Below are 55,138 nucleotides of genomic sequence, written 5' to 3'. Positions count from 1 at the left end.
CCGCTCGGCTGCGCAGCAGTCGCAAAACCGGACGATGCGGTTTGCCTGAAGAAATGCAGGGCCTGCTGCGCAGGCCAGCGGGAGCAAGCTCCCTCGCCACAGGGGGCGGGTGTCAGGAAATGGAAGCGTGCTCGCGATGAAATCGACGCGGATCCAAAGGAGAACGCCCGCCCGCATCGCCAAAAAACCTCCCTCCTACAGCCCTCACCTACACCGCTCTATCCAGCCACGAATCCTTGCGCCTTTGCCTACAACTACGCCAGAATCCGCCCGCTTGTGCGCCTTGTTCCGGGGTTCTATTGTCTTCCTGCCACTGCCCATCAGTGGTCGGGTTTAGTAGCCCGAGGTAATCGAAGTTGTACAAGCGCGTCTCAAACAGGGCCCGACTCTGTTCTTGATGGTGGCTGTACGCAGGGCGCTCAGGCGCGCCGGCTTCTTCGGTTCCCCGGTCTACTAACCTGCGTACAGCTGCCACCCCATTGTTTAGTAGCTTCGGGGTGTCGGCATCACATCAGGAACCGAAGCTTATGTTCAAAATTACCCCGAATCCGCCGGAAGCAGATTCCACCTCTACATCCGCACAATCCAAAGCCAAGAAGCAAGACGAAACCACCAAACGCGTGCTTGATCACTACTTGTTACCGAAACCGGATAAATCCCAAGACGACCCCAAACCGGGCCAGCTATTCACCGTCGTGAGAGGCCTCGATAACGAATGCCTGCTCGCTAATCTCAGTGAAACCTTAGCTTCAGCCGATGCCATGGCTGCTGATCTGGCGTTCGACCTGAAAGGCTCGCGGCGTCATTTTGCGCTGGGGATTCAGCAGTTGATTGAGCTGAGCTCGTTGTTGGCGAATCAGGTATTGGATAATGTGGAGCCGGGGCGGTAGGTAGGCTGTTCCCAACGGAAAAACCCGGCGTTCTGCGTCGGGTTTTGGTGCGTTCATCCATAGACGTGGACGAGTTCTCTCTAAACAAGAACTCTTCCAACAACAACCGCTCCTCACCTCCCACACAGCGCTTTTAGCGAAAGGCTGAAAACGGCCAGAAGGCATCCTTCGCACGTTTCTATGGAACTTGGGGCAGTTTATTTCTGATTTTGCAGCGGGTATGACAGACACCGATTTTTTTGGACACCTTTCGAGAAACAATGTGGCGATTCGACGGTTCAGAATCGGAGATGAGATTGCGTTGTTCCACGTCTTTTACTCTGCCATTCACGATATTGCGTCAAGAGATTACACCCACGATCAAATCGAAGCCTGGGCTCCTGCTGATCTTGATCCGAAGCTCTGGGCGAATCATCTTCGAGATCTCCGTCCGTTCGTGGCTGAGATCGACGGCGAAATAGTAGGCTACGCCGACATTCAACCGAACGGTTACATCGACCATTTTTTTGTGTCGGGTAATCATCCCCGGCGGGGAATAGGTTCTTTATTAATGAATCGCATTCATGAAAAAGCCAAGTTGCTTGGAATCAGCGAGCTTACTTCTCATGTCAGCAAAACGGCTGAACCATTCTTTGTATTGCATGGTTTTTATGTCGTAGAGCGAGGATTTCCGATCCGTCGGGGTGTAACGCTTCAGAATGCGTTGATGCAGAAAAACCTGAAATGCGGCATATGAATATTCGGTAGAGGGGCAAGTGGCCACTTTATTTCTGATACACGTGGGATGCAATTTCGCAAACAGGACTTTGGGTGAGTCACATTCACTGGAAACTGGATGTCAGCATCACTGGAATACACCCCCGCCGTCAGGCATGGATTAGCGGCTAGCCAGGCAGGACGCACCGACCGCTGTCGCCCGGCGTAACTGCGACATGACGTTCCCCGCAGTAATCACCGCCGTAGGCGATATGGGGCAACTGCTCGCGGCCAGCGCCTCTGCGACCCAGGTATTGCAGGTATAAAACAGCGAATAGCTACCCTCGGCCTGGTAGAACCGGCTCTCTCCATACAGGCCAGGCCCGAGCACCACCAAGGTGCCCGTCGCTGAACGGGTGAAGGTCCCGGCCACGAACGCGAGCAGTCGTTGGTAGCCGTCCTCCGTCACCCGCACTTCGATGACCTCGCTTGCGGCGAAACGCCGCCTGGGGTCCCCGTCAATCTTGACCACATGCAGCACGGTTGCCGTCGACCCGAACAAGGCTCGCAGGGCGAGGCTCAAGGTGGCCTGTGGGGCTCGGTAAAAATCCTCGTCACCCCAACCGAACTCAACAAAGTCGCCGTCGCTAAACGCTTCGGCCAGTGCGGGAAGCACCTGAAGTAGATCGGAGCGCGCAATGACCAACCCGGTATGCAGGCCATGATTCACTATATAGAAGGACCGCCAATCGCCACCCTCGCCCCTCGGCGGGTCCGACGCGGTAGCGCAGCCGAACAGCGTGAGGACCAGGGACAGCACTACAATGCGCATACACAAGGGCTGGAGGCTCGCTAACGAAACGTGGGAAAACCCCAGCGGGGTTGGCGCTGGATCTCGGCCAGAAGCAACCATGGCGCTTAGATGCTCAAAGCAGCGATACACCACAAGGTATCTCAGAGACCAAGCCTAGCATTCAACGCTTGGGGCACTCGCCAACGTTCTCCCTGTAGAGCTGAACGATGGCCTTCTAAATGTCACCAGCGCAGGGACTGTGTATTTCCAGCACATCAATCATCTCTGTCCTAGTTGCGCTAAATAGGCCTAGACAGGGGCTTGGTAATTTTTTGTGAGCGCTTCGCACTCAAGCGGGAGCAAGCTCCCTCGCCACGGGGTTTGAGTTGTTAGGTGTGAAAGGGGACCTTTTCTGTAAACCCACCTCGGATTCATCTGCCCAGGGCAATACCTGCACATCCGATCAAGAATTAGAAATGAGACCTGTGTCCACAGGTCTCACCGTCGTCACCTCATCGGCCACAGACGTTCTTGGTTAACGTCTACAAGGCCTTTTCGGCGTTGAATCCGTCAGCGTTTTCAAACACGCCCATAAAGCCTGGGACGGTCGATTCACGCGCCCAATCGCGCTGGAGTTCGCAATACATCTGCACGCGACTGATCAGTTTCGCCCCCGCTTGCTCGATTCGCCGTAACGCGGCTTCGTGCGCGGCAACGGATGTACCGCCGACAGCATCAACCGGCACGTAGACTTCATAACCTTCCTGTATGGCATCGAGTACCGGAAAGGTCAGGCACGCTTCAGTCCAGAGCGCGGTCATGATGAGTTTGCGGCGGCCAGTGGCTTTAACCGCCTGTTTGAACTCGACGTCCTCCCAACTGTTGATCGATGTCCGATCGTAAGTAGGCAAATGTCCCAGTACGTTCTGCAACTGCTGAATGGGCGGTTTGTTGCGACCGGTAGCGACATTGACCGTCGAATGGATAATCGGAAGGTTGTAGTTGATGGCCGCCTTGGCCACGCTCGTGATGTTGAACACCAATTCGTCACGCGGCATCGAACGGATCGAGGACACTTGGATGGGCTGGTAGTCGATGATGATCAGCGCCGAGTTTTCAGGCGACAAGAGGTGGTCGGTCAGAGGGTTGCGGATTGCCTCGCTTGTCATTTGCTGCTCCTGCTTCTAGTTGTCATTTGCGTGTGGACGGTTCAAGCGCTCGCTTTTGGATGGGCGAGCGGTTGAGGTCTGCACTGCGTTGAAGGTGATTCATTTTCCGGACGACCTGTCATAGAGAGACAGCGTCACCAGGAAGCAGGATTGTGCTGTTGCGTCACTTGACCCAGTAGTAGCATCTCGAGGCTTTCTGTGTTGCAGAATGAGGAACGCTGATTTTGGATATCGAAGCGCTGCAAACCTTTGTAGAAGTCGCTGATGCCGGCGGTATTTCGCCTGCGGCCCTCCGGCTAGGCGTATCCAAATCGATCGTCAGCCGCAGGCTGGTGCGGCTGGAGGCGGAACTGGGTGTCCAGTTGCTGGCGCGGACCACTCGCGGGGCCGCCCTCACTGAGGCTGGAACCACTTTTCGCGAGCATGCGGCCAGGGTCTGCGCCGAGATCGACATAGCAAAGGAAACGATGCTGCCCTCCGGTCCCCTTCGCGGTCGGTTGCGCATTGCCGCCCCGCTTTCTTTTGGGCCGACTCACTTTGCGCCGATGCTGGCGCAAATGGCCCGCCGTCATCCCTTGCTTCATATTCAGACCAGCTACAGCGATCGCTTCGTCGATCTGATCGCCGAAGGTTTTGACTGTGCGATACGCGTTGGCTACCTGCCGGACTCAAACCTGATTGCAAGGGGTATCGGCCCGATTTATACGAAGCTCGTCGCCAGCCCCGGTTATATCAGCGCCCATGGCGCACCTGAATCGCCCGAGGAGCTGTCCGCACACGAGGCGCTCATGCAGGGCACCGAATCCTGGCAGTTCATGGATGGCGACAAGGTGGTTACGGTTCGTCCGCAGGGGCGCTTCAAGGCTGATAACGGCATCGCTCTGGTCGCCGCCGCCGTCGCAGGGTTGGGGGTTGCCTATCTGCCGGATTGCCTGACCTATGAAAGCGTGAGGTCGCAGGCGCTGGTGCCCATCATGACCCGGTACCCACCGCCTCCGGCAGGTGCCTATGTTGTCCGCCCACCGGGGCTCCATCCGGCTCGCAAGATCCACGTACTCACAGAACTGTTGATCGAGTCGTTCGGGCAGTCTCCGCACTTTGCAAAGCCGGCAAGCGGTGCCTGAGGACTTCCCACTGTGGGATGGCGGCGGTGTCCCGGAGAACCTTGAGCAGGCAATCCTAGGAATAGGGGGACAGAATTACTTCCAGAAAATAAGTCCCCTTTTTTACTCAACGATACTTCGCTCACCCACAACCCAGATGCCTCTCAATCAACCTCGCCACCTCATCTGCGTGAGTAAAACCCAGGTCATGATCGGCCCCAGAGAAAACGTGTAGATCCGCATGGGGTAACAACTCAGCAAGGCGCTGGCCGACGCGAACGGGGCTGATAGGATCAGCGTCTCCCCAGAGGAGGAGCACCGGCATGCGCAACTCGGCCAACCGGAGCGTGAGGTCGGTGCGGTCGTCGAGAAACCACCTCGGCAGCGTCGGGTTGGCGGCAGCAAAATCCGCGCGCCAGTCCTGCGCGTCCAGATCAGACATATCCACTCCGCCAGAGGTGACGGTCAGTATCAGGTGCGTGATCAGTTCGGGGCGCTCAAGCGCCGCAAGCACGGCGACGATACCGCCCATGGACTGCGCCACCAGCGCTGTGGGCCGGTCGATCTCGGCCAGCACGCGAGTCGCCAGGTCTTCCATGCCGGCTATGCCAGGCACGGGCGGAGTGTCTCCAAAGCCGGGCCAGCCGATATGGACCTGCCGCGCTGGAAGGGTCAGGCGTTCGGCAACCGGATGCCAGAACCGGGTGTTACCCGAGGCGCCAGGTAGGAAGAGCAGTTTGGTGGGGGATGCAATCACGGGTTCGGTCCTTGAAGGTGGGATTGAAAGAGTTGGGAATATGGGGATTTATTTTTTGATATTCAGCCCTCTTCTCATCTTCAGCCAACCGACTCAAACCGCCGCCGCTTCATGAACAATCCCATCCCTATCGCCACGGCAAAAACCGACAGCAACCCCAGATCAAACCCCAACAAACGGCTCTGACCTGCCACAACGCAGCCAACCTCGCCCGCCGCCACCAACATTACTCCCAGCCACGTGCGCAGCAGATACGGCTTGAGAAACCGATCGAGCAGAAAGGACAACACCGAGGCCATGACCAGAGGGTAATTTCGGACATGTGCGTAAGCGTCTGGCGATGTCACCTGCCTAACTGAATATCACCCATGTCACAACTCCGTTCGTCCTGGTGCTCCGATCTCCTCCATAAAATCATCTAGAAAACTATTGAGACGCGCATGCCTAACCGCTGCCACCCGAGCACCTTCGGCTGTCTGGAATCCCGAAGCAAGTTTGAGTAATTTTGTGTGGAAATGCTCAATGGCGAAACGTTTGTCTTGATACTCCCTGCCTACGGCTTCGGGATTTGTAAAATCGTACAGCGCAGAGCCCATTCGCCCAGAAATGTAGAAACAGCGTGCGACTCCCACCATGCCGATGGCGTCTAATCGGTCACTGTCCTGAAGAATTTTGGCCTCTAGCGTGCGGGGCTCGAAGCCTGCTGAGAAGCTGTGGGTCTTTACCGCGTGAGCAACTAGCTCAATTCGCGATGTAGACCAACTCATACGTTCCAAAATAGAGGCGGCTTTCTTGGCCGAAAGCGTTGATGCTTGCGCTCGTAATGGAGAGTTTTTCTCGACTGCCACACAATCATGCAAAATGGTTGCTGCGAGCAATGCTTCTAAGTCCCCACCTTCTTTTTCCTGTAGCCGCCGAACATTTATCCATACTCGGTGAATATGAGAAAGATCGTGAGATCCGTCCGTGCTGTCCTCGGGTAGAAATGCGAGTAAGTCGGACGCTAGGCTCTGGTAAGGAAAGAATGGCTCATCAATCATTTCAAAACTCCGGCAAGGTATAAGAATGAGGGGACAGATTATTTTCTGATATTCCGTCTGGCCCCTTCTTCTCAGTCAACCTACTCAAACCGCCGCCGCTTCATGAACAATCCCATCCCTATCGCCACGGCAAAAACCGACAGCAACCCCAGATCAAACCCCAACAAACGGCTCTGACCTGCCACCACGCAACCAACCGCACCCGCCGCCACCAACGCCACGCCGAGCCACTTGCGTAGCAGATAGGGCTTGAGGAACCGATCAAGCAGAAAGGACAACACCAAGGCAATGACCAACTGAGTAATTTCGGACATGTACGTCTCCGGTCAGGCCTTGATGATCAATGTCGAGAGGGTGCGTTGCGGGCCGATACCGCCGTTGACCTGCGCCTCGATGCTGACCAGTACGTCGCCAGCATGGTAGGTGGGCAGGATTTCATTGGCGTACATGCGCACACCGGCCCCTACAGATGCCGCCACGTAAGAGGGCGCCACGGCCTTGGCGGCGGCAGTGAAGGCCGTGGCTGAAAGGTTGGCAATAGTGGTGCGTTGGGCATTGAGGGCATCGCCCTGTTGCCTGGTCAGCGGTTTGGAGATGCCGATCATCATCACGCACGGCAGACTCTTGGCCAGCATCTTGTCGTACACCTCGACGACCTTGTAGTTGACTTCATAGTGGGCGCTTTTCGCCTCGCCAAAATGCAGCTCACGCAGGCGTCCGCGTTCGCTGTCGGTGAGGGTAATCTGCGAGACGTTGAAGACGATCCCGTGATTGCCCATGTATTGGAAATTCCCTTCGAACTTCATCGCCCGCATCCTTTTGGGGTAAAGGTGGCGATTCTCTCCAAGGGGCGGATTGGATTCAAATCATTTCAGCTTGGTGGATCGGGAAGCGGGGAATGCCGGTCAGTTTAGCCACAAACCTGTGGGAGCAAAGCTTGCTCGCGTTTGGGGCAGGTCAGTCGACAACGGGTCTGGCTGATCTACCGCTATCGCGAGCAAGCTTTGCTCCCACAGGTTTTGCGCCGTCTGAGCTTTTAGCGGATCGACAGTGGATTGGGGGGTGGACTTTTTTATGAGTGCTTCGCAATGAAAACCCGGCCTCCTGCGCCGGGTTTTTCGGCTCTTCTCGAAGCAACTAACGGGTGAACGAACCAGGCTTTTTGGGTCAGTCGACCCGCTTTACGCGATCACCCTTTGGAACTGGCCTGCGCCGCTTCAATGATCAGCTCCGCCACTTTCCCCGGGTTGGACGTCATCACCACATGGGAGGCGCCTTGGACGGTGACGGTCTTTTTCGAGCCAGCGCGTTCGGCCATGAACTTCAGGGCGGCCTCGGGAATGTTTTTGTCCGCCGAACCGTAGATGAACCAGGACGGCAGTTTTTTCCAGGCCGGGTCGCCCGACGCTTCCTTCAAGGCAGCCTCGCTGATGGGACGTTGGGTGGCAGCCATCAGCGCGGAGTCGGCTGCCGGAACGTCGGCGGCAAACTGTTGGCCGAATTTGTCCTGCTGGATGTAGAGGTCCTTATTGCCGTCGTCCAACTGCACCGGAGCGGCCAAGGTCGGCCCAAGGGTGCCGCCAGGGTAACGACCGGACAGTTCGATGGCGGTTTCGCCTTTGTCCGGCGCGAACGCCGCGACGTAGACAAGCGCCTTGACCCGGGGGTTGTCGTGCACTGCGTTAGTGATCACGGCCCCGCCGTAGGAGTGACCCACCAGGATCACCGGGCCAGCGGTCTGCTCGACGATGTCGGTAACATAATCGGCGTCCTGCTTTACCCCGCGCAGCGGGTTAGCCGCTGCAACAACCGGGTAACCCTGGTTCAGCAACTGAGCGGCAACCCCATTCCAACTGGACGATTCGGCGAATGCGCCATGCACCAGCACGACGGTGGGCTTGGCGGCGTCGGGTTGCGCGGCGGCGCTATGGAGTGATGTCAGTGCCAGTCCAGCGGTGAGGGTGACGGCCAAGAGCGATTTGATAGTGCGCATGATCATTCCTTTTCATTTATTGGAGGGTGCGATGGGCTTACTGGCCCAGGAAGTCCAACAGATCCTGGTTGAGGCGGTCCTTGTGGGTGTCGGTCAGACCGTGTGGCGCGCCCGGGTAGACGATCAACTCGGCGTTCTGCACTAGCTTGGCGGCAGCATGGGCGGAGGCTTCAATCGGGACGATCTGGTCGTCGTCGCCGTGCACAATCAGTGTCGGCAAGTCGAATTTGGCCAGGTCGGCGCGGAAATCCGTCGCCGAGAACGCCGCGATGCAGTCATAGGTGTTTTTGTGACCCGCTTGCATGCCCTGCACCCAGAACGAATCGATCAGCCCTTGGGAGACTTTCGCCCCGTCGCGGTTGAAGCCGAAGAACGGGCCAGAGGCGATGTCGCGATACAGCTGCGAGCGGTTGTCCAGTGAGGCCTGGCGCAGGCCGTCGAACACCTCGATCGGCAGGCCGCCTGGGTAGTCTTCAGTCTTGAGCATCATCGGTGGAACGGCGCTGATCAGTGCGGCCTTCTTCACCCGATCGGTACCGTGGCGGCCGATGTAGCGGGTGATTTCTCCACCACCGGTTGAGAAACCCACCAGGGTGACGTCGTTAAGGTCCAGGGTGTTGATCACAGCGGCCAGGTCATCGGCATAGTGATCCATGTCGTTACCCTCCCACGGCTGGCTGGAGCGGCCATGGCCGCGGCGGTCGTGGGCGATCACCCGATAGCCTTTGTCCGCCAGGAACAACATCTGAGATTCCCAGCTATCCGAATTCAGCGGCCAGCCATGGCTGAAGGTGACCACTTGCCCATCTTTCGGGCCCCAGTCTTTGTAGTAGAGCTGTACGCCGTCCTGGGTGGTGATGTAGCTGCCGGCCTGGGCTGGATGGACTGCCTGAGAGGTATGGGTGCTAGGGCTCATTTTCGCTTCCTTGATGTCGGCAATCGGGATGATTGCTTCTGAAAAATCTAATGCAGAGATATGTCGCGCTTGAGAAAGCCGCTTCGCTTGTTCCGGACCGCTATGCTGGGCCGCTCGTCTGGATGATCAGGAGGCGAGCGCTGCCCGGCGCATCGACGCTTGCCTGGCTTGGCTGCGTTTGTTGGCCATAGCCAGCTTGCCGACCAGTCGGATCGCCACGGCGGCGCAGATGAGGCCGAAAGGCAGCACGTACCAGTCGCTCATCGGGATACGTTTGAAGTTGGAGAAGGCAAATACAGCGGCGATGACCCACATGCCGGTGACATGCAATGTCTTCCATGCCTTGGGTCCCAGCAGTCGGGCGGGCGCTTTGAATGAGGTCATGGCCATCAGCAGGATGAAGGCGTAGGCGGTCCCACCCGGGATGTTGTTGGCAACGGTGCGGGCTGGCCAGAACTCGGTATTGAGCTGCCCATACCCGTAGATCAGCACGGCATGTATCAGGTGGGAGAAGGCAAAGGCGAGGCCGATGAAGCGCCTCTCGCGAACCAGTGTCTTGGAGAGCGGTGAAGGCACCAGTACGGCAAACGCCGACGCGGTGAACGCGATCAGAAACAGTGCGAAGGAAGAACGGGCGGTGGCGCGGATGGCGCTGCGCAGGCCCTCGACAAGGTCGGGTTGTGCCGCGACGGCCGCGATGCTCATCGCCACCACCAAGGCTGCAATCAGGCCGAACAGCTGCCAGCCTTGAGGGCGGTAGGATTGGGTATTCATGACAAGGTCTCCTTACGTCAGGGCTCGCCAAACGGGGTCCGATGGCGATTCGATGGGGAGAATTCTTGCAAGGGGATGTATACCGGCTATGTTCGGCAACCGGCGGTTATGCGTTGTTTTGAGTCTGCGAAGGCGCTGGATACAGTGGCTTACAAATGCCCCTGAATCCGAACGGTAGCGGCTGCACTAGACGTGCAGCCAGCGCGGCCTATCGGTCGAGGCCGAAGTTGAGGGTCACGCAAAGACCACCGCCATCGCGGTTGCGCAGGCTCAGTGAGCCACCAACCGCGACGGCCAACTGCTGAGCGATGGCAAGGCCCAGGCCGGTGCCGCCTGTGCTGCGGTTGCGTGAGCTTTCTACCCGATAGAACGGCTTGACCACCTCGGCCAGGACCTCCTCAGGAATGCCCGGGCCACGGTCAAGGACATCGATCGAAACGCCAGCGCTCGTGTCGCGGCGGATTTCCACCTCGGCGGTGCCGGCGTACTTCAGCGCGTTATCCACCAGGTTCACCAGAATACGGCGCAAGGCATGGGGACGTGTCTCGATGATCGCGCCGTTCTTGCCGCGCAGGCTGACCTCACGACCGGTGTCCTGGTAGTCGCACACCAGACTGTCGAGAAAGGAGTCCAGACTGATGCGGCAGCTGGCTTCAGTCGCACCGTGGACACTGCGAGCATAGGCAACACCTTCGCGCACCAAGTGCTCGATTTCGTTCAGGTCGTTGCCCAGTTTGTCCTTCTCCAGCGAGTCGTCCATGAACTCGGCGCGCAGCTTCATGCGCGTGATGGGCGTCTGCAAGTCATGGGAAATGGCCGCCAGTAATTGCATGCGTTCTTTCAGGTAAGCGGCGATGCGCGACTGCATGCTGTTGAAGGCCCGGGCGGCGTAGGCCACTTCACGTGGGCCGGTTTCATCCAACTGAACGGGATGTGCGTTCGGGTCGAGATTTTCGACCGCCTCGGCCAGGCGGCTGAGGGGGCGTATCGCGATGCGCACGGCAAGCCAGGTGCAACCGATCATCAACACCAGCTGACCGAACAGGACAAAGGGCAACCAGGGCGACAACGGCTTGACCGACGGGCGCACATCGATGGTGACCGGGCTGCCGTCAGCCAGTCGCACCTGGGCCTGGAAATGCTGACGTGGACCCGGGATTTCGACAAAGGTCAGGTCATAGTTGCGGCCCAGCGCGACTTGAAGTGACTGCGCCGCCGTCGCCGCGAGATCGTTCGAGGCGAGTGGAATGCCAGGATCATGTTCGCGCAGCAAATAGTCATAGTTGCGCCGCTGCAGACGTTTGGTCCACTCCGGGCGCTCGGCGGCAGGCAGACGGTCGAGGATGGCGATGGAGGTCGCCGTGTCGTGTTCGAAGTTGCCCAACATGGCGATCTTGGTGCTTTGGTAGCGTTCGTAGTACTGGGCTGCGAACGTCAGGGACTGGGCGAGGATCAGACCGACAAGGAACACCAGCCACAGCCGCGAGGCCAGCGTGCGAGGCCATTGCAAGGCGAGTTTCATGCTTGCTCCTCAAGCATTTCGACGGCAAAGGTAAAGACGTAGCCTTCATTGCGCACCGTCTTCAAGTAGACCGGTTCGCGCGCGTCATCCAGCAAGCGCTGACGCACGCGGCTGACCAGCAGGTCAATGGAACGGTCGAAGATGTCCGCGTCACGGCCCTGGGTCAGGTTGAGCAACTGGTCGCGACTCAGTACCCGCTGAGGATGATCGAGAAATACCCGCAGCAGCCGGTACTCGGCGCCGCTCAGGGAAACGAGCGTGTCGTCTTCATCCAGCAGATGGCGGGCGGTGGTGTCGAGGCGCCACCGACCGAACTTGAGCAGGCGGCCGCTTTCGCTGACGACAAAGTTGGGCGGCAGCATGCGGGTACGCCGAAGCACAGCGTTGATGCGCGCGAGCAGCTCCCGGGCCGCGAAGGGCTTGGCCAGATAGTCGTCGGCGCCCATTTCCAGGCCAATGATGCGGTCGGTCTCGTCGGTGCGAGCCGTCAGCATCAGCACGGGTGTCGCCTTGTGCTTTCCGGCGCGCAGTTCGCGGCACAGCAGCAGTCCGTCATCCCCCGGCATCATGATGTCGAGCACAATCAGATCCACCTGGTTGGCTTCGAGAAAGGCCCGCATCTGGCGGCCGTCCGCGACCACGGTGGTGCGCAGACCATTCTTCGTCAGGTAGTTGCCGACCAGCTCCCTGATCTCCCGATCATCATCCACGATCAATACGTGATCGACATGTTCCATGCCCTGCTCTCCGAAATGCGCGCATCTATTGCGCAGTGTGGCGATGCTCTATTGCAGCTTGGCAGCGCACCGCCGTTCAGCTTCTCCAGCCCGGATCAAGCCAGAGCCAGGCAAAAAATAGTGGCGATTGTATCGCTCTGTATCGCAATCCACCTCAGATACGTAACCCATCCAACCGAGGCATTTCTCGACACAGCCGAGATACCTCACGGGCCTTTAATGAGCGCCATCGAGACAACACGAATCGCCTCGATGACACCATCGAACTCATTGAAGGGAAACGACCATGAACTTGAAAAACATCGCTACTGCTTGCCTGATGACGGCCCTGAGCGCCGGCGCATTACCCGCCATGGCCCAGGACAAATCAGCAAGCAAAACCTACGCCTACGGCACCCATCTGGACATTGAAAAAGTGCTCTCGCTGACCGAAGACAGTGGCCAGACCTGCGGGTTGGTGAATGCGCAAATCACCTACCTCGATTCAATGGGTGAACAGCGAGCCCTGACGTACCTCAAGCAGGCAGCCAATTGCAACAATGAAGGGGGCTGAGGGGAGGCTCAGGGATGGCGATCCAGTTTTTTGAGGAACACAGTCATTTCCTTTTCCGCCTGTTTGTCGCCGTGGGCGCGGGCGGCTTCCAGGCCTTGTTCCCAGGCCTGGCGGGCTGCCGGTAGATCGCCTTGGCCTTGGTGGGCTTTGCCCAACAGTTTCCACGCCGCTGAATACTTGGGGTCGAGTTCGACGCAGCGTTGGAAGTGTTCGGCGGCTCGGGCGAATTCGCCGAGGTCCAGATAGCCCTTGCCCAGGCCGAAGCGCAGCAGTGAGTTATCCACACCCTTGGCGAGCATTTTTTCCAGGGAGTCGAGCATGGCGGGCTTCCTCGGTGGTGTCAGTGATTGATCTGTTGGCCGTTGGACCGCCTTCGCGAGCAAGCCCGCTCCCACAGTAGATCTTTGTTGCTCACAATTTTCGTGAACAACACCAGACCCTGTGGGAGCGGGCTTGCCCGCGAAGGCGAACGATCAGGCATCGCAGATTCCGGATCAGAAGAAACTCAACCCCACATGGAACAGCTTCTCGACGTCGCGAATGTGTTTTTTGTCCACCAGGAACAGGATCACATGGTCGCCGGTCTGGATCATGGTGTCGTCGTGGGCGATCAGCACTTCTTCGTCGCGGATGATCGCGCCGATGGTGGTGCCGGGCGGCAGGCCGAGGTCGCGGATGGCCTTGCCGATCACTTTGCTCGACTTGGCATCGCCATGGGCAATCGCCTCGATGGCTTCGGCGGCGCCGCGGCGCAGGGAGTGCACGCTGACGATGTCGCCGCGGCGCACGTGGGCCAGCAAGGTGCCGATGGTTGCCAGTTGCGGGCTGATGGCGATGTCGATCTCGCCGCCCTGGATCAGGTCGACGTAGGCCGGGTTGTTGATGATGGTCATCACCTTCTTCGCCCCCAGGCGCTTGGCCAGCAACGACGACATGATATTGGCTTCGTCGTCGTTGGTCAGGGCCAGGAAGATGTCGGCGTCGGCGATGTTTTCTTCCAGCAGCAGGTCACGGTCCGAAGCGCTGCCCTGCAGTACCACGGTGCTGTTCAGGTTGTCCGAGAGGTAGCGGCAACGCGCCGGGCTCATCTCGATGATCTTGACCTGATAACGGCTTTCGATGGCTTCGGCCAGACGTTCGCCAATCTGCCCGCCACCGGCAATCACGATGCGCTTGTTTCTTTCGTCGAGACGGCGCATTTCGCTCATCACCGCGCGAATGTTGGCCTTGGCGGCGATGAAAAATACCTCGTCGTCCGCTTCGATCACCGTGTCGCCCTGGGGCAGGATCGGCCGGTCACGCCGGAAAATCGCCGCGACCCGCGTTTCCACATTGGGCATGTGTTCGCGTAGCTGGCGCAGTTGCTGACCCACCAGTGGCCCGCCGTAGTAGGCCTTGACCGCCACCAGTTGCGCCTTGCCTTCGGCAAAGTCGATCACTTGCAAGGCGCCGGGGTGTTCGATCAGGCGCTTAATGTAGTTGGTCACCACTTGCTCGGGGCTGATCAGCACATCCACCGGAATCGCTTCGTTGTCGAACAACTCGGCGCGGGTCAGGTAGGCCCCCTCGCGCACCCGGGCGATCTTGGTCGGGGTGTGGAACAGCGTGTGAGCGACCTGACAGGCCACCATGTTGGTTTCATCGCTGTTGGTCACGGCCACCAGCATGTCGGCATCGTCCGCACCGGCCTGACGCAGCACGGTTGGCAAGGAACCACGGCCTTGGACCGTGCGGATGTCGAGACGGTCGCCCAAATCCCGCAGACGTTCACCGTCGGTGTCGACCACGGTGATGTCGTTGGCTTCACTGGCCAGATGTTCAGCCAGCGAACCGCCGACCTGCCCTGCGCCGAGGATGATGATTTTCATCCGGTCACTCCTATCGAATCGGTTTTAACCGCGTGCGGCGGCGATCTTGATCAGTTTGGCGTAGTAGAAACCGTCATGTCCGCCCTCCTGGGCCAGCAACTGGCGGCCATGGGGCTGCTTGAGGCCGGCGTTGCTGGCGATGTCCAGCTCCCGTGCGCCCGGCGTACGAGCGAGAAACGCTTCGATCACTTCGGTGTTCTCGGTCGGCAAGGTCGAACAGGTGGCATACAGCAGCATGCCGCCGACTTCCAGGGTTGGCCATAGTGCGTCGAGCAGTTCGCCCTGCAACGCGGCCAAGGCGGCAATGTCGTCCGGCTGACGGGTGAGTTTAATGTCGGGGTGACGACGAATCACACCGGTGGCCGAGCACGGCGCGTCCAGCAGGATGCGCTGGAACGGCTTGCCGTCCCACCAGGTGGCGGTGTCGCGGCCGTCGGCGGCGATCAGCTCGGCGTCCAGGCCAAGACGTTCGAGGTTTTCCTTCACGCGCACCAGGCGCTTGGCTTCCAGGTCCACCGCCACCACGCCGGCCAGCTTCGGCTCGGCTTCAAGGATGTGACAAGTCTTACCGCCCGGCGCGCAGCAAGCGTCCAGCACCCGTTGGCCGGGTGCCAGTTCCAGCAGGTCGGCAGCCAGTTGCGCGGCTTCGTCCTGGACGCTGATCCAACCGTCGGCAAAGCCCGGCAGAGCGCGCACATCGCCAGGAGTTTCCAGCACGATACCGTCGCGGCTGTACTGGCACGGGATGGCCGGGATGCCGGCCTCGCCCAGCAAGGCCAGATACGCATCGCGGGTATGGTGACGCCGGTTGACCCGCAAGATCATCGGCGGATGGGCGTTGTTGGCCGCGCAAATGGCTTCCCATTGCTCGGGCCAGAAGGCTTTCAACGATTTTTGCAACCAGCGCGGGTGGGCGGTGCGCACCACTGGGTCGTGTTCCAGCTCGGCCAGCAGGGTTTCGCTTTCCCGTTGGGCGCGGCGCAGCACGGCATTGATCAGGGCCTTGGCCCAGGGCTTTTTCAGCTTGTCGGCGCAGCCCACGGTTTCGCCGATGGCGGCGTGGGCCGGGACGCGGGTGTAGAGCAGTTGATAAAGCCCCACCAGCAGCAGCGCTTCGACGTCAGCGTCGGCGGCTTTGAACGGCTTCTGCAGCAACTTGGCCGCCAGGGCCGACAACCGTGGCTGCCAGCGGGCGGTGCCGAACGCTAGGTCCTGGGTGAAGCCGCGATCACGGTCGTCAACCTTGTCCAGTTGGGTCGGCAGGGAACTGTTGAGGGAGGCTTTGCCACTGAGGACGGCGGCAAGTGCCTTGGCGGCGGCCAGACGCGGATTCATGAAGCGTCCGCCGCTTGGCCCAAATGAGTGCCGACGGCAAATTTCTCACGACGGCTGTTGTACAAATCGCTGAAGTTCAGCGCCTTGCCGCCGGGCAATTGCAGACGTGTCAGGCACAACGCTTGCTCACCGCAGGCGACGACGAGACCGTCCTTGCTGGCGCCGAGGATTTCACCCGGAGCGCCCTGCCCTTCGGCATGGCTGGCGGCCAGCACTTTCAGCGCCTCGCCGTTCAACGTGCTGTGGCAAATCGGCCACGGGTTGAAAGCACGGACCAGGCGCTCCAGCTCGACGGCCGGGCGGCTCCAGTCGATGCGGGCTTCGTCCTTGTTCAATTTGTGTGCGTAGGTGGCAAGGCTGTCATCCTGCACTTCGCCTTCCAGCGTACCGGCGGCCAGGCCGGCAATGGCCTGGACCACGGCGGGCGGGCCGATGAGCGCGAGGCGGTCGTGCAAAGTGCCGCCGGTGTCTTCGGCGCTGATGGGCGTGCTGACCTTGAGCAGCATCGGCCCAGTGTCCAGGCCGGCTTCCATGCGCATCACCGTTACACCGCTCTCGGCGTCGCCGGCTTCCACGGCGCGCTGGATCGGCGCCGCACCGCGCCAGCGTGGCAGCAGCGAGGCGTGGCTGTTGATGCACCCCAGACGCGGAATATCCAGCACCACTTGGGGCAGGATCAGGCCGTAGGCGACCACCACCATCAAGTCGGGCTTGAGGGCGGCCAATTCGGCCTGGGCCTGAGCGTCCCGCAGGGTCGGCGGCTGCAATACCTGGATGTGATTTTCCAGGGCCAGTTGCTTGACCGGGCTGGGCATCAGTTTTTGCCCGCGGCCGGCCGGCCGATCCGGCTGGGTGTAGACCGCGATGATTTCGTGGGGGCTGGCCAGCAGGGCCTTGAGGTGTTCGGCGGCAAACTCGGGAGTGCCGGCAAAGACGATGCGCAGTGGCTCAGTCATGGGAAGCTCTCAGTTACAAAGCAGTCGCAAAAAGAAAAAGGCTTGCCGCGGCAAGCCTTTGAAGGGGGGCATCAAGCATTCTGGCGATGAAGCTTTTCCAGTTTCTTCTTGATCCGGTCACGCTTGAGGGTAGACAGGTAATCCACGAACAGCTTGCCGTTGAGGTGGTCGCATTCGTGCTGGATGCACACCGCCAGCAAACCTTCGGCAACCAGTTCATAAGGCTGGCCGTCGCGGTCCAGGGCTTTGATCCTGACCTTTTGCGGACGGTCGACGTTTTCATAGAAGCCCGGCACCGAAAGACAGCCTTCCTGGTATTGGTCCATCTCGTCGGTCAGGGTTTCGAACTCGGGGTTGATGAACACCCGGGGCTCGCTGCGGTCTTCGGAAAGGTCCATTACGACGATACGCTTGTGCACGTTGACCTGGGTCGCGGCGAGGCCGATGCCTGGCGCCTCATACATTGTTTCAAACATGTCATCGACCAACTGACGCACTTCGTCGTCCACTACGGCCACCGGTTTGGCGATCGTGCGCAGGCGCGGGTCCGGAAATTCGAGAATGTTCAAAATGGCCATAAGCTTGATAAATGCACGTGTGAGGTAAAGTCGGGTGGCTGGCCTGGCGTGTCTTGGGATGCAGGCTACCGTTGTAAAACGTTGCTCCTCAAATCACGGAGCGAGCCACGGGGGCTCTGGCGTTTTACGCGAACGCACATAATAAAGGGATTCACCGCATGAGGAAATCACTACTCGCCCTGCTGCTTCTGGCCTCGGCCGGTATCGCGCACGGGCAAGTGCAACTTCGGGAAGGTTTTCCCCAGCAATACACGGTGGTGACAGGGGACACGCTGTGGGACATCTCCGGCAAATACTTGCGTGAACCGTGGAAATGGCCCGAACTCTGGCAAGCCAACCCACAGATCGAGAACCCCAACCTGATTTATCCCGGCGACACCCTGTCGCTGGTCTACGTCAATGGCCAACCACGGCTGACCCTCAATCGCGGCGCTTCTCGGGGCACCATCAAGCTGTCGCCGCGCATTCGCAGCTCGCCGGTGGCCGACGCGATCCCGAGCATCCCGCTGCAGGCTATTAACAGTTTTTTGCTGAGCAATCGCATCGTCGACGCGGCCGAAGATTTCGACAAGGCGCCCTATATCGTCGCCGGCGATGCCGAACGGGTGCTCAGCGGCACAGGCGACCGGATCTTTGCCCGCGGCTCATTCGACGCGAACCAGTCGGCGTATGGCATCTTCCGGCAGGGCAAGGTCTACACCGATCCCGAAACCAAGGAGTTCCTGGGCATTAATGCTGATGACATCGGCAGCGGTGAAGTCGTTGCCACCGAGGGTGATGTCACCACGCTTGCCTTGCAACGCACCACCCAGGAGGTACGCCTGGGTGATCGCCTGTTCAGTGGCGAAGAACGCTCGATCAACTCGACGTTCATGCCCAGCGCACCGACATCGGACATCAACGGGCTGATCCTCGATGTCCCCCGCGGCGTCACCCAGATCGGCGCCCTGGATGTGGTCACCCTGAACAAGGGTCGGCGCGACGGGCTGGCCGAGGGCAATGTGCTGGCGGTGATGAAGACCGGCGAGACCGTACGCGACCGCATCACCGGCGAGCAGGTGAAAATCCCGGATGAACGTGCCGGCCTGCTGATGGTTTTTCGCACCTACGACAAGCTCAGCTATGGCCTGGTGTTATACGCCTCACGCTCGTTGGCGATCCTCGACAAGGTGCGCAACCCATAACGGCTCTCACAAGTTACCAACAGAGTTATCCACAGCTTGTTCCCGTTTCGACGGGGCTTGTAACGATCAAGGATGATCCATGTCATTGCCTGAATCTGCTTCGGTTTCCCCTGCGGAACTGGAGGCCCGCCTGCGCCTGCACCGCTTGCCGGAACTGGGGCCCAAACGTTTCATGACCCTGATTGAGGCCTTTGGCTCGGCCTCCAAAGCCATCAGCGCACCGGCCAGCGCCTGGCGAGCGCTGAGGTTGCCGGCGGCATGTGCCGAGGCCCGGCGCAACCCGGATGTGCGTGACGGCGCCGCCCACGCAATGGCTTGGCTTGAGGCTCCGGCCCAGCATTTACTGATGTGGGACCAGCCCGACTACCCCGCGCTGCTGGCGCAGATCAGCGATGCGCCACCGCTGTTGTTCGTCGCCGGCAACGCGACCATTCTGGAAAAACCACAGTTGGCGATGGTCGGCAGCCGCCGGGCATCGCGTCCGGGCATGGACACCGCCGCGGCGTTTTCCCGAAGCCTGGCCGGGGCCGGTTTTGTCATCACCAGCGGCCTGGCCCTGGGCATCGACGCGGCGGCCCATCAGGCGGCGCTGGATGTGGGTGGGCAAACAATTGGCGTGCTGGGCACCGGGCTGGAAAATTTTTATCCACAGCGCAATCGTCGGCTGGCGGACGCGATGATCGCCCAAGGCAGCACGGTGCTGTCGGAGTTCCCGCTGGACGCGCCGCCCCACGCCAGCAACTTTCCGCGCCGCAACCGGATCATCAGCGGTTTGTCCCTCGGCGTGCTGGTGGTGGAGGCCAGTGTCGCCAGCGGTTCGCTGATCACCGCACGCTTGGCGGCCGAACAGGGCCGCGAGGTGTACGCCATTCCGGGGTCGATCCATCACCCCGGCGCGAAGGGCTGTCATCAGTTGATCCGCGACGGCGCGGCGCTGGTGGAAACCGTGGAGCACATTCTCGAAGCATTGCGGGGTTGGCAGCAGTTGCCGTTGTCCATGGAACCGGCGCCCGTCACCCATCCGTTGTTGCGTTTGCTCCATGCCGCTCCGCTTGGCAGCGAAGCGCTGGCCGCTGCCAGCGGCTGGAGCTTGCCCAAAGTACTGGCGGCGCTGACTGAGCTGGAAATGGAGGGACGGGCGGTCTGTGACAATGGGCGCTGGTTTGCGCGCTAGGTTTTATGAGGAAGATCGGTAAACTGCGCACAGCCTTATTTGCGTTGTGGAGAGTCTTTCATGGTCAACAGTTGGCGTGTGCAACAAGCCGCGCGAGAAATTCGCGCCGGGGCGGTGATTGCCTATCCAACCGAAGCGGTCTGGGGCCTGGGCTGCGACCCGTGGAACGAAGACGCGGTGGAACGCTTGCTGGCGATCAAATCGCGGCTGCCCGACAAGGGTTTGATCCTGGTGGCTGACAATATCCACCAGTTCGACTTTCTGTTCGAAGATTTCCCCGAAACCTGGATGGACCGTATGGCCAGCACTTGGCCGGGGCCCAACACCTGGCTGGTGCCGCACCAGAATCTGCTGCCGGAATGGATTACCGGTGTGCACGACACGGTTGCGCTGCGGGTCAGCGATCATCCCACCGTGCGGGACTTGTGCTCACTGGTGGGGCCGTTGGTGTCCACCTCGGCCAACCCTCAGGGCCGCCCGGCGGCGCGCACGCGGATTCGCGTCGAGCAGTATTTCCGCGGGCAGATCGACCTGGTGCTGGGTGGCAACCTGGGTGGGCGCAAGAACCCCAGTGTGATTCGTGATCTGGCGACCGGGAAAGTGGTGCGGCCGGACTGATACCGCGTCATCGTTCATCGCGGGCAAGCCTTGCTCCCACAGGTGGGAGCGGGGCTTGCTCTCACAGGTGGGAGTAGGGCCTGCTCTCACAGGTTTTACTCTGTGGGAGCAAGGCTTGCCCGCGATGAGGCCATCAGAAACACCCTGTCATTCAGGGCAAAAGAATGGTCGACCCCGTCGTGCGCCGCGCCGACAACTCGGCCTGGGCCTTGGCCGCTTCCGCCAGTGGATAACGCTGGTTGATATCCACTTTGATCTTGCCGCTGCTGATCATGCCGAACAGCTCATCGGCCATGCGCTGCAGGTTCTCGGCGTTATTGGCGTAGGTCGCCAGGGTCGGGCGAGTGACGTACAGCGAGCCCTTCGCCGCGAGTATCCCGAGGTTCACGCCCTCCACCGCACCGGAGGCATTACCGAAACTCACCAGCAGGCCACGGGGCGCTAAGCAGTCCAGGGAGGTCAACCAAGTGTCCTTGCCAACACCGTCATAGACCACCGGGACTTTCTTGCCGTCGGTCAACTCCAGCACACGCTGTGCGACGTTTTCCTTGCTGTAGTCGATGGTTTCCCAAGCACCGTGGGATTTGGCGATGGCGGCTTTTTCCGGCGAGCTGACGGTACCAATCAGCTTCACGCCCAAGGCCCTGGCCCATTGGCAGGCCAAGGAGCCCACGCCACCGGCGGCAGCATGGAACAGAATGGTTTCGCCACCCTTGAGTTCATAGGTCTGACGCAACAGGTATTGCACGGTCAGGCCCTTGAGCATCACGCCGGCCGCCTGTTCGAAACTGATGGCTTCGGGCAAATGCACCAGGTTGGCCTCGGGCAACACATGCACGTCGCTGTAGGCCCCCAGCGGACCGCTGCCATAAGCTACCCGGTCACCGACCTTGAACCGCGTAACGTCTGAACCGACGGCCTCGACCACACCCGCCCCCTCGGCCCCCAAGCCCGACGGCAAGGCCGGTGGCGGGTAAAGACCGCTGCGATAATAAGTATCGATGAAGTTCAGGCCGATCGCCTTGTTGCTGACCCGCACCTGCTGCGGGCCCGGCTCGGCAGGCTGGTAGCCCACGTACTCGAGCACTTCGGGGCCGCCGTGGGAACTGAACTGGATACGTTTGGCCATCTTCACTTTCTCCTTGCCGTGGACTTTTTACCAAGCCTGCTATCGGACTCCTAAGCTTGACCTTCGTCAACTGTGGCGTGGGCAAGTGCGGTGGTATCCTGTGCGCCCATTTGCCACCGGCCCGCTGCAAGCCGCGAAGCGTAGCCCTGATCAAGGTGATGTCATGACCACTCGCACCGAGGCCGTGAAAGCCTACCTGCTCGACCTGCAAGACCGCATCTGTGCGGCCCTGGAAACCGAAGACGGCGGCACTCGTTTCGTCGAAGATGCCTGGACCCGACCCGCCGGTGGTGGCGGTCGCACGCGAGTGATTGAAAACGGCACAGTGATTGAAAAGGGCGGCGTCAACTTTTCCCACGTCTTCGGCAGCGGTCTCCCACCCTCGGCCAGCGCCCATCGGCCGGAACTGGCCGGGCGCGGCTTCGAAGCGTTGGGCGTGTCGCTGGTAATCCACCCGCACAATCCCCACGTACCCACCTCCCACGCCAACGTGCGGTTTTTCATCGCGGAAAAGGAAGGTGAAGAACCGGTCTGGTGGTTCGGCGGCGGCTTCGACCTGACACCGTACTACGGCGTGGCAGAAGACTGCGTGCATTGGCACCGCGTTGCCGAGCAGGCCTGTGCCCCGTTCGGTCCTGACGTGTATTCGCGCTACAAAGCCTGGTGCGACAGCTATTTCCATATCAAGCATCGCAACGAGCCCCGGGGGATCGGCGGCCTGTTTTTCGATGACCTGAACGAGTGGGATTTCGACACCAGCTTCGCTTTCATGCGCGCCATCGGCGACGCCTACATCGAGGCTTACCTGCCTATCGTGCGCCGCCGCAAGCACGACCCGTTCACGGCCAAACAAAGGGAGTTCCAGGAGTTTCGCCGCGGACGCTACGTGGAGTTCAACCTGGTCTACGACCGCGGCACCCTGTTCGGGCTGCAATCGGGCGGGCGTACCGAGTCGATCCTGATGTCCCTGCCGCCGCAAGTGCGCTGGGGCTATGACTGGAAAGCCGAACCGGGCAGCGAAGAGGCGCGGCTGACCGAGTACTTCCTGCAGGATCGCGATTGGCTGGCGACGGCCTGAACGGAGAACTCCATGGATCGCTACGTTGTAATGGGCAACCCGATCGGCCACAGCAAATCGCCGCTGATCCACCGTCTCTTCGCCGAGCAGACCGGGCAAGCGCTGGACTACAGCACGCTGCTCGCGCCCTTGGACGATTTCGCCGGCTGCGCGCGGGAATTCTTCCGCGAGGGTCGTGGGGCGAATGTCACCGTGCCGTTCAAGGAAGACGCCTTTCGCTTGGCCGACAGCCTGACCGAGCGAGCCCAGCGGGCCGGGGCGGTGAACACGCTGAGCAAGCTGGCCGACGGCCGCCTGTTGGGTGACAACACCGACGGTGCCGGGCTGGTACGGGACCTGACCGTCAACGCCGGTTTGAACCTCAAAGGCAAACGCATCCTCTTGCTGGGCGCCGGCGGTGCCGTGCGCGGCGCCTTGGAACCACTGCTGGCCGAAGCGCCGGCCTCGGTGATCATCGCCAACCGCACGGTGGAAAAAGCTGAATTGCTGGCCGAGTTGTTCGCGGACCTGGGCCCGGTCTCGGCCAGCGGTTTCGACTGGCTGCAAGAGCCGGTGGACCTGATTATCAACGCCACTTCGGCAAGCCTATCCGGGGATGTGCCGCCGATCGCCGCAAGCTTGATCGAACCCGGCATGACGTTCTGCTACGACATGATGTATGGCAAGGAGCCGACGTCATTCTGCCGTTGGGCCAGCGAACAGGGTGCGGCGGTGGCGATGGATGGCTTGGGCATGCTGGCCGAGCAGGCGGGCGAAGCGTTCTACCTGTGGCGCGGGGTACGCCCGGACACCGCGCCGGTACTGGCCGAGCTGCGCCGCCAGCTCGCACTTTAAGCGGTTGTGGGAGCAAAGCTTGCTCGCGATGAATTCGGCGCGGTCTCTGGAAAAGCCGTGGTGCCTGCATCGCGAGCAAGCTTTGCTCCCACATAAACCCTCGCCACAAATTGCATTCATCTGAAGCTTTTCAGTCCTCGAAAAGAATCGGGCAGTGCTCCGGCCCCTCCAGCTTCTTCAACTCCTCCACCACATGCGGCCTGGCCTTGCGCAACGTCAGGCTACGCCCCTGGCCCCGCAGGCGCCGGGCTTCCTGGTGGAGCATTTCCACCCCGGAATAATCAATGAAGTTGATCTGCTGCGCATCGATCACCACCCGTTGTGCCTGCAACCGTTGCAGGCGCACTTGCAGGTAGTGGCTGGCACCGAAAAAGATCGAGCCGCCCACCCGCAGGATGTCGGCTTCGCCCTCGTGGGAATGTTGCACCCTCGGCTGCGAGGTGCGCTTGAGGTAGAAAAACAGCGACGCCAGCACACCGGCGTAGATTGCGGTTTGCAGCTCCAGCAGCAGCGTGGCCAGGCAGGTCAGGCTCATCACCACGAATTCGGCGCGGCTCACGCGGTACAGCGACCGGACACCGCGATAGTCCACCAGACCCCAGGCAATCAGCAGAATGCTGCCGGCCATGGCCGGTATCGGAATGTGGGAAATCAGCTTCGCACCGGTTACCGCAAACAAGGCCACCCAGAGCGCCGAGAACACCCCGGCCAGGGGTGAACAGGCGCCCGCCTCATAACTGAGGCCGGAACGGGTAAAGGAACCCGCTGACAAGGACCCGGAAAAGAACCCTCCCACGATATTGGAAAGCCCCTGCGCCCTGACCTCCTGGTTCGCATCCAGCAGTTGCCCGGAGCGTACCGATAACGAACGGGCGATGGACAGGCTGGTCACCAACCCGAGCATGCCCACCGCCACGGCGCCGGGCAGCAGGCGCAGAATCAGATCCAGGTCCAGCGGCAGCGCAGAGAACGGCGGCAGGCGCCCGGCAAAGGCGCTGACCAACGCGACATGCCCGAACATCCCTGGCCAGAGCCAGACCACCAGGCTGCTGATGATTAAAGTTATCAACAGGCTCGGCCAGCGCGGCAGCAGCCGTTTGAGCAGCACCCCCAGCACCAGCGTTCCCAGACCCAGGAATAACGAAGGTTTATCCACAGCCTCGATGTGGCTGATCAACATCAACAGCCCCTTCAACGCCGTGGCTTCGTTGGGCAGATCAAGACCGAGCAGATTGGGCAATTGCCCCAGGGCGATCACCACCGCCGCCCCCAGGGTGAAACCCAATACCACCGAGTGCGAGACGAAATTCACCAGCGCGCCGAAACGCAACAGCCCCAGCAGCCACTGGAAAACACCCGCCAGCACCGTCAGCAACAGGATCAAGGTGACGTAGTCCTGGCTGGCCGGCATGGCCAGGGGACTGACGCTGGCATACAGGACAATGGAAATCGCCGCAGTAGGGCCGCAGATCAGGTGCCACGACGATCCCCACAGGCAGGCGATCAGCACCGGCACAATCGCCGCATACAAGCCGTACTCTGGCGGTAATCCGGCGATCAGGGCGTAGGCAATGGACTGTGGCAACGCGAGAATCGCACCGCTCAGACCGACGATCAGGTCACGGCCGACACTGGCGCGGGTCTGCCGCGGCAGCCAGCTCAGGAACGGAAAGAGTGAATGGCGGGTGGGAAATGCCATGGGGCCTCAAAGACTGGGTTTGGCGCAAGAGTATCAGGGCTAGGCACCGTTCTCCCTATGGTGAGGGGATTTATGTGGGAGCAAAGCTTGCTCGCGAAATAGGCACCTCGGTCTCTGAAGGACCGAGTCGTCTTCATCGCGGGCAAGCCTTGCTCCCACATGGATTTCCTCGCGACAGTGCTCCCACGCAAGGCAGCGGGGCTGTCAGAGCTTGGCCTTCACCGCCGCCAACGCATCCTTGCCATCCAGGGTCTTCACGCCGTCCAGCCATTTATCCAGCACCGCCGGGTTGGCTTTGATCCAGGCCTTGGCCGCGTCGGCGTTGCTGACTTTGTTGTTCACCACCTCGGCCATGATGCTGTTTTCCATTTCCTGGGTGAAGCTCAGGTTGGTCAACAGCTTGCCGACGTTCGGGCAGGCCTGTGCATAACCCTTGCGCGTCAGGGTATAAACGCTGCCGGTATCACCGAAATACTTCTCGCCGCCCTTGAGGTAGTGCATTTTCAGCTGCACGTTCATAGGGTGTGGCGTCCAGCCAAGGAAGGTCACGAACTTCTGTTTCTTCACGGCCCGGGCAACTTCCGCGAGCATGGCCTGCTCGCTCGATTCCACCAGTTTCCACTCGCCCATGCCGAAATCATTGGTCTTGATGATTTCCTTCAGGGACAGATTGGCCGGGGCACCTGAACCGATGCCGTAGATCTTCTTGTCGAACTTGTCGGCGAATTTGTTCAGGTCGGCAAAGTTATGCACACCCGCGTCCCAGACATAGTCCGGGACCGCCAGGGTGAATTCGGTGCCGTCCAGGTTCTTCGCCAGTTGGGTGACATCGCCATTGGCCACGAACTTGTCGTAGAACCCTTGCTGCGCCGGCATCCAGTTACCCAGAAACACATCAACCTGGCCGTCCTTGAGGCCGCCGAAGGTGATCGGCACCGCGAGGGTGTCGACCTTGGCCTTGTAGCCCATGCCATCCAGAAGGAAGCCGGTGATGGCATTGGTCGCAGCGATGTCACTCCAGCCCGGGTCGGCCATTTTCACCGTCTCGCAGCTTTGCTCGGCCCACGCCGAACTGCTAAGCGCCAACAGCCCAGCGGTCAGTACTGTGGATAACTTTTGCATGTGCTTCCCCTTACGTTATTGGTTTTGGCAGGGTTGTGGATAACGGGCCTTGCGTTCCAGATCGTCGAGGTCGATGTGGTTACGCATGTACTGCTGGCTGGCGTCCACCAGCGGCTGGTGATCCCAGCTCTTGAGTTTGCCCAGGGTCAACGCGTGGGCGACAAAACGCCGGCGGCGTTGACTGGCGAGGACCTGTTGATGAATGACCGGGATATCCCATTTGGCTCGCGCCTCGGTGAGAAAGTCGGCGTAGAGGGACTGATGCTCAGCCGATTGGCTGAGGTCCTCCAGTTCTTTGGGGTCATTGCGCACATCGAACAGCAGGCACGGATCGTCTTCGCTGTAGATGAATTTCCATGGACCACGACGGATCATCATCAACGGACTGATGGTGCCTTCGGCCATGTATTCACCAAAAACCTCGTCATGACCGCCCTGCCTCTGCAGATGGGGCACCAGCGAGCGGCCATCCAGTGGCAGTCCGGGCTCCAACGTGCCACCGGCCAACTCCACCAGGGTCGGCAGCAAGTCAGCAGTGGACACCGCCGCCCCGACCCGACCGCTGGCGAATTGGCCCGGTGCGCTGATCAACAGGGGCACACGCGCGGCCATCTCGAACCAGTGCATTTTGTACCAGAGCCCTTTTTCACCGAGCATGTCTCCATGATCGCCGGAGAACACGATGATCGTGTCGTCCATCAATCCGGTGTCTTCCAGGGTTTGCAGTAACTTGCCGACGTTGCTGTCAATGTAGCTGCACGCACCGAAGTACGCGCGGCGGGCATCACGGATCTTATCCACAGGCAGCGGCTTGTCCCACAGGTCATACACTTTCAACAGGCGCTGGGAATGCGGGTCCAGTTCCGTTTGCCCCGGGGTTTGCGGCAACGGGATATCCTTGTCGTCATACATATCCCAAAAGGTCTTGGGAATGGTGTACGGGTCGTGTGGGTGGGTCATGGACACCGTCAGGCAAAACGGCTGGTCGCCATCCTCCCGGATGTGATCGAACAGATACTGCTGGGCCTTGAATACCACTTCTTCATCAAAATCCAACTGGTTGGTGCGCACGCACGGCCCGGCTTGCAACACCGAAGACATATTGTGATACCAGCTTGGCCGCACGTCGGGCTCGTCCCAGTTCACAGCCCAGCCGTAATCGGCCGGGTAAATGTCACTGGTCAGGCGTTCTTCATAGCCATGCAACTGGTCCGGCCCGCAAAAGTGCATCTTGCCGGACAGCGCCGTGCGGTAACCCAGGCGCCGCAGATAGTGGGCGTAGGTCGGCACGTCCGCAGGAAAATCCGCCGCGTTATCGTAGGCGCCGATCTTGCTGGGCAACTGGCCGCTCACCAGGGTAAAGCGTGACGGTGCACAGAGCGGGCTGTTGCAATACGCGGCGTCGAACACCACGCCCTGCTCGGCCAGGCGCGACAGGTTCGGCAGCTTGATCGGCGAAGGACCGTAGATCGGCAACATTGGCGCGGCCATTTGATCGGCCATGATGAAAAGAATGTTCTTGCGCTTCATGTATTCGCGGCATTCCATAGTAAACAGTTATGCGACATTGCTGCGTTTGAGCATGTAACTCCCGTCTTTATGGGTAAAGCCCATGTAAGGCAATGACTAGGATAAGCACAGCTTATGTATGAAGCCTTGGGCAACCTGTCCCTGGATCTGTTCCGCGCCTTTGAAGCCGCAGCCCGCCACCGCAGTTTCACGGCGGCGGCGATCGAGCTGGGCACCACGCAACCGGCCATCAGCCAACAGATCAAGCGCCTGGAAGAACAACTGGGTACGCGGTTGTTCGATCGCATCTACCGCGGCATCGAACTGACCGAGGCCGGGACAATCCTGTTCGAGCAGGTGCAGGCGGGTTTGCAGAATATCGACGCAGGATTGAGCGCAATCACCGCCCAAGACCAGCATGAAGTCCTGCAAGTCGCCACGGACTTCGCCTTTGCCGCCTATTGGCTGATGCCCCGCTTGCATCGGTTTCACGCGGCCAACCCGCAGGTGGACGTCAGCCTGGTGACCAGCGAACGCAACCACAACATGCTGCGCACGGATATCGACGTTGCGGTGCTGTTTGGCGACGGTCGCTTCAAACAAGGCGAAAGTCGCTGGCTTTTCAGCGAAGAAGTCTTTCCGGTGTGTAGCCCGCTGTTGCTCAAAGAACGCGCCCTGCCCTTGTCGGCTCAAGCCTTGTCGGAATTCCCGCTGCTGCATTTGCGCGGGGAAAACAGTAGCCACTGGTTCGACTGGAGTGGCGTTTTCCGTGAACTGGGCATTACCTCGCCCCCGGCGCCCGGGCAATTGCGCTTCGACAACTACACCTTGTTGATCCAGGCGGCGATTGGCGGTCAGGGCGTTGCCATCGGCTGGCGATACCTTGTGGATAACTTATTGGCCCAAGGGCTTCTGTGCCGACCGCTCGCTGAAACGGTCCTGTCACGATCAGGGTATTACGTGGTCTTGCCCCAGCGTAAACGGCGCGGGGTGCTGATCAGGCAGTTTGTGGACTGGTTGATGGAGGAGCAGGCCAACAGCGCCGAATCGCTAACGGGTTTGGCATTACCTTCCATTGCGGTTTGAACAGATCGCAGCCCTCGGCAGCGCCTACAGGGCGGCGACAAAACTGACATGCTGGCCCACATGCAGATTCAAGCGCAGCTCATCGGCAATGCCTACGGCAACACGACCAAGCCGCTCCAGTGATTCGGCCATGCCGGGTTCCAGGCTCGTGCTGACCTGGCTGAAGTGCTCGATGCTCAAGCCGGGCGTTGCGTAGGGTGAGTTAATCAGGGTCCATTGCAACGTGCTGTTGTTCAGGGCGTCGAGGACCTCTTCGGCGGCATGGCGCTGCAATACGTCGTCCGCCTGCTCCTCGTCGAGGACGGCGAAATCCCCCACCAGAAACAGCCGGGAAACACTCGCCGCCTCCATCCCGGCGATCAACGCATCCACGGCCAACACCTGCTCCACGGGACCAGGAATAAGTGTGCGCTCCACGTGCTCGCTGTTCATCGGCAACCCCGGGGCGTTCAACAGACACACCACGGCATTGGCGCCGGCAACGCTTTGCTTGACCCGCTGGGGATCGTAGAGGTCACCGGTCTTGGTCCGCAGGCCGGGGCGCGGCGCCAAGGCCGTAAGGTCGTCGAGAACAGCGATGACTTCGTGCTGGCGCCGCAGCATTTCAGCCATCAACGCCCCGCCGAGGCTACTCATGGCGCCATAGAGCACCACTTTGGTGACCGGGGTTTCGGCATTTTTCATGGCTGTTTTTCCTTTTTTGTCCTGCGTGTAAAGGCTCTGACCCGCGGGAGACGGCCTCGGTTCGGCCAGTTTTCGAGGAGCGGCACATGCATCGGATCAAGGGCTACCGCGACCATGCGATCTGGATGGGCGCGGCGCGCCGTTGGATCCTTCGGTGTTTTGACTTATCGGTGGAGCACAGATTGTGTATGGGAGCAAAGCCTTGCTCCCATACAAAAACACCATTGCCTGCAACGAAAGGTAGTTGAAAGCTTGCGCGATTAGGATCGCCCCACTACCGGCAACAGACCGGTCGGCCAGAAGCGAGTTTCGAATGCTCGCCAGGCCCTTTTAACAACAACAATGGTGATTCTGATGTCCGCTGCTACCCGTCCCGTCGCGTCAACTCCCTCCGTCCGTCCCGTGCTCTGCATCCTGCGCTGACCTGTCCGGTTCGCCTTTGCCCGTCGCGCCACGCCTGGAGTATTTCCTATGCTGACTTTCCTTGGCTTTGCCATGGTCATCACGTTCATGTTCCTGATCATGACCAAGCGCCTGTCCGCGCTGATTGCCCTGATCATCATCCCGATCCTGTTCGCCCTGTTCGGTGGCTTTGCTCCCAAGATCGGTCCGATGATGCTCGAAGGCATCACCAAGCTTGCCCCGACCGGGGTGATGCTGATGTTCGCAATTCTTTATTTTGCCCTGATGATCGACTCCGGCCTGTTCGACCCGGCCGTGCGCAAGATCCTCAAGCTGGTCAAGGGCGACCCGTTGAAAGTTTCGGTCGGCACCGCCGTTCTGGCGCTCGTCGTTTCCCTTGATGGTGACGGCGCGACCACTTATATGATCTGCGTGGCCGCCATGCTGCCGCTCTACAGCCGCATCGGCATGAGCCCACGGATCATGGCCGGCTTGATCATTCTTGCCGGTGGCGTGATGAACATGACGCCCTGGGGCGGCCCGACTGCCCGTGCGGCCAGTGCGCTGCATGTCGATCCGTCCGACATTTTCGTGCCGATGATTCCTGCGATGCTGGCCGGTGTTGCGGCGATCCTGGCGATTTCCTATATGTACGGTAAACGCGAGCGTGCCCGTCTGGGTGAATTGCACCTGGCCGGTGATGACATCGACCACAGCGAAATCAGCGTTTCCCAATTCCCGGACGCCCGTCGTCCGAAGCTGATCTGGTTCAACGGTGCGTTGACCCTGGCGCTGATGTGCACCCTGATCGCTGGCCTGTTGCCGCTGCCTGTGCTGTTCATGGTGGCGTTCAGTATCGCGATGATCGTCAACTACCCTTGCCTGCAGCAGCAGAAAGACCGTGTTGCAGCGCATGCCGGTAGCGTACTGGCGGTGGTCGGCTTGATTTTCGCGGCGGGTATCTTCACCGGTATCCTGTCCGGCACCGGCATGGTCGACGCCATGTCCAAGAGCCTGCTGGCGGTGATCCCTGACTTCCTCGGCCCTTACCTGGCGGTGATCACCGCGTTGGTGAGCATGCCGTTCACCTTCTTCATGTCGAACGATGCATTTTATTATGGGGTGTTACCGGTCATGGCCGAAGCGGCCAGTCATTACGGCATCACGGCCGTTGAAATGGCCCGCGCTTCGATCGTTGGTCAGCCCGTCCACTTGCTCAGCCCGCTGGTTCCGTCGACTTACCTGCTGGTGGCCCTGGCCGGGATCGAGTTTGGTGACCATCAACGTTTCACCTTGAAGTGGGCAGTATTGGTTTGCCTGTGCATAATGTTTGCCGCCTTGCTGATGGGGATTTTTCCGCTGTTCAGCACTCTATAAAAGCAATGCCCGCTGCGTCGGCCCTTTCGATCATCGAAGGTGCGGCGCGGCCCAACACTCGCTAAAGGAACTCACATGGAATGGCTGACCAACCCGGAAATCTGGGTTGCCTTCTTTACCCTGACCGCCCTGGAAATTGTCCTGGGCATCGATAACATCATCATGATCTCGATCCTGGTCAGCCGCATGCCCAAGCATATGCAGGCACGCACCCGGATCTTCGGTCTGGCCCTGGCCATGATCACGCGGATCCTGTTGCTGCTGTCCATTACCTGGGTCATGCGCCTGACCGCCGACCTGTTCGAAGTGTTCGGCCAGGGCATTTCCGGGCGGGACCTGATCCTGTTCTTCGGTGGCCTGTTCCTGCTGTGGAAAAGCTCCCAGGAGATGTACCACGCGCTGGAAGGCGAAGACGAAACCGGCGAGACGCCTACGGGCAAGGGCGGCAACTTCATCTACACCATCGTCCAGATCGCGATCATCGACATCGTGTTCTCCCTGGACTCGGTCATCACCGCCGTGGGCATGGTCTCCCATGTACCCGTGATGGTCGCGGCAATCGTCGTGGCGGTGCTGGTGATGATGCTGGCAGCGGGCACCATCAGTGAGTTCATCGACAAGCACCCATCGCTGAAGATGCTGGCGTTGTCGTTCCTGCTGGTGGTGGGCACCGTGCTGATCGCCGAATCGTTCGACGTGCACGTACCAAAAGGCTACGTCTACTTCGCCATGGCCTTCTCCCTCGCGGTCGAAGCGTTCAACATCAAGATGCGCACCGCCATGGCGCGCAAGCGCAAACAGCAAGATCCGGTGAAACTGCGCAAGGATATGCCGGGTCAGTAATGACGTTGGGCATTTGAACGAAGGGGCTCATTGGAGCCCCTTTTTTCATGCCGGTATGAAAGTGGCCTGGTGCATGACCTGTGGGAGCGGGCTTGCTCGCGAAGAGGCCAGAGCAGTCAATCCTGTGTCGCCTGACAGAATGCATTCGCGAGCGAGCCCGCTCCCACAGGTCCGCGTTTGCCTGATCGATATAGGAGTCTTCAAGTTCGTCGGGGTATTTTTTATGACAGTTTTGTTTCAATCGATTCTTTAGCTATGCAATGCTGGCGCTCGAACCGTTGGCCAACTACAGCTTAAGTACAACGAAAAAAAATGTGGCACCGTCAATTGGTCCCTTTGGGACGCTAACAGGGGGCTTCTCATGCTGACCCTGCTGAACTTGCTCTCCGCCGTGGCCCTGCTGATCTGGGGCACACACATCGTCCGTACCGGCATTCTGCGGGTCTATGGCACCAACCTGCGCCATGTCATTGGCCAGAACATGTCCAGGCGCTGGCTGGCGTTCGTCGCAGGCATCATGGTCACCGCCATGGTCCAGAGCAGCAATGCCACGGCCATGCTCGTCACTTCGTTCGTCGGCCAGGGCCTGATGGCACTGACCCCTGCCCTGGCGACCATGCTCGGCGCCGATGTCGGCACGGCCCTGATGGCGCGGGTACTGACTCTGGACCTGTCCTGGTTATCGCCGCTGCTGATTTTCCTCGGGGTGATCTTTTTCCTGTCGCGCAAACAGACCCGCCTGGGGCAAATGGGCCGGGTCGGCATCGGCTTGGGCTTGATCATCCTGGCGCTGCAATTGATTGTCGAAGCCGCCGCGCCCATCACCCAGGCCCAGGGTGTGAAAGTTATCTTTGCCTCGCTGACCGGCGACATCCTGCTCGATGCGCTGGTGGGTGCGCTGTTCGCGATGATCTCCTATTCCAGCCTCGCCGCCGTGCTGCTGACCGCGACACTGGCCGGCGCCGCGGTGATCAGTCTGCCGGTGGCCATCGGCCTGGTGATCGGCGCCAACATCGGCAGCGGCGTGCTGGCCTTTCTCAGCACCAGCATGCAGAACGCCGCCGGCCGCCAGGTGGCGCTGGGCAGCCTGCTGTACAAGCTGATCGGCCTGTTGTTGATCATTCCCGTGCTCGATCCGCTGGTGGGCTGGCTGGACGGCCTGGATTTCAGCCACCAGGAAACGGTGATCGGATTTCACCTGCTCTACAACACCGTGCGCTGCCTGGTGCTGCTGCCCAGCGTCGGGCCGATGGCCAGGCTGTGTGCGTGGCTGCTGCCGGAGCGTCCTGACACCAACGGCACGGCCAAGCCCCGCCACCTGGACCTCACCGCCCTCGCCACGCCGAGCCTGGCCCTGGCGAACGCCGCCCGGGAAACCCTGCGCATCGGCGACCTGATCGAAACCATGCTCGAAGCCATGCTCGACGTACTGCGCGGTGGGCAGACCGCAGTCACCCAACAAGTACGGAGCATGAGCGATGACGTCGAGGCCCTGTGCAGCGCCATCAAGCTGTATATGGCCCAAATGCCCCGTGAGGACCTCAGCGAACAGGACAGCCGCCGATGGGCGGAAATCATTGAGCTGGCGATCAACCTGAAGCTGGCCAGCGACCTCATCGAACGCATGTTGCGCAAGGTCCAGCAACAGAAAACCGCGCAACGTCGGTCCTTTTCCGAGGTTGGCCTGGAAGAGTTGGCGACGCTGCACAGCCAGTTGATCGCCAATCTGCGGCTGGGATTGTCGGTGTTCCTCAGTGCCGACCCGGAGAGCGCCCGTCAGCTGTTGCGTGAGAAACGTCGCTTTCGAGCGCAGGAAAGACGACTGGCCCACGCACACGTCAGCCGTCTACAGCGAAAAATCGTACAAAGCATCGAGACCAGTTCCCTGCACCTTGAACTGATCGCCGACATGAAACGCCTCAACTCGCTGTTCTGCGGCAGCGCCTACGTGGTGCTGGGGACTTCCGAGACCGGTGCGCTCGCGGCTGATGAAATTTCCGACGTCACCCATTCGCCTTGAACGACTGGCGCATTGCTCAGTCAGTAAGATTGGCCTGGGCTTAAACCATTCGCACGCAAGCCGGCCCCACGTCGCCATGGAAATCCATTGGGTTCGAGGTGGGGCGCGAAGTTGCCTGCGATGACGGCCTGCCCGGCACATGGACCTCCAATCAGCCGCCAGGAAGCTCGCTATGCGTTGTCTGTTGCTCGCCGTTCTTTTGCTCGGTTCACTGCCGGTGGTCGCGCTGGATCGATTCCAGGTCGAGGGGTATGTGCTGCCCAACGGTATGCAACTGCTGCTCAAGCCGGGCAGCGAGCGCGGGCATGTGGCGATCCGGCTGGTGGTGGGCGTGGGGCTGGACGACTTCAGCTGCGCCGACAAGGAACTGCCCCACCTGCTTGAGCATTTGCTGTTCAGCGGTGTCGATGCTGGCGGCGAAGGCGGGCTGGAAGAGCGCATGCAGGCGCTGGGCGGCGAGTGGAATGCCTTCACGAGCAACGCCGACACGACGTTCGTCATCGAGGCACCGGCGCGCAATCAACGCAAGGTCCTGGACCTGTTGATAGCACTGCTGACCCGCACCCGCATCGACGACAACGCCCTGCAGGCGGCCAAACGTGTCGTGGAACGCGAGGATGGCGGCCACTACACCCATCTGCAACGCTGGCTCGATCATCAGGACCTGGGCCACAAGGCAGGCAATCAACTGGCAGTGGAATTGGGATTGCGCTGTGCGGAGCGCGCCGAGGTCGGGCACCTCACCCTTGCCAGGATCGAACAGGCACGCAAGGCGTGGTATGCACCGAACAACATGACGCTGATCGTGGTCGGCGACCTGGACCGGTTGCTACCGGCCTATCTGGAACGGACCTTCGGCGAACTGGAACCGGTCGAGCCCAGCGCTCACGCAGCGTTACCGCAGATCCGCTACAGCGCGGTCACCAAGCGCAACCTGACGCGTGGCCTGGTGGGCAATAGCGCCAAGCTTCATTGGCTGTTTCCGGAACCGGTGCTCGAACAACAGCACGACGAAACCTTCGACCTGCTCAAGGACTATCTGGACTGGGCGCTCTATCGCCAGCTGCGCCTGGCCCGCAGCCTGTCCTACGGGCCGTGGGTGGAGCGCGAGGTGTTTGGCGGCGTTGGCTTCTTCAGCCTGAACGCGGACCTGGCCCGCGATGACCTGCCCCAGGCCGAGCAGGCGCTGGAGCAAATGCGCACCGCGTTGCTCAAGGATGGCCTGGACCCAGAGAGTTTCGTGCGCATCAAACGCGCCGCCATCGCCCATCAGTCCTGGGCGGTTCAAGGCAACAGCGCACTGGCCGATTACTATTGGGGTGCCCTTGGCGATTACGACGACGGCCGCTTCACCAATCCAGCCGTGCGCCTTCAGGCGGTGAGCCTGGAGCAGGCCAACCAGGCTCTGCGCGAACTGCTCAAGGACCCGGGATACCTGCGTATCGAGAAACCATTGCTCGGCGACGATGAGCTGGTTTGGGGGGTGAGCGGTCTGCTGGGGTTGTTGCTGCTCGGCTTGGTGACATGGCAGGTACGCCGACGACGTAGGAACTGAGTGGGAGCTGAGTAGGAGCTGACGAGTGCAACGAGGCTGCGATCTTTCCCCTGGCAATTGAATCGCAAGCGAAAGATCAAAGATCAAAAGATCGCAGCCTTCGGCAGCTCCTACAGGCCTCACCACAAGAGCGCTCGTCACATCGATGTCCTGGCGATACTCTGTCAGGGATATTTCCTACGACTCACTGTGAACTGCCGAATGCCGAACCTGACTCATTACATCCAGCGCCTTCTCGAATTGATGAAGCGCTATCCAGGGGTCATCGCACTCGGTGGTTTCATCTCTGGAGTCGGCAGTTTCATGCTGGTGGACCGCCAGCAGGGTCTTGCGACCTGGATCACCATCATCATGCTGGTGAGCTGGCTCTGGCTGATGCTGGAGAACAGCCTGACCCGGCTTTTTACCCGCATCTTCAAACGGGAAATCCCGCAGCCGCTGTTGCGTTACGCCACGCAGATGATTCACCAGGAAAGCCTGTTTTTCGTCCTGCCGTTCTTTTTCATCACCACCACCTGGAACAGCAGCCAAGTGATTTTCACCGGTCTGCTGGCGGCCTCGGCACTGATCTCGATCATTGATCCGCTGTATTACAAATGGCTGGCGCCCCGGCGCTGGGCGTTCCTGGCGCTGCACACCCTGACGTTGTTTGCCGCCCTGCTCACCGCGCTGCCCATCATCCTGCACCTGACCACCGACCAGAGCTTCAAGCTGGCGCTGGGCATTGCCATGCTGTTGTCGTTCCCCAGCCTGGCTTCGATCTTTCCGATCCGCACCGTGCGCAACGCCCTGGCGATTCTGTGCATTACGGTGGGGATCGGCGCCGCCGGGTGGGTGCTGCGCTCCTGGGTGCCGCCGGCAACCTTGTGGATGACCGAGGTGGCAATCAGCACCCAGCTGGAAGACCGCACGCCGGGCGCCAGCCTGAAGGAAGTCAGCGCTGACCAGATCCGCGGCAACGGTCTGTATGCCTACACCGCTATCAACGCGCCCCGGGGCCTTGATGAGCGGATTTATCACGTCTGGCAATTCAACGGCAAAGAAGTGGACCGCATCGCCCTGGACATTCATGGCGGGCGCAAGGAAGGCTATCGCGCCTGGACCCACAAGCAGAACTTCCCGGAAAACCCCACGGGTAAATGGCAGGTGCGGGTGTTGACGGAAAATGGCCAGGTGATTGGTGTCTTGCGCTTCAAGGTCAGCGGTGCAATCGAGCCTGGGGCAAAATAATGCCGGTCGTGCTATTAGCTAGTACTTTTCGAGCCGAACGAGCATGGCGCTTATGACCCCTGGCACTCTGGCTGGCAGTGCCCGACTGGATCGCTCTCACTCCCCGGCGCAGCTATGGATCAGCGGGGACTGGACACTGGCTCACTACACGCAGCTCAAGCGTTTGAGCGACTCGCTGCGCGGCCAGTACGACGACAACACCCTGATCGACCTCAATGGCTTGGGTGCCCTCGACACCGCCGGCGCCTCGTTGCTGGTGGAACTGCTGGGCGCCGAGCGGCTGGGCAAGACCGCCGAGCACCGCGACTGCACTTTGTCGTCCGCCGATCGGGCACTGTTGCAGACCGTCTATTGCTCGCTGACCGACTTCTGCGTGCCGGTCAAAGAGCCGACGGTGAGTGTCGTGACCCAGTTGTTGACACGCATCGGTCGAGCCGTGGACAAGGTCTGGCAAGATACCCTGCAATTGCTCGGCTTTGTCGGCTTGATCCTTGAAACGCTGGCCCGGGGCCTGTTTCGCCCGAAACGCTGGCGCATTACCCCGATGGTGGTTCATATCGAACAGACGGGGCTGGACGCGGCCCCTATCGTCGCCCTGCTGACTTTTCTGGTGGGCGCGGTGGTGGCGTTTCTCGGGGCGACGGTGCTGGCCGATTTCGGCGCCAGTATTTTCACCGTAGACCTGGTGGCGTTCTCGTTTCTGCGCGAATTCGGGGTGTTGTTGACTGCGATTCTCATGGCAGGTCGCACCGCCAGCGCCTTCACCGCCCAGATCGGCTCGATGAAGGCCAACGAAGAAATCGACGCGATTCGTACCCTGGGCCTCGATCCCATCGAGTTGCTGGTGGTGCCGCGAGTGCTGGCCCTGTTGGTGGCGCTGCCGATGCTGACCTTTGTGGCCATGCTCTCGGGCATTGTCGGCGGCGGTGTGGTGTGTGCCCTGTCGCTGGATATTTCTCCGGCGATGTTCCTGACGCTGTTGCAGTCGGACATCGGCGTCCAGCATTTCGTAGTGGGAATGGTCAAGGCGCCGATCTTTGCCTTCCTGATTGCTGCGGTGGGATGCCTGGAAGGCTTCAAAGTCAGCGGCAGCGCCGAGTCTGTCGGGGCTCACACCACCTCGAGCGTGGTGCAGTCGATTTTTGTGGTGATCGTGCTCGACGCAGTGGCCGCGCTGTTTTTCATGGAGATGCAATGGTGAGTCGACCTTCCAGGCCGCCCACCGAGGCGGTGATACAGGTACGTGGCTTGTGCAATCGCTTTGGCCGGCAGAGCGTGCACGAAAACCTCGACCTGGACGTCTACAAGGGCGAGATCCTCGCCGTGGTCGGCGGTTCCGGTAGTGGCAAATCGGTGCTATTGCGCAGCATTGTCGGCTTGAACCGGCCCAGTGAAGGCACCGTGCGAGTGTTCGGCCAGGACCTGCCGAGCCTGCCCCAGGCCCAGCGTTCGCGAGTGGAACGTCGCTTTGGGGTGCTGTTTCAAAAAGGCGCGCTGTTTTCTTCGCTGACCGTGACAGAGAATGTCGCCCTGCCCCTGATCGAACACGCCGGGCTCAGCCGCGCCGATGCCGAGCATCTGGCGGCGGTGAAACTGGCATTGGCCGGGCTGCCGCTATCGGCAGCGGACAAATACCCCGCCTCGCTGTCCGGCGGCATGATAAAGCGTGCAGCCTTGGCCCGGGCGCTGGCCCTGGACCCGGACATTCTGTTTCTCGACGAACCCACCGCCGGCCTCGACCCCATCGGCGCGGCAGCGTTCGACCAATTGATCCTGACGCTTCGCGACGCCTTGGGCTTGAGCGTATTTTTGGTCACCCATGACCTGGACACGCTCTACACCATCACCGACCGGGTGGCGGTGCTGGCCCAGAAAAAAGTGCTGGTGGCCGACGTCATCGACAAAGTGTCGGAAACCGACGATGCGTGGATTCATGAATACTTCCACGGCCCTCGCGGCCGCGCGGCCTTGACGGCCGCGACACAATTGAACGAGGTCTGACATGGAAACCCGAGCCCATCATGTATTGATCGGCCTGTTCACCGTGATCGTGGTGGTCGGGGCCCTGCTGTTTGGGTTGTGGCTGGCCAAGTCCAGCGTGGACAGCGAGTTCAAGGATTACGAAGTGGTGTTCAACGAAGCGGTCAGTGGCTTGTCCAGAGGCAGCGCGGTGGAGTACAGCGGCATCAAGGTCGGGGACGTGGTCAATCTGCGCCTGGACCCCAACGACCCGCGCCGGGTACTGGCGCGGGTCCGGTTGAGTGCTGAAACACCGGTCAAGCAGGACACCCAGGCCAAACTGGCACTGACCGGCATCACCGGCACCTCGATTATCCAGCTCAGTGGCGGCACCCCCAACAGCCCGCCACTGACCGGGCCCGAGGGCGAGCCGCCAGTGATTGTCGCAGCGCCCTCGCCCATCGCCCGCCTGCTGAACAACAGCGATGACCTGATGACCAGTATCAACCTGCTGCTGCATAACGCCAACGAGGTGTTTTCCTCGGACAATGTCCAGCGGCTGGGCAAGACCCTTGAACACTTGGAGCAAACCACCGGGGTCATCGCCGATCAACGCGGCGATATTCGCCAGGCCATGCAGCAACTGGCCGCTGTCGGCAAACAGGCCAGCGCCACACTGGAGCAGACGACGGCATTGATGCGCAGCGCCAACGGCCTGCTCAACGATCAGGGCAAGGGGGTCATGAGCAGCGCAGACCAGGCCATGCAATCGCTGGCCCGCAGTACCGCGACCCTCGATAAACTGCTCAACGACAATCGCGACGCGCTGAACAATGGCATGCAGGGGCTCAATGCCCTGTCGCCGGCCGTGCGGGAACTGCGCGACACCCTGAGCGCACTGCGGGGTATTTCCCGGCGCCTGGATGCCAACCCCAGCGGCTATTTGCTGGGCAGTGACAAGAACAAGGAATTCACGCCATGAAGCCGTTTGACCGGTTCGTCCGCCCTATCCTCTTGCTGGCAGGATGTGTCCTGGTTGGCGGTTGCTCGATTCTGCCCCAGGCCGAGCCTTCGGACATCTATCGCTTACCCGCCACTCAGGCGCCCGTCGCCCCGGGCACCCCTGCAAAATGGTCATTGCGCTTGGCCAGCCCGCAGGCCAGCGAAGTGCTCAACAGCCCTAAAATAGCGGTCATTCCCCACGGCAATCTGTTGAGCAGCTACGCCGCCTCCCGCTGGAGCGACCCGGCACCGGTGTTGCTGCGCAATCGCTTGCTCGATGGTTTCGCCCAGGATGGACGTGTCGGGCTATTGAGTGTCGCCGACAGCAACCTGCAAACGGATCTGGAGTTGGGTGGCCAATTGCAGGCCTTCCAGACCGAATATCAAGGTGCAGAGGCCAGCGTGGTGATTCGCTTGGACGCATTGCTGGTGCGGGGGTTTGACCAACGCATCCTTGCCAGTCGTCGTTTTGAAGTCCGCCAACCGTTGAGCGACGTGCAAGTGCCAGCCGTGGTGCAAGGTTTCGGCCAGGCCAGCGATCGACTGACGGCCGAGGTTGTGAACTGGACGGTGGAACAAGGCCAGCGCCTGGCGCTGCCGGCACACCCCTAAAGGCCCGGCATGGCCATCCGAGCCTGTGGCAAGGGGATTGGGCTCAACCAAAGAACCAGTAGCAAACGCCTATCGCCGCCACGACTCCGCTGAACTCGGCCAGCAGCGCGCAGCCCACCGCATGCCGCGCCCGCTGGATACCGACGGCGCCGAAGTACACCGCCAGCACATAGAAGGTGGTCTCGGTGCTGCCCTGAATGGTCGCGGCCACCAGCGCGGGGAAGCTGTCCACGCCGGACGTCTGCATGGTTTCGATCAACATCGCTCGGGCGGCGCTGCCGGAGAATGGCTTGACCATGGCAGTCGGCAAGGCGTCGACGAAACGGGTATCCCAGCCGGCCCACTGCACCAGGTGCCGGATCCCGTCCAGACCGAAGTCCAGCGCGCCCGAGGCCCGCAGCACGCCAACGGCGCATAACATGGCCACCAAGTACGGCAGCAACGTCTTGGCGACATCAAAGCCCTCCTTGGCGCCCTCAACGAAGGCTTCATAAACCTTGACCTTGCGCAGCGCACCCACCACCAGAAACATCATGATCAAGCCGAACAGCGTCAGGTTGCCGAGGACCGAAGACAGCCCGGCCAGCGCCGTAGCTGAGAGCGTCGCCAGCAGCGCCATGAAACCGCCCAGTACCAACGCACCCGGAACCAGATAAGCCAGCACTACCGGGTCCCACAGGCGCAGGCGCTGCATGAAGGCCACCGACAGCAGCCCCACCAGGGTGGAGGCGCTGGTGGCGAGCAGGATCGGCAGGAACACCAAGGTCGGGTCCGGCGCCCCTTGCTGGGCGCGATACATGAAAATAGTCACCGGCAACAGCGTCAGCGATGAGGCGTTGAGCACCAGGAACAGGATTTGTGCATTGCTGGCGATGGTCGGGCTGGGGTTCAAGTCCTGCAGGGCCCGCATGGCCTTCAGGCCGATCGGGGTCGCCGCGTTATCCAGCCCCAGGCCGTTGGCCGCGAAGTTGAGGGTAATCAGGCCAATCGCCGGATGGCCCGCTGGCACTTCCGGCATCAGCCGCAAAAACAAAGGCCCGAGCGCCTTGGCCAGCCAGTCGACAATACCGGCCTTTTCGGCGATGCGCAGAAACCCCAGCCACAGGGTCAAGGTGCCGAACAGCAGGACCATCACCTCCACCGACAGCTTGGCCATGGCGAAAATGCTTTCCACCATGGCGGCGAAGATCCCGGCGTTACCGCCGATCAGCCACTGCGCCAGCGCCGACACGGCTGCCACGATAAAGAAGCCAAGCCACAGGCCATTGAGCATCGGTTAAGTCCCCCGGAAGATGCCGCGAATGATAGCGGGGCTGGCAGAAACGACAAACCCCGGATTTCTCCGGGGTTTGTTTGTTGCTTCAGGGGATCACAAAGATCCTTGTGGGAGCCGAGCTTGCTCGCGATGGCGGAGTGTCAGCCAACACCCATGCTGACTGCTCCAACGCCATCGCGAGCAGCTCAGCTCCCACAGGGGTCATGTGTGTCAGCGACTGGAAACTTCTCCCATTGGCAACGGCTCTTTGCTGCGCCAGTGGGGCAGGGAATTCCAGTAGCGCTGGCCCTTGGCATCGTCGTACATGCCTTCCCAGCGGGAAATGACCAGCACGGCCAGGGCATTGCCGATCACGTTCAGCGCGGTGCGGGCCATGTCCATGATGCGGTCGACACCGGCAATGAATGCCAGACCTTCCAGCGGAATACCGACACTGCCGAGGGTCGCCAACAGCACCACGAAAGATACACCCGGTACACCGGCGATGCCTTTGGAGGTCACCATCAAGGTCAGCACCAACAGCAATTGCTGGCTGATGGACAGATCAATGCCGTACAACTGGGCGATGAAAATCGCCGCGATGCTCTGGTAAAGGGTCGAACCGTCGAGGTTGAACGAATAACCGGTCGGCACCACGAAACTGCAAATCGCCTTCGGCGCGCCGTAGGCTTCCATCTTCTCGATCACCCGTGGCAACACGGTTTCAGAGCTGGCGGTGGAGTAGGCCAGCACCAGCTCATCCTTGAAGATGCGCATCAGTTTGATCACGGAGAAGCCGAACAGGCGTGCAATCAGACCCAGCACCATAAAGGCGAAGAAGGCGATGGCGACGTAAACCAGGATCACCAGCTTCGCCAATGGCAAGAGCGAAGCGAAGCCGAAGTTGGCAACCGTTACTGCAATCAGGGCGAACACGCCAATCGGGGCGTATTGCATGATCATGTGGGTGACCTTGAACATGCTTTCCGACACGCCCTGGAACATCTTCACCAGGGGGTCGCGCAGCTCCGATTGCAGGCTGGACAGACCCAGGCCGAACAATACGGAGAAGAAAATGATCGGTAGCATCTCGCCACGAGCAACCGCCGCGAAGATGTTCGACGGGATCAGATTGAGGATGGTCTGGATGAGCGCATGTTCATGCTGCACCTCGGCGGCCGTGGCCTGGTACTTGGAAATATCCACCGTACCCAAAGTGCTCATGTCGATGCCGCTGCCCGGCTGGAAGAAATTGGCCAACAGCAAGCCGACGACAATGGCGATAGTGGTGACGATTTCGAAGTAGAGGATGGTCTTGAGGCCGATACGCCCGAGTTTCTTGGCGTCACCGACCCCGGCAATACCGACGATCAGCGAGGAAATCACAATCGGGATGACGATCATCTTGATCAGACGAATAAAGATATCGCCTGCCGGTTGCAGCACGTTGCTGATCCACCAGGCCTTCTCGGCACTGAAATGGTTGAGCAACGCGCCAATTGCAATCCCGAGCACCAGACCGATGAGGATCTGCCAGGCGAGGCTTAGTCTTGCCTTCTTCATATCTTTACCCTTACTTCAGTTGGACTCGGGCAACTGCCACAAACTGAACCACCCGATGGCGATACGAATGCGTGCCGCTGCCCCCAGATAAGGTCACCCCGAGTACGCGCCACAGGCGCACTGGCAGGCGAAAAAAGGCGCAACTATTGCGATGCGAAGGTGGGGCGTCTAATGCCGTAAACGCCTACCCTATGCCGAATCGGCATGAAGCTTATGAAGTGAAACGTGGGTTTCCCTCAGTTCGAATACGCCATTTCGGCAGGCAAAAGCGCCGTGAACCGGCCATTTCAGCGCCAGGGGCTTTTTGTCCCGCGTCGCCAAAAGCGCTCAAAGGATAAAGGAATGAAACAGGGTCGAAAAAGCAGACCGGCCGGATAAATCTCCGATGTACGGTCAGGCGCAGAGGAGTGGAGCGGCTTTGAAAAAACGCGAGCGATACGGGGAGGGTGACGCAGACACCAAGCTAGCCAACCGCTCTGGCATGAACTTTACAAGGCACGAAGCTCCACGCAAGTTCGCCAGTCCTCATGACTGTGCGAACCTGCGTGGACGCTTTTTCCTGACCCGGCCCTTGCGCAGGCACCCCTTGTGCCCGTAGGTCACTGCGCCCTTAGACGGGCAGAGCGTCCCGGCCCCTTGGTCATGCATCGGCCCTCTTCGGACTGTGCAGAGGAGAAAAGCACCGTGCTTTTCTCGCTTTTCAGAATCAGTACCAGTTTGGATCTTTCTTGAGTTGCTCCATTAACAGTTCTTGCATACCTTCATCGGGATTGCCGAGGAAACGGTAATCGGCATGGCGGGTTGGCGACTTGTCGGCCGGAAGTCCGGCAGGGACTTCAACCAGCAATGCATAAGCCTCGTCCTTGTCGAAACTGAAAGCGACGAACAAGCGCTTGCTGCGGCACGTCGCCTCGGTTTCGCACAACGGACCGACCAGATATTTGTCGCCATCTTCCTCGACAGCATTCATCTGCTGCGAATCGCCTGACAGGTTCATCACCCATTCCGGTAGACGTTCTTCCTTTTTGACCACTTGCTGCCAAGTCTCGAGATATTGCGGGTCGGCCTTGAGCACCTGATTGACCCGCATCTGTCCGTCATTGGCAGCCATGGCCATGGTACCGCCGCCCAGCAGCAGGGCGGCGACCAGTCCTTTCAATGCGTTCATGGTCAGCCTCGACCGCGGCGGCCAAAGAAGAACGAAGCGATGAACATCACCAGGAACACGACAAAGAGAATCTTGGCGATGCCCGTGGCGGTGCCTGCGATACCACCGAAGCCCAGTACCGCGGCGATGATGGCAATGATCAGGAATGTAATTGCCCAGCTCAACATGGTGATTCTCCTTACGCTTTTCTATTTAGTGAGGGTCTTGCGGTGATGGTTCCGGTGCAGTGGACGACCGGTCCATCGAGTTAAAACACCCAGCGCTCCTGGCCAGGCATGTCGTTGGCAGGTTGAACCTGATCGACTTCCATCATTCGCATCGAGGCGGAAACATCCGAGAGGCTGCCAACAGCACTGAAATGGGTTTGCGGGGCGCGCTGAATCGACAGCAGAGGCGCCTCAGGCTGTTGGCTCTGGTGCCAAAGCATCAACTGCTGGCCTGCTGCAAGTGTGATCAGCAGGGCCACTACAGCCCACAAACCCTGCTGAACATGCAAGGCAGAGATTCGAAACTGAGCAGCACGTTGACGATTCATCCTGAAATTCCTCCCACCCCGAGTGGTGATCTGGTTGAGGCGCCTTAACGCCACGTTGACCTGATCATTGCAGTCGGCATGCCAGAACGTTTATCGATATAAATATCTTTAAAATCAATTAGTTATAAACGTGCCAAACAACAACCGAAGCGCATCCTGCACGATGGCCGCGTCAAGCGTCGTGCGTAATGCACGAACGGTGGGGACAGGCGCGATAGAATCTTTTTGAATTGCCCGTCGGAATTAGATGTCGGAAGGAGCAAGCCGTACCGTACGAGGCGGGTGCAGGAGCAAAAAAAGGATCCAAATCAATCTTTTAGGAGTGAGATACCCACATGTACGCTGACGGTGGGTAAGATCCCCTCAGAAACGACCATGCAACTTGCCCGATTTTTCTGACACTAACCAACATCATTCATTAAAGGAGCGTAGGAAAAATGGAATCCGCCACTGAGCATCAAGGCCGCATTCTGCTGGTAGACGACGAGTCCGCCATCCTGCGTACATTCCGTTATTGCCTGGAAGACGAAGGCTACAGCGTCGCCACCGCCAACAGCGCCGCCCAGGCCGACACCTTGCTGCAGCGGCAGGTGTTTGACCTGTGCTTTCTGGACTTGCGCCTGGGAGAAGACAACGGTCTTGATGTCCTGGCGCAAATGCGTATCCAGGCACCCTGGATGCGGGTGGTGATTGTCACCGCCCACTCGGCGGTCGACACCGCCGTTGATGCCATCCAGGCCGGCGCCGCCGATTATCTAGTCAAGCCGTGCAGCCCCGATCAACTGCGCCTGGCGACTGCCAAACAGTTGGAAGTACGCCAGTTGTCAGCGCGACTGGAAGCCCTGGAAGGGGAAGTGCGCAAACCCAATGACGGTCTCGATTCCCACAGCCCGGCGATGAAAGTCGTGCTCGAAACCGCTCGTCAGGTCGCCAGCACTGACGCCAACATTCTGATCCTTGGCGAGTCCGGCACCGGTAAGGGCGAACTGGCCCGCGCCATCCATGGCTGGAGCAAACGCGCGAAGAAGTCCTGCGTCACGATCAACTGCCCATCGTTGACCGCTGAATTGATGGAAAGCGAACTGTTCGGCCACAGTCGAGGTGCATTTACCGGCGCCAGTGAAAGCACGCTGGGACGGGTCAACCAGGCCGATGGCGGTACGCTTTTTCTCGACGAAATCGGCGATTTTCCCCTGACATTGCAGCCCAAGTTGCTGCGTTTCATTCAGGACAAAGAATACGAGCGGGTCGGCGACCCGGTGACCCGGCGTGCCGATGTGCGGATTCTCGCAGCGACTAACCTGAACCTTGAAGACATGGTGCGCGACGGGCGCTTTCGCGAAGACCTGCTGTACCGCCTAAATGTCATCACCCTGCATCTGCCACCGTTGCGCGAACGGGCCGAAGACATTCTGACGTTGGCTGATCGCTTCCTGGCCCGCTTCGTCAAGGAGTACGCCCGCCCGGCACGTGGCTTCAGCGACGAGGCTCGCGAAGCGCTACTAGGCTATCGCTGGCCTGGCAATATCAGGGAGCTGCGCAACGTGGTCGAGCGCGCCAGCATCATCTGCGCGCAGGAAAAAGTCGAAATCAGCCACTTGGGCATGGCTGAACAACCGGTCAACAATGCCCCGCGAATCGGCGCTGCGCTCAGCCTCGACGAACTGGAAAAAGCGCATATTGGCGCGGTGCTGGCCACGGCCGACACCCTTGATCAGGCCGCCAAGACCCTGGGTATCGACGCTTCCACGCTGTATCGCAAACGCAAGCAATACAACCTGTGAGCGTCATCTTATGAAACTGGCGATGAAGCTGCGCACACGGCTGTTTCTGAGTATCTCGGCGCTGATTACCGTGGCATTGCTGGGGCTGATGCTTGGCTTGGTCAGCGTGGTACAGATGTCCAATACCCAGGAACAATCGGTGCGCGACAACTTCATCCTGCTCGACTTGGGTCTCAAACTGCGGCAGAACCTCGGCGATCAGTTGATGATCATGCTGGATGACAAGCCCGATCTGGCAGCTCTGGAGGAATCCAAACGGCAATATTTCCAGTTGCTCGACGAGGGCATCGCCCACGAACAGGTACTGGACGATTCGCCAGACAGTTTCCGCCAGGCCAAGGCCGACTACATCGGCTTTCTCGAGGCTTTTACAGCGTCCCGCCAGCTACCGACCCAACTCACCGGTATCCAGAATCTCACCGAAAAATTCAACGTACTGCGCACCGGCTTGATTGACGGGTATCGGCGGGCCTTGAACAACATTAGCGATACCCAGAACAAAGCTCGCGAGCGCGCCTTTCTGATTTCCGGACTGTTGGGGCTGGTAGGACTGGCGGTGCTGATCATCGGCTTCATCACGGCCCACGGCATTGCCCGGCGTTTCGGTGCGCCGATTGAGGCGTTGGCGGCGGCGGCGGATGATATCGGCCAGGGCAATTTCGAGGTGACGCTGCCGATCTCCTCGGCCGCCGAGTTGAACTTACTGACCCGTCGTTTCGGCATCATGGCCCAGGCGCTGCGCGAGCATCAGGCCACCAACGTCGATGAGCTGCTCGCCGGCCAGCAACGCTTGCAAGCGGTACTCGACAGCATCGACGACGGCTTGCTGATGATCGACCGCCAAGGCCGCCTGGAGCACCTCAACCCGGTGGCCCAGCGTCAATTGGGTTGGGACGAGGAGCGCCTGGGCCAGGGATTGGGCGAGGCGCTGGAACGCCCGGAGCTGGATGAGGAACTGCAACTGGTTCTGCGCGGTGGAACGCTGGAGCGGGCGCCGGAGGATTTGAGCATCGAAGTGGATGGCGAGTCGCGCTTGCTGACCTATAGCCTCACCCCCGTGAGCCATACCCAGGGTCACATCCTCGGGGCGGTGATGGTGTTGCACGACGTCACCGAACAACGCGCTTTCGAAAGAGTGCGCAGTGAGTTCGTGTTGCGCGCGTCCCACGAGCTGCGTACGCCAGTGACTGGCATGCACATGGCGTTCGGCCTGTTGCAGGAGCGCGTGCATTTTCCTGAAGAATCGCGCGAAGCTGATCTGCTCAACACCGTCAACGAAGAAATGCAGCGCCTGATGCAGCTCATCAATGACCTGCTGAACTTCTCCCGCTACCAGAACGGCCTGCAAAAGCTGACGCTGGCACCTTGTTCCATCGACGAACTGCTGGAGGCGGCCCGGCTGCGGTTTGCCGCACAAGCCCAGGCCAAGGGCATCCAATTGCTCGTGACCATCCAGGGCCCCTTACCGCGCCTGCATGCCGACGCTGCGCAACTGGACCGGGTGCTGGATAACCTGATCGACAATGCCATGCGTCACACCGGCGACCACGGTCAGATCCGCCTGCAGGCCCGTCGCCACGGCGAGCGGGTGATCATCAGCGTCGAGGACAATGGTGAGGGCATTCCCTACGGCCAGCAGGGACGGATCTTCGAACCTTTCGTCCAGGTCGGTCGCAAGAAAGGCGGCGCAGGGCTGGGGCTGGCGCTGTGCAAGGAAATCGTCCAGCTCCACGGTGGGCGCATGGGCGTTTATTCACGACCGGGGCAGGGCACACAGTTCTATATGGCGCTGGCGGTCTGAGTCGGTTCAGGCCTCGTCGTCCATGCGTCGCCCCAGCAGGCGCCGGCCGCGGGTAATCAGCTCGATCAACTGCACGGCGCTGAGCGCATGGGCAAACAGCCAACCCTGCCCGAAAGTCACGCCTTCGCTGCTCAGGTAAGACGCCTGGGCTTCATGCTCGATGCCCTCGGCAATCACCTTGAGCTCTAACGCGTGGGCCATGCGGATAATATGCGGGGCCACACCGCTGCTGGCGGCATCGTGCCCCAAGGCGTCGATGAAAGCTTTGTCGATTTTCAAACAGTCCACCGGCAAGGTCTGCAGGTAGGCGAGGCTGCAATAACCCGTGCCGAAATCATCGATCAACACCTGATGCCCGACATCGCGCAACGATTGCAGATTATCCCGGGCGACCAGGACATCGACCAATCCGCGTTCGGTCACTTCAAAGGCTATCTGGTGCGCCGACACCCGATGCAACGCCAGCAGGCGGGCGATCACTTCGCCGATACGTGGCACCATGACGTCGCACGCCGCCAGGTTCACCGAGATGTACAGCTGCGGATTGGCCCGCAGCAGCTGGCCCAACTGGTCGAACAGGCGTTGCAGCACGAAGTCTGTGATCTGACGGATCTGCCCGGTGTTCTCCGCCATCGGAATGAACAGATCCGGGCTGGTGAGGGTGCCGTCCGGGCGCCGCCAGCGCAACAGGGCTTCAGCACCGACGCAATTGCGACTGCGCAGATCGAAGATCGGCTGGTACAGCACCTGCAATTCTCCGCGCCGGATGGCCCCGTGCAGTTCGGCGTCCATCGATTGGCGCTGACGCGCCAGCAGGAATACCTGAAAACCAATCCCCAGGCCCAGCATCAGGCTGATGGGCAGCAACCACCAGGCGTTCGAGGGAATATTTAAACCATTGCGTTGAGCAATCAGCACCAGTTGATATTCCGGGCTGTCGGTCTGCATCCGATAGATCAGGCGGTTCTGCGTCACTTGCAATGCATTGCGGCTTTTCGAGGGCCAAGGCTCCGTGGGCGGCCAGTATTGATCGGTACCCAGCACCGGTATCGCCCGCTGGCCCTGATCGAGCACCACCAACAGGCTGCTGCCGGGCGGCAAATCAACGACATCGGTCAGATGCCCGCGGGAAGTGGCAACGCGAAAATTGCCGCGACCCAGCATCAATGCCGCACGGTTTTCATCGGGCTCGGTGGTGGTATTGAGCCAGTAGCTGTAGGTCGGGCCCCGGATGTCAGGCGGTCGGATCACCGATAACCCGCTGCGGCGTGGGCGATTGGAACAAACCCCGCTGCTATCGATATATGCCGCTTCGTAAACAAAACGGTAGTTGAAGCTGACCTGCTGCAGCGTCGCGATCATGTCGTCGTCGCATCTGCGCAACGGCTGGTTTTGCAGATCGTCGAGGCTTTCGCGCAATTGTCCGAAAAGTTGCTCGAGTCGCTGCAGAAAGCGCTCGCCCTGAGCATTCATCTGGTCGCTTTCACGCTGCTGGATTTGCTGTATCACGACAAACAGACTGGCCCCCAGCAACAGCACGGTACTCAGGACAGCCGCCATCATCGCCAAGAGAAACGGGCGATGGAGCCAGCTTTGCAGGGTTTCGCGGGCAGGCGTCATCATTGGTAATCCGAAAGTTACCAATGAGTTATAGCTTCTGATTTGGATTTAGCCCTGACCGTCGGACGGGCGTCATTATTTTGTCTGGTTGAGCACCTGCAGGATAGCCGCACTTTGCGCATCCGGCATGCCGTCGAACCGGGTCGGCCGGAAGCGCATCTGGAAGGCGGCAAGCACATGATGAGTGGCCACATCCCATTCGCCGGTGCGAGGCGTCGGGTAGCCGAACCGGGCCAACTCGGCCTGGAACCAACTGGCGTTCGGCACCTGCGCCGCGAAAACCGCCTGCTGGCGCATTACGGCCTGCTCGTCGGGCCAAATCCCCAGCCCCGCTTGCGCCAGGCGCTTCCAGGGAAACAGCGGCCCAGGATCAAGCTTGCGCATTGGGGCAATATCGCTATGCCCAATGATGTTGCGCGGGTTGATCCCATTACGCTGGGAGATGTCTTTGAGCAATGCGATCAAGGCCTGGACCTGAGCTTCGCTGTAGGGATACCAGAGGCGCCCGGTGGGCGTATCGACAAAACCGGGATTGACGATCTCAATGCCGATGGAGCTGGAATTGAGCCAGGTGCGGCCATCCCATTCACTGTCTCCGGCGTGCCAGGCGCGCCGGCCTTCATCCACCAGCTTGTAGACGGTCGCGCTTTTATCATCGCCGATCAGGTAATGCGCACTGACTTCGCCGTGGGTCAACAAAGCCAGGGACCGCTCCAGGGAAGCGGAAGTGTAATGCAGCACCACGAACTGGATACGGTTGTCATGATTGACGGAAGGGTGGCTGGTATCGAGCCTGGGGCCACTGGCGCAACCGGCCAGAACCAGTAAGAAGGCAATGAGCGAAAAAAATTTCATGGCAGGTGCATTACGCGCTGGGGGTAATGCAACAGTGTAACGTATCGCGTTGCGATGATCTGGCTCGTATAACGGGATTCACAAAATGGAACAATTGCCTTCAGCTCCATTCCACTCGATTGCGCCCGGCATTTTTGGCTCTATAGAGCGCCTGATCGGCTCTTTTAAGCACCGAATCGCTGTGCTCCCCGGTTTTGAACGCGGTCATGCCCACGGACACGGTGATCGTGACCGGCTCACCCTTGAAGTGAAACGGGCAGGCCTCGATGGCTGCGCGCAGGGACTCGGCCAGTCTTGCCCCGACCGCCAGTGGCGTGTCGGGCACCAGCAGGACAAATTCCTCACCGCCAAAGCGGGCGATGAAATCGCTGCCACGTAAACGTCTGCGCAGCACCGAAGCGATGATCTTCAGCACCCGATCACCTGCCAGGTGGCCGTAGTTATCGTTGATGCGCTTGAAGTGATCCAGATCGAGCATGGCCAGCAGCAGACTGTTGCCGTGCCGCTGCCATTGGGCAACTTCCTGTTCGAGACGCTCGGACCAGGCGGCGCGGTTAGGCAGCCCAGTGAGCGGATCGATAAGCGCTTTTTGCCGCTGCTCTTCAAGGTTATCCCGGACAACCTGAGCATCCTGCTCCATCAGCGCGACGCGCTCAGCCAGGCTTTTGAGGCGAGCCGAAACTTCCTGCTCGCGCTGATCGCGCTGCTTCTGGTGCTGGTCCATCGTGCCAAGCAGGCCTTCAAGGTGGTTCTCCAGCACTTGCTTGAGACCTTCCAGGTCATCAGCTTCCTGCACGCTGCTTTGCAAGCCATCCACCTGCTCGCGAATCTGCGTGTCCATCTCCCGAGAGGCCGATTGGTTATCGGCATGGTCTTCACTGGCAGCCCGTAAACTGCTCTGGAAGGACTCCAGCCGATCATTGAGGCGCTGCAAGTACGCTTCGAATTCATGTTGGCCGGTGTCGGTAATTGCCAGCATGAGCACGGCAAGATCGTCGAGAATTGGCAGTAATTCATACCAGTTCAAGCCATTTTGCAGCCGTTCGCGCATGGCCTCGGCCTGGGGACGATGACGCTCGGGTAGGGTCAGGTCGCCCAGCAGGCCCAACAGGGTGTCTTCGATATGCCTGGCCACCGAACTGTAGGAAGGCTCCGGTGAGTCGGGCAGTTCATAATGGTCGCCCTCCAGATCAGACGCTGCCGGCTCGACGGCCGCCGAGGGTTCGACGGGCTCTTCCGGGAGGGGGAGGGGCAGCGCCTCGTCCGCTTGCGACGGCTCCTCGGGCATCAGCTCATCAGGGTTTTCAAGGGCGGGTACCTGCACTGCATTTTCCACAGGAATCCGCGCCGGCTCGGTAGTTGTGTCCTGCTCGGGAGCTTCAACTTGTTCCAGAGTCGGCTCGCCAGCTTCGGATACCGGCGACGAAGAGGGTTCTGGATCAGGATCGAACATCGACGGAATGAACGCGACCGGTTCAGACGCCTCATCGACCGTTGCCGCGTGTCCTGCTAACACTGCCGGGGCTGGAGTTGGAGCTGGAGTTATGACGGGCGCAGTGTCAGTCGCTAGCTGTGCCGGTGCCGGCGGTGCCGTTTCCAATACCGGCACCACGCTGCGCTGGGCAGGTTCGTGCGGCTGGGGCGCCGCTTCTTCCTGGCCCTGGCCACCAAACAACCGTTGCAGCAGGCCCGGACGATTCGGTTCAGTGGGCGCTTCCAACGCACTCAGCGCCTTGCCCTGCAAGCTGCTCAATTCACTGAGCAGCAAAGGAATCTCCCGAGCCTGGTCCACCCGGTCCTCCAACTGCTTGGAAAACTTTTTCAAAGGTCGGCTGACTTCCTTGGGCAGCGGCAAGGTTTGCAACTGAGCGACCAGGGAAGTCAATGCGGCGCTCACCTGTTCGACCCGAGTCTCGCGACGCTGCTCGGAATCGAGCACAGCCTTCTCCAGGCGGGGCAAAAGAGCGGCGAGGGCGGCGTCCATGTCATCGGTGCGCACCACTTCGCGCATTTCTTTCATGCACTGATCAACCGCCCGGTCAGTGCCTTCGGCGGCCAGCGTACTGCGCACCAGGCCGCGGCGCAGCAAGTCGAGCCGGGCTGTCCAGCGGCGCTCGAGCTTTTCCTGCTGTTCGATGCTCTTGAAGTACTTCTCTCTCCAGCGTTCAGCTTCGTCGCTCATTCATGGGATCCGCGAGGGGGCAGGACTCACCGCAGGGAATGCATCCGCCGTGAGCGAACCCGGCAGACGAATTTCCACCGCGACAGGCAGGTGGTCGGAAATAGGGTGAGCCAGCACCTCGAACCGTTCGAGGGTCAAGGTGGGGCTCAGCAGAATATGGTCCAGGCAGCGCTGGGGGCGCCAGCTCGGAAACGTGGCTTCGACTTGTGGGGCGAGCAGACCGAGATCGCGCAGAGGCGAATTTTGCAGCAAGTCATTGGCATGGGTATTCATGTCCCCCATCAATACCTGGTGCTTGTAGTCACCAATCAGCTCGCGGATGTAGGCCAATTGCATCGTTCGGGTACGAGCCCCAAGGGCCAGATGCATCATGACCACGATCAAGGCCTCCGGACCTTCGCCAAAGCGCGCCAGAATCGCTCCGCGCCCCTTGGGACCGGGTAACGGGTGGTCTTCTATCGCCCACGGCCGCAGGCGGCTCAACACACCATTGCTGTGCTGGCCCAGGCGTCCGAGGTTACGATTGAGTTGTTGATACCAGTAGGGGAAAGCACCCAGTTGAGCCAGATGCTCCACCTGATTGACGTAGCCTGACCTTAGGCTTCCACCGTCGGCCTCTTGTAAAGCCACCAGGTCGAAGTCTCTCAGCAGGTCGCCGATCTTCTGCAGGTTAACGGCACGTCCGGTGTGCGGTAGCAGATGTTGCCAACCACGGGTCAGATAATGCCGGTAACGCTCGGTGCTGATGCCCACCTGAATATTGAAACTGAGCAGGCGCAGGCAGCTGTCGGCCGGCAGGCCCGTGGAGGCGATATGGTGCTCATTGACCCGCGGCTCATGCAGGCCAACGACGCGTTCGGTGCTCCAGCGGGCCATGGTCAGCGCCGCGCTTAGTTGGCGGCGGCCTTGGTTGCCGCTCGCTCTTTGGCAATCAGCTGGTCGGCCAGCTCAAGCGCCTGGTTCGCACCACCGGCCGAACCGATATCAAAGCGGTATTTGCCATTGACGACCATGGTGGGTACGCCGGTGATCTCGTATTTCTTGGCAAGCTCTTTGGCTTTGTTGATCTGACCCTTGATGGCGAAGGAGTTGAAAGTCGCCAGGAACTTGTCCTTGTCCACCCCTTGGGTGGCGAGGAATTCAGCCATTTCTTCAGGATCGGTCAGGCGCTTCTTCTCAACCTGGATCTCGTTGAACACTGCAGCGTGAACCTTGTGCTCGACGCCCATGGCTTCGAGGGTCAGGAACATCTGGCCGTGGGCGTCCCATGGGCCGCCGAACATGGCAGGGATGCGTACGAAGTTCACATCCGAAGGCAGTTTCTCGGCCCATGGGTTGATAACCGGTTCAAAAGCGTAGCAATGCGGGCAGCCGTACCAGAACAGTTCCACCACTTCGATCTTGCCAGGCACAGCCACTGGAACGGGATTGCTCAATTCGACGTAGGGGGCCTTCGATTCGTCGGCGTTGGCTTGGGCGGCCATGCCGAACAGGCTGACAGCGGCGAGCGCGGCGCTGATGATCAGATTACGCATGCTTTACTCCTGGACAATGAGGGGACCCCGCAAGGCCTTTTTT

General features: G+C 60.2%; 53 protein-coding genes. 21 read left to right on the top strand and 32 right to left on the bottom strand.

Annotated elements, in window-relative coordinates:
• The first annotated feature begins 527 nt into the window (after nucleotides 1-527).
• Complete coding sequence (locus tag HU811_RS01695; protein WP_186653479.1) at nucleotides 528-890, top strand: DUF6124 family protein; 363 nt, start codon at nucleotides 528-530, stop codon at nucleotides 888-890.
• 220 nt (nucleotides 891-1,110) lie between these two features.
• Nucleotides 1,111-1,626 carry a GNAT family N-acetyltransferase gene (locus tag HU811_RS01690; RefSeq protein ID WP_189673950.1) on the top strand — a complete coding sequence of 172 codons (516 nt, stop codon included), beginning with the start codon at nucleotides 1,111-1,113 and terminating at the stop codon, nucleotides 1,624-1,626.
• Nucleotides 1,627-1,767: 141 nt separating this feature from the next.
• Here the strand turns inward: HU811_RS01690 and HU811_RS01685 are convergent, their stop codons facing one another.
• Together HU811_RS01685 and HU811_RS01680 are read right to left on the bottom strand one after the other, a co-directional pair.
• Complete coding sequence (locus HU811_RS01685) at nucleotides 1,768-2,418, bottom strand: DUF2459 domain-containing protein (RefSeq protein ID WP_225248360.1); 651 nt, start codon at nucleotides 2,416-2,418, stop codon at nucleotides 1,768-1,770.
• 503 nt (nucleotides 2,419-2,921) lie between these two features.
• Complete coding sequence (locus tag HU811_RS01680; RefSeq protein WP_092458019.1) at nucleotides 2,922-3,548, bottom strand: hydrolase; 627 nt, start codon at nucleotides 3,546-3,548, stop codon at nucleotides 2,922-2,924.
• 224 nt (nucleotides 3,549-3,772) lie between these two features.
• On the opposite strand from HU811_RS01680, the gene HU811_RS01675 reads away from it, so the two are divergent.
• Complete coding sequence (locus tag HU811_RS01675) at nucleotides 3,773-4,672, top strand: LysR family transcriptional regulator (protein WP_186653475.1); 900 nt, start codon at nucleotides 3,773-3,775, stop codon at nucleotides 4,670-4,672.
• Nucleotides 4,673-4,793: 121 nt separating this feature from the next.
• Here the strand turns inward: HU811_RS01675 and HU811_RS01670 are convergent, their stop codons facing one another.
• The 10 genes from HU811_RS01670 to HU811_RS01625 all read right to left on the bottom strand — a co-directional run bounded on the left by HU811_RS01670 (nucleotide 4,794) and on the right by HU811_RS01625 (nucleotide 12,390).
• Complete coding sequence (locus HU811_RS01670) at nucleotides 4,794-5,408, bottom strand: alpha/beta fold hydrolase (RefSeq protein WP_186653474.1); 615 nt, start codon at nucleotides 5,406-5,408, stop codon at nucleotides 4,794-4,796.
• A gap of 80 nt (nucleotides 5,409-5,488) precedes the next feature.
• Nucleotides 5,489-5,707: a hypothetical protein gene (locus tag HU811_RS01665; protein WP_186653473.1), complete on the bottom strand. Its 219-nt coding sequence runs from the start codon at nucleotides 5,705-5,707 to the stop codon at nucleotides 5,489-5,491.
• Between the two features lie 72 nt (nucleotides 5,708-5,779).
• A complete protein-coding gene (locus tag HU811_RS01660) occupies nucleotides 5,780-6,448 on the bottom strand; it encodes an HD domain-containing protein (RefSeq protein ID WP_186653471.1) in 669 nt (222 codons plus the stop codon).
• A gap of 80 nt (nucleotides 6,449-6,528) precedes the next feature.
• Nucleotides 6,529-6,762 (bottom strand): hypothetical protein, encoded by a 234-nt coding sequence (locus tag HU811_RS01655; RefSeq protein WP_186653470.1) that lies wholly within the window; start codon nucleotides 6,760-6,762, stop codon nucleotides 6,529-6,531.
• A 12-nt stretch (nucleotides 6,763-6,774) separates the two neighbouring features.
• Nucleotides 6,775-7,254: a hypothetical protein gene (locus HU811_RS01650; protein WP_186653469.1), complete on the bottom strand. Its 480-nt coding sequence runs from the start codon at nucleotides 7,252-7,254 to the stop codon at nucleotides 6,775-6,777.
• A 383-nt stretch (nucleotides 7,255-7,637) separates the two neighbouring features.
• Complete coding sequence (locus HU811_RS01645) at nucleotides 7,638-8,441, bottom strand: alpha/beta fold hydrolase (protein ID WP_186653468.1); 804 nt, start codon at nucleotides 8,439-8,441, stop codon at nucleotides 7,638-7,640.
• Between the two features lie 37 nt (nucleotides 8,442-8,478).
• Entirely contained in the window at nucleotides 8,479-9,357 is an 879-nt protein-coding gene (locus tag HU811_RS01640) for an alpha/beta fold hydrolase (protein ID WP_186653466.1), read from the bottom strand.
• Between the two features lie 126 nt (nucleotides 9,358-9,483).
• A complete protein-coding gene (locus HU811_RS01635; protein ID WP_186653464.1) occupies nucleotides 9,484-10,131 on the bottom strand; it encodes a ferric reductase-like transmembrane domain-containing protein in 648 nt (215 codons plus the stop codon).
• 208 nt (nucleotides 10,132-10,339) lie between these two features.
• Nucleotides 10,340-11,653: an ATP-binding protein gene (locus tag HU811_RS01630; RefSeq protein WP_186653463.1), complete on the bottom strand. Its 1,314-nt coding sequence runs from the start codon at nucleotides 11,651-11,653 to the stop codon at nucleotides 10,340-10,342.
• Entirely contained in the window at nucleotides 11,650-12,390 is a 741-nt protein-coding gene (locus HU811_RS01625; RefSeq protein WP_186653462.1) for a response regulator, read from the bottom strand. Before HU811_RS01625 ends, HU811_RS01630 begins: the two co-directional genes overlap by 4 nt.
• Nucleotides 12,391-12,676: 286 nt before the next feature.
• On the opposite strand from HU811_RS01625, the gene HU811_RS01620 reads away from it, so the two are divergent.
• Nucleotides 12,677-12,943: a DUF2790 domain-containing protein gene (locus HU811_RS01620; protein WP_186653460.1), complete on the top strand. Its 267-nt coding sequence runs from the start codon at nucleotides 12,677-12,679 to the stop codon at nucleotides 12,941-12,943.
• A gap of 8 nt (nucleotides 12,944-12,951) precedes the next feature.
• Here the strand turns inward: HU811_RS01620 and HU811_RS01615 are convergent, their stop codons facing one another.
• The 5 genes from HU811_RS01615 to def form a co-directional block, all read right to left on the bottom strand.
• Nucleotides 12,952-13,263, bottom strand: a complete 312-nt coding sequence (locus tag HU811_RS01615; RefSeq protein ID WP_047229821.1) for a tetratricopeptide repeat protein — start codon at nucleotides 13,261-13,263, stop codon at nucleotides 12,952-12,954.
• Nucleotides 13,264-13,437: 174 nt separating this feature from the next.
• The gene (gene trkA, locus HU811_RS01610) at nucleotides 13,438-14,811 is read right to left on the bottom strand and encodes a Trk system potassium transporter TrkA (RefSeq protein ID WP_092399743.1); all 1,374 of its coding nucleotides are present in this window, start codon (nucleotides 14,809-14,811) and stop codon (nucleotides 13,438-13,440) included.
• Between the two features lie 24 nt (nucleotides 14,812-14,835).
• Nucleotides 14,836-16,146, bottom strand: coding sequence for a 16S rRNA (cytosine(967)-C(5))-methyltransferase RsmB (gene rsmB, locus HU811_RS01605; protein ID WP_092399741.1), 1,311 nt, complete (start codon nucleotides 16,144-16,146; stop codon nucleotides 14,836-14,838).
• Nucleotides 16,143-17,102 carry a methionyl-tRNA formyltransferase gene (gene fmt / locus HU811_RS01600; RefSeq protein WP_186653458.1) on the bottom strand — a complete coding sequence of 320 codons (960 nt, stop codon included), beginning with the start codon at nucleotides 17,100-17,102 and terminating at the stop codon, nucleotides 16,143-16,145. Before fmt ends, rsmB begins: the two co-directional genes overlap by 4 nt.
• Nucleotides 17,103-17,173: 71 nt before the next feature.
• Nucleotides 17,174-17,680 carry a peptide deformylase gene (gene def, locus HU811_RS01595; RefSeq protein ID WP_092458005.1) on the bottom strand — a complete coding sequence of 169 codons (507 nt, stop codon included), beginning with the start codon at nucleotides 17,678-17,680 and terminating at the stop codon, nucleotides 17,174-17,176.
• A gap of 158 nt (nucleotides 17,681-17,838) precedes the next feature.
• On the opposite strand from def, the gene HU811_RS01590 reads away from it, so the two are divergent.
• The 3 genes from HU811_RS01590 to tsaC all read left to right on the top strand — a co-directional run bounded on the left by HU811_RS01590 (nucleotide 17,839) and on the right by tsaC (nucleotide 20,656).
• Nucleotides 17,839-18,864 carry a LysM peptidoglycan-binding domain-containing protein gene (locus HU811_RS01590; protein WP_092399735.1) on the top strand — a complete coding sequence of 342 codons (1,026 nt, stop codon included), beginning with the start codon at nucleotides 17,839-17,841 and terminating at the stop codon, nucleotides 18,862-18,864.
• 79 nt (nucleotides 18,865-18,943) lie between these two features.
• Complete coding sequence (gene dprA / locus HU811_RS01585; RefSeq protein WP_186653456.1) at nucleotides 18,944-20,038, top strand: DNA-processing protein DprA; 1,095 nt, start codon at nucleotides 18,944-18,946, stop codon at nucleotides 20,036-20,038.
• Nucleotides 20,039-20,098: 60 nt separating this feature from the next.
• A complete protein-coding gene (gene tsaC / locus HU811_RS01580) occupies nucleotides 20,099-20,656 on the top strand; it encodes an L-threonylcarbamoyladenylate synthase type 1 TsaC (RefSeq protein ID WP_092399731.1) in 558 nt (185 codons plus the stop codon).
• A 151-nt stretch (nucleotides 20,657-20,807) separates the two neighbouring features.
• Here tsaC and HU811_RS01575 read toward each other — a convergent pair whose 3' ends face one another.
• On the bottom strand, nucleotides 20,808-21,785 hold the full coding sequence (locus tag HU811_RS01575) for an NADPH:quinone reductase (RefSeq protein ID WP_186653454.1): 978 nt from the start codon (nucleotides 21,783-21,785) through the stop codon (nucleotides 20,808-20,810).
• Nucleotides 21,786-21,948: 163 nt separating this feature from the next.
• Here HU811_RS01575 and hemF point away from each other — a divergent pair, with 163 nt between their 5' ends.
• Nucleotides 21,949-22,863 (top strand): oxygen-dependent coproporphyrinogen oxidase, encoded by a 915-nt coding sequence (hemF, locus tag HU811_RS01570; protein WP_092399727.1) that lies wholly within the window; start codon nucleotides 21,949-21,951, stop codon nucleotides 22,861-22,863.
• Nucleotides 22,864-22,875: 12 nt separating this feature from the next.
• Nucleotides 22,876-23,697: a shikimate dehydrogenase gene (aroE, locus tag HU811_RS01565; RefSeq protein WP_092399725.1), complete on the top strand. Its 822-nt coding sequence runs from the start codon at nucleotides 22,876-22,878 to the stop codon at nucleotides 23,695-23,697.
• 130 nt (nucleotides 23,698-23,827) lie between these two features.
• Here aroE and HU811_RS01560 read toward each other — a convergent pair whose 3' ends face one another.
• From HU811_RS01560 to betC, 3 genes are all read right to left on the bottom strand, one after another.
• Nucleotides 23,828-25,396: a SulP family inorganic anion transporter gene (locus HU811_RS01560; protein ID WP_186653453.1), complete on the bottom strand. Its 1,569-nt coding sequence runs from the start codon at nucleotides 25,394-25,396 to the stop codon at nucleotides 23,828-23,830.
• 204 nt (nucleotides 25,397-25,600) lie between these two features.
• The gene (gene choX / locus HU811_RS01555; protein ID WP_186653451.1) at nucleotides 25,601-26,518 is read right to left on the bottom strand and encodes a choline ABC transporter substrate-binding protein; all 918 of its coding nucleotides are present in this window, start codon (nucleotides 26,516-26,518) and stop codon (nucleotides 25,601-25,603) included.
• 15 nt (nucleotides 26,519-26,533) lie between these two features.
• Nucleotides 26,534-28,048, bottom strand: a complete 1,515-nt coding sequence (betC, locus tag HU811_RS01550; protein WP_186653450.1) for a choline-sulfatase — start codon at nucleotides 28,046-28,048, stop codon at nucleotides 26,534-26,536.
• Between the two features lie 114 nt (nucleotides 28,049-28,162).
• Between betC and HU811_RS01545 the strand changes: the two genes are divergently transcribed.
• A complete protein-coding gene (locus HU811_RS01545; RefSeq protein ID WP_186653449.1) occupies nucleotides 28,163-29,113 on the top strand; it encodes a choline sulfate utilization transcriptional regulator in 951 nt (316 codons plus the stop codon).
• Between the two features lie 24 nt (nucleotides 29,114-29,137).
• Here the strand turns inward: HU811_RS01545 and HU811_RS01540 are convergent, their stop codons facing one another.
• Nucleotides 29,138-29,797, bottom strand: coding sequence for an NAD(P)-dependent oxidoreductase (locus HU811_RS01540; protein ID WP_186653448.1), 660 nt, complete (start codon nucleotides 29,795-29,797; stop codon nucleotides 29,138-29,140).
• 471 nt (nucleotides 29,798-30,268) lie between these two features.
• Here HU811_RS01540 and HU811_RS01535 point away from each other — a divergent pair, with 471 nt between their 5' ends.
• The 9 genes from HU811_RS01535 (at nucleotide 30,269) to HU811_RS01495 (ending at nucleotide 40,797) form a co-directional block, all read left to right on the top strand.
• A complete protein-coding gene (locus HU811_RS01535; protein ID WP_186653447.1) occupies nucleotides 30,269-31,576 on the top strand; it encodes a CitMHS family transporter in 1,308 nt (435 codons plus the stop codon).
• Nucleotides 31,577-31,651: 75 nt separating this feature from the next.
• Nucleotides 31,652-32,419 carry a TerC family protein gene (locus tag HU811_RS01530; protein ID WP_092399711.1) on the top strand — a complete coding sequence of 256 codons (768 nt, stop codon included), beginning with the start codon at nucleotides 31,652-31,654 and terminating at the stop codon, nucleotides 32,417-32,419.
• Nucleotides 32,420-32,780: 361 nt separating this feature from the next.
• On the top strand, nucleotides 32,781-34,439 hold the full coding sequence (locus HU811_RS01525; RefSeq protein WP_092399709.1) for a Na/Pi cotransporter family protein: 1,659 nt from the start codon (nucleotides 32,781-32,783) through the stop codon (nucleotides 34,437-34,439).
• Between the two features lie 172 nt (nucleotides 34,440-34,611).
• A complete protein-coding gene (locus tag HU811_RS01520) occupies nucleotides 34,612-35,994 on the top strand; it encodes a M16 family metallopeptidase (protein WP_186653445.1) in 1,383 nt (460 codons plus the stop codon).
• Between the two features lie 201 nt (nucleotides 35,995-36,195).
• Entirely contained in the window at nucleotides 36,196-37,224 is a 1,029-nt protein-coding gene (locus tag HU811_RS01515) for a DUF5924 family protein (RefSeq protein ID WP_186653444.1), read from the top strand.
• A gap of 52 nt (nucleotides 37,225-37,276) precedes the next feature.
• A complete protein-coding gene (locus HU811_RS01510; protein WP_047229800.1) occupies nucleotides 37,277-38,425 on the top strand; it encodes an ABC transporter permease in 1,149 nt (382 codons plus the stop codon).
• A complete protein-coding gene (locus tag HU811_RS01505; protein ID WP_177193361.1) occupies nucleotides 38,419-39,225 on the top strand; it encodes an ABC transporter ATP-binding protein in 807 nt (268 codons plus the stop codon). The genes HU811_RS01510 and HU811_RS01505 overlap by 7 nt, the downstream gene beginning before the upstream one ends.
• Nucleotide 39,226: 1 nt before the next feature.
• Nucleotides 39,227-40,165 (top strand): MlaD family protein, encoded by a 939-nt coding sequence (locus HU811_RS01500; RefSeq protein WP_186653443.1) that lies wholly within the window; start codon nucleotides 39,227-39,229, stop codon nucleotides 40,163-40,165.
• Nucleotides 40,162-40,797, top strand: a complete 636-nt coding sequence (locus HU811_RS01495; RefSeq protein ID WP_186653442.1) for an ABC-type transport auxiliary lipoprotein family protein — start codon at nucleotides 40,162-40,164, stop codon at nucleotides 40,795-40,797. The genes HU811_RS01500 and HU811_RS01495 overlap by 4 nt, the downstream gene beginning before the upstream one ends.
• A 43-nt stretch (nucleotides 40,798-40,840) precedes the next feature.
• Here the strand turns inward: HU811_RS01495 and HU811_RS01490 are convergent, their stop codons facing one another.
• From HU811_RS01490 to HU811_RS01470, 5 genes are all read right to left on the bottom strand, one after another.
• Nucleotides 40,841-42,070, bottom strand: coding sequence for a nucleoside recognition domain-containing protein (locus HU811_RS01490; RefSeq protein ID WP_186653440.1), 1,230 nt, complete (start codon nucleotides 42,068-42,070; stop codon nucleotides 40,841-40,843).
• Nucleotides 42,071-42,283: 213 nt separating this feature from the next.
• Complete coding sequence (gene gltP / locus HU811_RS01485; protein WP_186653438.1) at nucleotides 42,284-43,615, bottom strand: glutamate/aspartate:proton symporter GltP; 1,332 nt, start codon at nucleotides 43,613-43,615, stop codon at nucleotides 42,284-42,286.
• Between the two features lie 706 nt (nucleotides 43,616-44,321).
• On the bottom strand, nucleotides 44,322-44,783 hold the full coding sequence (locus HU811_RS01480; protein WP_092399693.1) for an inhibitor of vertebrate lysozyme family protein: 462 nt from the start codon (nucleotides 44,781-44,783) through the stop codon (nucleotides 44,322-44,324).
• 2 nt (nucleotides 44,784-44,785) lie between these two features.
• Nucleotides 44,786-44,950, bottom strand: coding sequence for a DUF1328 domain-containing protein (locus HU811_RS01475; protein ID WP_003177151.1), 165 nt, complete (start codon nucleotides 44,948-44,950; stop codon nucleotides 44,786-44,788).
• An 80-nt stretch (nucleotides 44,951-45,030) separates the two neighbouring features.
• The gene (locus HU811_RS01470) at nucleotides 45,031-45,318 is read right to left on the bottom strand and encodes a hypothetical protein (protein WP_186653437.1); all 288 of its coding nucleotides are present in this window, start codon (nucleotides 45,316-45,318) and stop codon (nucleotides 45,031-45,033) included.
• A gap of 437 nt (nucleotides 45,319-45,755) precedes the next feature.
• Here HU811_RS01470 and algB point away from each other — a divergent pair, with 437 nt between their 5' ends.
• Nucleotides 45,756-47,102, top strand: a complete 1,347-nt coding sequence (gene algB / locus HU811_RS01465) for a sigma-54-dependent response regulator transcription factor AlgB (protein ID WP_047229793.1) — start codon at nucleotides 45,756-45,758, stop codon at nucleotides 47,100-47,102.
• A 10-nt stretch (nucleotides 47,103-47,112) separates the two neighbouring features.
• Nucleotides 47,113-48,903, top strand: coding sequence for an ATP-binding protein (locus HU811_RS01460; RefSeq protein WP_092457946.1), 1,791 nt, complete (start codon nucleotides 47,113-47,115; stop codon nucleotides 48,901-48,903).
• A gap of 6 nt (nucleotides 48,904-48,909) precedes the next feature.
• On the opposite strand, the gene HU811_RS01455 is transcribed toward HU811_RS01460, so the two are convergent.
• From HU811_RS01455 to HU811_RS01435, 5 genes are all read right to left on the bottom strand, one after another.
• Entirely contained in the window at nucleotides 48,910-50,523 is a 1,614-nt protein-coding gene (locus HU811_RS01455) for an EAL domain-containing protein (RefSeq protein WP_092399843.1), read from the bottom strand.
• 75 nt (nucleotides 50,524-50,598) lie between these two features.
• A complete protein-coding gene (locus HU811_RS01450; protein ID WP_186653435.1) occupies nucleotides 50,599-51,378 on the bottom strand; it encodes an N-acetylmuramoyl-L-alanine amidase in 780 nt (259 codons plus the stop codon).
• 100 nt (nucleotides 51,379-51,478) lie between these two features.
• Nucleotides 51,479-53,560 carry a GGDEF domain-containing protein gene (locus tag HU811_RS01445; protein WP_186653432.1) on the bottom strand — a complete coding sequence of 694 codons (2,082 nt, stop codon included), beginning with the start codon at nucleotides 53,558-53,560 and terminating at the stop codon, nucleotides 51,479-51,481.
• The gene (locus tag HU811_RS01440; RefSeq protein WP_186653429.1) at nucleotides 53,561-54,436 is read right to left on the bottom strand and encodes an endonuclease/exonuclease/phosphatase family protein; all 876 of its coding nucleotides are present in this window, start codon (nucleotides 54,434-54,436) and stop codon (nucleotides 53,561-53,563) included. It lies immediately after the preceding gene.
• 14 nt (nucleotides 54,437-54,450) lie between these two features.
• Complete coding sequence (locus HU811_RS01435; RefSeq protein WP_186653426.1) at nucleotides 54,451-55,095, bottom strand: thiol:disulfide interchange protein DsbA/DsbL; 645 nt, start codon at nucleotides 55,093-55,095, stop codon at nucleotides 54,451-54,453.
• Nucleotides 55,096-55,138: the final 43 nt, after the last annotated feature.

This window comes from Pseudomonas tehranensis (genome assembly GCF_014268615.1).
Taxonomy (GTDB): domain Bacteria; phylum Pseudomonadota; class Gammaproteobacteria; order Pseudomonadales; family Pseudomonadaceae; genus Aquipseudomonas; species Aquipseudomonas tehranensis.
This window is presented reverse-complemented; position numbering and strand designations above follow the sequence as displayed.

Bases quoted from the DNA above. Each gene is read 5' to 3' on its own strand.
- HU811_RS01695 (WP_186653479.1), top strand. From the start codon at position 528: ATGTTCAAAATTACCCCGAATCCGCCGGAAGCAGATTCCACCTCTACA.
- HU811_RS01690 (WP_189673950.1), top strand. From the start codon at position 1,111: ATGACAGACACCGATTTTTTTGGACACCTTTCGAGAAACAATGTGGCG.
- HU811_RS01685 (WP_225248360.1), bottom strand. From the start codon at position 2,418: ATGCGCATTGTAGTGCTGTCCCTGGTCCTCACGCTGTTCGGCTGCGCT.
- HU811_RS01680 (WP_092458019.1), bottom strand. From the start codon at position 3,548: ATGACAAGCGAGGCAATCCGCAACCCTCTGACCGACCACCTCTTGTCG.
- HU811_RS01665 (WP_186653473.1), bottom strand. From the start codon at position 5,707: ATGGCCTCGGTGTTGTCCTTTCTGCTCGATCGGTTTCTCAAGCCGTAT.
- HU811_RS01660 (WP_186653471.1), bottom strand. From the start codon at position 6,448: ATGATTGATGAGCCATTCTTTCCTTACCAGAGCCTAGCGTCCGACTTA.
- HU811_RS01655 (WP_186653470.1), bottom strand. From the start codon at position 6,762: ATGTCCGAAATTACTCAGTTGGTCATTGCCTTGGTGTTGTCCTTTCTG.
- HU811_RS01650 (WP_186653469.1), bottom strand. From the start codon at position 7,254: ATGAAGTTCGAAGGGAATTTCCAATACATGGGCAATCACGGGATCGTC.
- HU811_RS01645 (WP_186653468.1), bottom strand. From the start codon at position 8,441: ATGCGCACTATCAAATCGCTCTTGGCCGTCACCCTCACCGCTGGACTG.
- HU811_RS01640 (WP_186653466.1), bottom strand. From the start codon at position 9,357: ATGAGCCCTAGCACCCATACCTCTCAGGCAGTCCATCCAGCCCAGGCC.
- HU811_RS01635 (WP_186653464.1), bottom strand. From the start codon at position 10,131: ATGAATACCCAATCCTACCGCCCTCAAGGCTGGCAGCTGTTCGGCCTG.
- HU811_RS01630 (WP_186653463.1), bottom strand. From the start codon at position 11,653: ATGAAACTCGCCTTGCAATGGCCTCGCACGCTGGCCTCGCGGCTGTGG.
- HU811_RS01625 (WP_186653462.1), bottom strand. From the start codon at position 12,390: ATGGAACATGTCGATCACGTATTGATCGTGGATGATGATCGGGAGATC.
- HU811_RS01620 (WP_186653460.1), top strand. From the start codon at position 12,677: ATGAACTTGAAAAACATCGCTACTGCTTGCCTGATGACGGCCCTGAGC.
- HU811_RS01615 (WP_047229821.1), bottom strand. From the start codon at position 13,263: ATGCTCGACTCCCTGGAAAAAATGCTCGCCAAGGGTGTGGATAACTCA.
- trkA (WP_092399743.1), bottom strand. From the start codon at position 14,811: ATGAAAATCATCATCCTCGGCGCAGGGCAGGTCGGCGGTTCGCTGGCT.
- rsmB (WP_092399741.1), bottom strand. From the start codon at position 16,146: ATGAATCCGCGTCTGGCCGCCGCCAAGGCACTTGCCGCCGTCCTCAGT.
- fmt (WP_186653458.1), bottom strand. From the start codon at position 17,102: ATGACTGAGCCACTGCGCATCGTCTTTGCCGGCACTCCCGAGTTTGCC.
- def (WP_092458005.1), bottom strand. From the start codon at position 17,680: ATGGCCATTTTGAACATTCTCGAATTTCCGGACCCGCGCCTGCGCACG.
- HU811_RS01590 (WP_092399735.1), top strand. From the start codon at position 17,839: ATGAGGAAATCACTACTCGCCCTGCTGCTTCTGGCCTCGGCCGGTATC.
- dprA (WP_186653456.1), top strand. From the start codon at position 18,944: ATGTCATTGCCTGAATCTGCTTCGGTTTCCCCTGCGGAACTGGAGGCC.
- tsaC (WP_092399731.1), top strand. From the start codon at position 20,099: ATGGTCAACAGTTGGCGTGTGCAACAAGCCGCGCGAGAAATTCGCGCC.
- HU811_RS01575 (WP_186653454.1), bottom strand. From the start codon at position 21,785: ATGGCCAAACGTATCCAGTTCAGTTCCCACGGCGGCCCCGAAGTGCTC.
- hemF (WP_092399727.1), top strand. From the start codon at position 21,949: ATGACCACTCGCACCGAGGCCGTGAAAGCCTACCTGCTCGACCTGCAA.
- aroE (WP_092399725.1), top strand. From the start codon at position 22,876: ATGGATCGCTACGTTGTAATGGGCAACCCGATCGGCCACAGCAAATCG.
- HU811_RS01560 (WP_186653453.1), bottom strand. From the start codon at position 25,396: ATGGCATTTCCCACCCGCCATTCACTCTTTCCGTTCCTGAGCTGGCTG.
- choX (WP_186653451.1), bottom strand. From the start codon at position 26,518: ATGCAAAAGTTATCCACAGTACTGACCGCTGGGCTGTTGGCGCTTAGC.
- betC (WP_186653450.1), bottom strand. From the start codon at position 28,048: ATGAAGCGCAAGAACATTCTTTTCATCATGGCCGATCAAATGGCCGCG.
- HU811_RS01545 (WP_186653449.1), top strand. From the start codon at position 28,163: ATGTATGAAGCCTTGGGCAACCTGTCCCTGGATCTGTTCCGCGCCTTT.
- HU811_RS01540 (WP_186653448.1), bottom strand. From the start codon at position 29,797: ATGAAAAATGCCGAAACCCCGGTCACCAAAGTGGTGCTCTATGGCGCC.
- HU811_RS01535 (WP_186653447.1), top strand. From the start codon at position 30,269: ATGCTGACTTTCCTTGGCTTTGCCATGGTCATCACGTTCATGTTCCTG.
- HU811_RS01530 (WP_092399711.1), top strand. From the start codon at position 31,652: ATGGAATGGCTGACCAACCCGGAAATCTGGGTTGCCTTCTTTACCCTG.
- HU811_RS01525 (WP_092399709.1), top strand. From the start codon at position 32,781: ATGCTGACCCTGCTGAACTTGCTCTCCGCCGTGGCCCTGCTGATCTGG.
- HU811_RS01520 (WP_186653445.1), top strand. From the start codon at position 34,612: ATGCGTTGTCTGTTGCTCGCCGTTCTTTTGCTCGGTTCACTGCCGGTG.
- HU811_RS01515 (WP_186653444.1), top strand. From the start codon at position 36,196: ATGCCGAACCTGACTCATTACATCCAGCGCCTTCTCGAATTGATGAAG.
- HU811_RS01510 (WP_047229800.1), top strand. From the start codon at position 37,277: ATGACCCCTGGCACTCTGGCTGGCAGTGCCCGACTGGATCGCTCTCAC.
- HU811_RS01505 (WP_177193361.1), top strand. From the start codon at position 38,419: ATGGTGAGTCGACCTTCCAGGCCGCCCACCGAGGCGGTGATACAGGTA.
- HU811_RS01500 (WP_186653443.1), top strand. From the start codon at position 39,227: ATGGAAACCCGAGCCCATCATGTATTGATCGGCCTGTTCACCGTGATC.
- HU811_RS01495 (WP_186653442.1), top strand. From the start codon at position 40,162: ATGAAGCCGTTTGACCGGTTCGTCCGCCCTATCCTCTTGCTGGCAGGA.
- HU811_RS01490 (WP_186653440.1), bottom strand. From the start codon at position 42,070: ATGCTCAATGGCCTGTGGCTTGGCTTCTTTATCGTGGCAGCCGTGTCG.
- gltP (WP_186653438.1), bottom strand. From the start codon at position 43,615: ATGAAGAAGGCAAGACTAAGCCTCGCCTGGCAGATCCTCATCGGTCTG.
- HU811_RS01480 (WP_092399693.1), bottom strand. From the start codon at position 44,783: ATGAACGCATTGAAAGGACTGGTCGCCGCCCTGCTGCTGGGCGGCGGT.
- HU811_RS01475 (WP_003177151.1), bottom strand. From the start codon at position 44,950: ATGTTGAGCTGGGCAATTACATTCCTGATCATTGCCATCATCGCCGCG.
- HU811_RS01470 (WP_186653437.1), bottom strand. From the start codon at position 45,318: ATGAATCGTCAACGTGCTGCTCAGTTTCGAATCTCTGCCTTGCATGTT.
- algB (WP_047229793.1), top strand. From the start codon at position 45,756: ATGGAATCCGCCACTGAGCATCAAGGCCGCATTCTGCTGGTAGACGAC.
- HU811_RS01460 (WP_092457946.1), top strand. From the start codon at position 47,113: ATGAAACTGGCGATGAAGCTGCGCACACGGCTGTTTCTGAGTATCTCG.
- HU811_RS01455 (WP_092399843.1), bottom strand. From the start codon at position 50,523: ATGACGCCTGCCCGCGAAACCCTGCAAAGCTGGCTCCATCGCCCGTTT.
- HU811_RS01450 (WP_186653435.1), bottom strand. From the start codon at position 51,378: ATGAAATTTTTTTCGCTCATTGCCTTCTTACTGGTTCTGGCCGGTTGC.
- HU811_RS01445 (WP_186653432.1), bottom strand. From the start codon at position 53,560: ATGAGCGACGAAGCTGAACGCTGGAGAGAGAAGTACTTCAAGAGCATC.
- HU811_RS01440 (WP_186653429.1), bottom strand. From the start codon at position 54,436: ATGGCCCGCTGGAGCACCGAACGCGTCGTTGGCCTGCATGAGCCGCGG.
- HU811_RS01435 (WP_186653426.1), bottom strand. From the start codon at position 55,095: ATGCGTAATCTGATCATCAGCGCCGCGCTCGCCGCTGTCAGCCTGTTC.